This window comes from Pseudolabrys sp. (genome assembly GCF_035943735.1).
Classification (GTDB): domain Bacteria; phylum Pseudomonadota; class Alphaproteobacteria; order Rhizobiales; family Xanthobacteraceae; genus Pseudolabrys.
Genome location: NZ_DASZBV010000018.1, coordinates 73,222 through 129,362 on the forward strand (window position 1 = coordinate 73,222; position 56,141 = coordinate 129,362).

Annotated in this window: 55 protein-coding genes and 3 tRNA genes (2 of these 58 only partly in view); 19 read left to right on the plus strand and 39 right to left on the minus strand. The window is 66.0% G+C overall.

The genetic code is table 11. The features are described 5' to 3' along the window. From trxB to VGV41_RS12570, 3 genes are all read left to right on the plus strand, one after another. On the plus strand, nt 1–117 hold the 3' end of the coding sequence (trxB, locus tag VGV41_RS12560) for a thioredoxin-disulfide reductase (RefSeq protein WP_326864178.1). 849 nt of this gene lie to the left of the window's left edge; 117 of the gene's 966 nt are visible here — the last part of the coding sequence; the start codon falls outside the window, past its left edge; it ends in the stop codon at nt 115–117. 23 nt (nt 118–140) lie between these two features. Next, nucleotides 141–1,034, plus strand: a complete 894-nt coding sequence (locus tag VGV41_RS12565) for a LysR family transcriptional regulator (protein WP_326864234.1) — start codon at nt 141–143, stop codon at nt 1,032–1,034. Nucleotides 1,035–1,650: 616 nt separating this feature from the next. Further along, nucleotides 1,651–3,723 (plus strand): L,D-transpeptidase family protein, encoded by a 2,073-nt coding sequence (locus VGV41_RS12570; RefSeq protein ID WP_326864179.1) that lies wholly within the window; start codon nt 1,651–1,653, stop codon nt 3,721–3,723. 84 nt (nt 3,724–3,807) lie between these two features. On the opposite strand, the gene VGV41_RS12575 is transcribed toward VGV41_RS12570, so the two are convergent. From VGV41_RS12575 to VGV41_RS12590, 4 genes are all read right to left on the minus strand, one after another. After that, nucleotides 3,808–4,239, minus strand: coding sequence for a hypothetical protein (locus VGV41_RS12575; RefSeq protein WP_326864180.1), 432 nt, complete (start codon nt 4,237–4,239; stop codon nt 3,808–3,810). 17 nt (nt 4,240–4,256) lie between these two features. After that, nucleotides 4,257–4,333, minus strand: a tRNA-His gene (locus VGV41_RS12580). A 146-nt stretch (nt 4,334–4,479) separates the two neighbouring features. Next, nucleotides 4,480–5,001, minus strand: coding sequence for a phasin (locus VGV41_RS12585; RefSeq protein ID WP_326864181.1), 522 nt, complete (start codon nt 4,999–5,001; stop codon nt 4,480–4,482). A gap of 243 nt (nt 5,002–5,244) precedes the next feature. Beyond that, nucleotides 5,245–5,592, minus strand: coding sequence for a phasin family protein (locus tag VGV41_RS12590; protein WP_326864182.1), 348 nt, complete (start codon nt 5,590–5,592; stop codon nt 5,245–5,247). Nucleotides 5,593–5,812: 220 nt separating this feature from the next. Here VGV41_RS12590 and VGV41_RS12595 point away from each other — a divergent pair, with 220 nt between their 5' ends. Next, nucleotides 5,813–8,713 carry a histidine kinase dimerization/phospho-acceptor domain-containing protein gene (locus VGV41_RS12595; RefSeq protein WP_326864183.1) on the plus strand — a complete coding sequence of 967 codons (2,901 nt, stop codon included), beginning with the start codon at nt 5,813–5,815 and terminating at the stop codon, nt 8,711–8,713. A gap of 121 nt (nt 8,714–8,834) precedes the next feature. After that, on the plus strand, nt 8,835–10,769 hold the full coding sequence (locus VGV41_RS12600; protein ID WP_326864184.1) for an AsmA family protein: 1,935 nt from the start codon (nt 8,835–8,837) through the stop codon (nt 10,767–10,769). Nucleotides 10,770–10,775: 6 nt separating this feature from the next. Here VGV41_RS12600 and VGV41_RS12605 read toward each other — a convergent pair whose 3' ends face one another. From VGV41_RS12605 to glpK, 4 genes are all read right to left on the minus strand, one after another. Continuing rightward, a complete protein-coding gene (locus tag VGV41_RS12605; RefSeq protein WP_326864185.1) occupies nt 10,776–11,588 on the minus strand; it encodes an ABC transporter permease in 813 nt (270 codons plus the stop codon). After that, nucleotides 11,588–12,508, minus strand: a complete 921-nt coding sequence (locus tag VGV41_RS12610) for an ABC transporter permease (protein WP_326864186.1) — start codon at nt 12,506–12,508, stop codon at nt 11,588–11,590. The genes VGV41_RS12605 and VGV41_RS12610 overlap by 1 nt, the downstream gene beginning before the upstream one ends. Next, a complete protein-coding gene (locus VGV41_RS12615; protein WP_326864187.1) occupies nt 12,505–13,584 on the minus strand; it encodes an ABC transporter ATP-binding protein in 1,080 nt (359 codons plus the stop codon). Before VGV41_RS12615 ends, VGV41_RS12610 begins: the two co-directional genes overlap by 4 nt. An 87-nt stretch (nt 13,585–13,671) precedes the next feature. Next, nucleotides 13,672–15,159: a glycerol kinase GlpK gene (gene glpK, locus VGV41_RS12620; protein ID WP_326864188.1), complete on the minus strand. Its 1,488-nt coding sequence runs from the start codon at nt 15,157–15,159 to the stop codon at nt 13,672–13,674. A 126-nt stretch (nt 15,160–15,285) separates the two neighbouring features. Here glpK and VGV41_RS12625 point away from each other — a divergent pair, with 126 nt between their 5' ends. Continuing rightward, on the plus strand, nt 15,286–16,266 hold the full coding sequence (locus tag VGV41_RS12625) for a tripartite tricarboxylate transporter substrate binding protein (protein ID WP_326864189.1): 981 nt from the start codon (nt 15,286–15,288) through the stop codon (nt 16,264–16,266). Between the two features lie 18 nt (nt 16,267–16,284). On the opposite strand, the gene VGV41_RS12630 is transcribed toward VGV41_RS12625, so the two are convergent. Both VGV41_RS12630 and VGV41_RS12635 read right to left on the minus strand, forming a co-directional pair. After that, nucleotides 16,285–16,800, minus strand: a complete 516-nt coding sequence (locus VGV41_RS12630) for a response regulator (protein ID WP_326864190.1) — start codon at nt 16,798–16,800, stop codon at nt 16,285–16,287. Between the two features lie 120 nt (nt 16,801–16,920). Beyond that, entirely contained in the window at nt 16,921–18,426 is a 1,506-nt protein-coding gene (locus tag VGV41_RS12635) for a glycerol-3-phosphate dehydrogenase (RefSeq protein WP_326864191.1), read from the minus strand. A 187-nt stretch (nt 18,427–18,613) separates the two neighbouring features. Here VGV41_RS12635 and VGV41_RS12640 point away from each other — a divergent pair, with 187 nt between their 5' ends. Then, a complete protein-coding gene (locus tag VGV41_RS12640; protein ID WP_326864192.1) occupies nt 18,614–19,480 on the plus strand; it encodes a type 1 glutamine amidotransferase in 867 nt (288 codons plus the stop codon). Between the two features lie 30 nt (nt 19,481–19,510). Continuing rightward, nucleotides 19,511–20,206: an SDR family NAD(P)-dependent oxidoreductase gene (locus VGV41_RS12645; RefSeq protein ID WP_326864193.1), complete on the plus strand. Its 696-nt coding sequence runs from the start codon at nt 19,511–19,513 to the stop codon at nt 20,204–20,206. 554 nt (nt 20,207–20,760) lie between these two features. Here the strand turns inward: VGV41_RS12645 and VGV41_RS12650 are convergent. The 4 genes from VGV41_RS12650 to dctP all read right to left on the minus strand — a co-directional run bounded on the left by VGV41_RS12650 (nt 20,761) and on the right by dctP (nt 25,154). Then, nucleotides 20,761–22,116 (minus strand): malonyl-CoA decarboxylase, encoded by a 1,356-nt coding sequence (locus tag VGV41_RS12650; protein WP_326864194.1) that lies wholly within the window; start codon nt 22,114–22,116, stop codon nt 20,761–20,763. Nucleotides 22,117–22,153: 37 nt separating this feature from the next. After that, nucleotides 22,154–23,470 carry a TRAP transporter large permease gene (locus tag VGV41_RS12655; protein WP_326864195.1) on the minus strand — a complete coding sequence of 439 codons (1,317 nt, stop codon included), beginning with the start codon at nt 23,468–23,470 and terminating at the stop codon, nt 22,154–22,156. Next, nucleotides 23,467–24,033 (minus strand): TRAP transporter small permease, encoded by a 567-nt coding sequence (locus VGV41_RS12660; RefSeq protein ID WP_326864196.1) that lies wholly within the window; start codon nt 24,031–24,033, stop codon nt 23,467–23,469. Before VGV41_RS12660 ends, VGV41_RS12655 begins: the two co-directional genes overlap by 4 nt. A 128-nt stretch (nt 24,034–24,161) precedes the next feature. Continuing rightward, entirely contained in the window at nt 24,162–25,154 is a 993-nt protein-coding gene (gene dctP, locus VGV41_RS12665) for a TRAP transporter substrate-binding protein DctP (protein WP_326864197.1), read from the minus strand. Nucleotides 25,155–25,413: 259 nt separating this feature from the next. Here dctP and VGV41_RS12670 point away from each other — a divergent pair, with 259 nt between their 5' ends. Together VGV41_RS12670 and VGV41_RS12675 are read left to right on the plus strand one after the other, a co-directional pair. Continuing rightward, nucleotides 25,414–26,586 carry a CaiB/BaiF CoA-transferase family protein gene (locus VGV41_RS12670; RefSeq protein WP_326864198.1) on the plus strand — a complete coding sequence of 391 codons (1,173 nt, stop codon included), beginning with the start codon at nt 25,414–25,416 and terminating at the stop codon, nt 26,584–26,586. After that, a complete protein-coding gene (locus tag VGV41_RS12675; protein ID WP_326864199.1) occupies nt 26,583–27,119 on the plus strand; it encodes a hypothetical protein in 537 nt (178 codons plus the stop codon). The genes VGV41_RS12670 and VGV41_RS12675 overlap by 4 nt, the downstream gene beginning before the upstream one ends. 107 nt (nt 27,120–27,226) lie before the next feature. Here the strand turns inward: VGV41_RS12675 and VGV41_RS12680 are convergent, their stop codons facing one another. The 4 genes from VGV41_RS12680 to VGV41_RS12695 all read right to left on the minus strand — a co-directional run bounded on the left by VGV41_RS12680 (nt 27,227) and on the right by VGV41_RS12695 (nt 31,253). Beyond that, nucleotides 27,227–28,918: a thiamine pyrophosphate-binding protein gene (locus VGV41_RS12680; RefSeq protein WP_326864200.1), complete on the minus strand. Its 1,692-nt coding sequence runs from the start codon at nt 28,916–28,918 to the stop codon at nt 27,227–27,229. A gap of 151 nt (nt 28,919–29,069) precedes the next feature. Further along, nucleotides 29,070–29,468, minus strand: coding sequence for a peptide-methionine (R)-S-oxide reductase MsrB (gene msrB / locus VGV41_RS12685; RefSeq protein ID WP_326864201.1), 399 nt, complete (start codon nt 29,466–29,468; stop codon nt 29,070–29,072). A gap of 97 nt (nt 29,469–29,565) precedes the next feature. Continuing rightward, on the minus strand, nt 29,566–30,540 hold the full coding sequence (locus VGV41_RS12690) for a cyclase family protein (protein WP_326864202.1): 975 nt from the start codon (nt 30,538–30,540) through the stop codon (nt 29,566–29,568). Between the two features lie 26 nt (nt 30,541–30,566). Next, on the minus strand, nt 30,567–31,253 hold the full coding sequence (locus VGV41_RS12695; protein WP_326864203.1) for a TetR/AcrR family transcriptional regulator: 687 nt from the start codon (nt 31,251–31,253) through the stop codon (nt 30,567–30,569). An 80-nt stretch (nt 31,254–31,333) separates the two neighbouring features. Between VGV41_RS12695 and VGV41_RS12700 the strand changes: the two genes are divergently transcribed. The 3 genes from VGV41_RS12700 (at nt 31,334) to VGV41_RS12710 (ending at nt 34,591) form a co-directional block, all read left to right on the plus strand. Continuing rightward, nucleotides 31,334–32,215, plus strand: a complete 882-nt coding sequence (locus VGV41_RS12700; RefSeq protein ID WP_326864204.1) for a 3-keto-5-aminohexanoate cleavage protein — start codon at nt 31,334–31,336, stop codon at nt 32,213–32,215. Nucleotides 32,216–32,286: 71 nt separating this feature from the next. Next, nucleotides 32,287–33,261: a tripartite tricarboxylate transporter substrate binding protein gene (locus tag VGV41_RS12705; RefSeq protein WP_326864205.1), complete on the plus strand. Its 975-nt coding sequence runs from the start codon at nt 32,287–32,289 to the stop codon at nt 33,259–33,261. 160 nt (nt 33,262–33,421) lie between these two features. Then, nucleotides 33,422–34,591, plus strand: coding sequence for an enolase C-terminal domain-like protein (locus VGV41_RS12710; protein WP_326864206.1), 1,170 nt, complete (start codon nt 33,422–33,424; stop codon nt 34,589–34,591). 10 nt (nt 34,592–34,601) lie between these two features. Here VGV41_RS12710 and VGV41_RS12715 read toward each other — a convergent pair whose 3' ends face one another. From VGV41_RS12715 to VGV41_RS12725, 3 genes are all read right to left on the minus strand, one after another. Then, nucleotides 34,602–35,576, minus strand: a complete 975-nt coding sequence (locus VGV41_RS12715; RefSeq protein WP_326864207.1) for a tripartite tricarboxylate transporter substrate binding protein — start codon at nt 35,574–35,576, stop codon at nt 34,602–34,604. A gap of 144 nt (nt 35,577–35,720) precedes the next feature. Then, the gene (locus tag VGV41_RS12720; protein ID WP_326864208.1) at nt 35,721–37,256 is read right to left on the minus strand and encodes a tripartite tricarboxylate transporter permease; all 1,536 of its coding nucleotides are present in this window, start codon (nt 37,254–37,256) and stop codon (nt 35,721–35,723) included. After that, a complete protein-coding gene (locus VGV41_RS12725) occupies nt 37,253–37,711 on the minus strand; it encodes a tripartite tricarboxylate transporter TctB family protein (RefSeq protein ID WP_326864209.1) in 459 nt (152 codons plus the stop codon). Before VGV41_RS12725 ends, VGV41_RS12720 begins: the two co-directional genes overlap by 4 nt. Before the next feature lie 500 nt (nt 37,712–38,211). On the opposite strand from VGV41_RS12725, the gene VGV41_RS12730 reads away from it, so the two are divergent. Beyond that, entirely contained in the window at nt 38,212–38,652 is a 441-nt protein-coding gene (locus VGV41_RS12730) for a hypothetical protein (RefSeq protein WP_326864210.1), read from the plus strand. 8 nt (nt 38,653–38,660) lie between these two features. On the opposite strand, the gene VGV41_RS12735 is transcribed toward VGV41_RS12730, so the two are convergent. Next, nucleotides 38,661–38,852: a hypothetical protein gene (locus VGV41_RS12735; RefSeq protein ID WP_326864211.1), complete on the minus strand. Its 192-nt coding sequence runs from the start codon at nt 38,850–38,852 to the stop codon at nt 38,661–38,663. Nucleotides 38,853–39,132: 280 nt separating this feature from the next. On the opposite strand from VGV41_RS12735, the gene VGV41_RS12740 reads away from it, so the two are divergent. Beyond that, nucleotides 39,133–40,086, plus strand: coding sequence for a dihydrodipicolinate synthase family protein (locus tag VGV41_RS12740; protein ID WP_326864212.1), 954 nt, complete (start codon nt 39,133–39,135; stop codon nt 40,084–40,086). Between the two features lie 39 nt (nt 40,087–40,125). Here the strand turns inward: VGV41_RS12740 and VGV41_RS12745 are convergent, their stop codons facing one another. Next, nucleotides 40,126–40,815: an outer membrane protein gene (locus tag VGV41_RS12745; protein ID WP_326864213.1), complete on the minus strand. Its 690-nt coding sequence runs from the start codon at nt 40,813–40,815 to the stop codon at nt 40,126–40,128. A 207-nt stretch (nt 40,816–41,022) separates the two neighbouring features. Continuing rightward, nucleotides 41,023–43,488, minus strand: coding sequence for a PAS domain-containing protein (locus VGV41_RS12750; protein WP_326864235.1), 2,466 nt, complete (start codon nt 43,486–43,488; stop codon nt 41,023–41,025). Between the two features lie 440 nt (nt 43,489–43,928). On the opposite strand from VGV41_RS12750, the gene VGV41_RS12755 reads away from it, so the two are divergent. Further along, the gene (locus tag VGV41_RS12755) at nt 43,929–44,147 is read left to right on the plus strand and encodes a hypothetical protein (RefSeq protein WP_326864214.1); all 219 of its coding nucleotides are present in this window, start codon (nt 43,929–43,931) and stop codon (nt 44,145–44,147) included. A 3-nt stretch (nt 44,148–44,150) separates the two neighbouring features. Here the strand turns inward: VGV41_RS12755 and VGV41_RS12760 are convergent, their stop codons facing one another. Then, nucleotides 44,151–44,795 (minus strand): Crp/Fnr family transcriptional regulator, encoded by a 645-nt coding sequence (locus tag VGV41_RS12760; RefSeq protein WP_326864215.1) that lies wholly within the window; start codon nt 44,793–44,795, stop codon nt 44,151–44,153. A gap of 394 nt (nt 44,796–45,189) precedes the next feature. Here VGV41_RS12760 and VGV41_RS12765 point away from each other — a divergent pair, with 394 nt between their 5' ends. Continuing rightward, a complete protein-coding gene (locus tag VGV41_RS12765; RefSeq protein ID WP_326864216.1) occupies nt 45,190–45,483 on the plus strand; it encodes a hypothetical protein in 294 nt (97 codons plus the stop codon). A gap of 315 nt (nt 45,484–45,798) precedes the next feature. Here VGV41_RS12765 and VGV41_RS12770 read toward each other — a convergent pair. From VGV41_RS12770 to VGV41_RS12835, 14 genes are all read right to left on the minus strand, one after another. After that, a tRNA-Phe gene (locus VGV41_RS12770) sits at nt 45,799–45,874 on the minus strand. 143 nt (nt 45,875–46,017) lie between these two features. Further along, nucleotides 46,018–46,602 (minus strand): thiamine pyrophosphate-dependent enzyme, encoded by a 585-nt coding sequence (locus tag VGV41_RS12775; protein WP_326864217.1) that lies wholly within the window; start codon nt 46,600–46,602, stop codon nt 46,018–46,020. Then, nucleotides 46,599–47,123, minus strand: a complete 525-nt coding sequence (locus tag VGV41_RS12780; protein ID WP_414705099.1) for a phosphonopyruvate decarboxylase — start codon at nt 47,121–47,123, stop codon at nt 46,599–46,601. The genes VGV41_RS12775 and VGV41_RS12780 overlap by 4 nt, the downstream gene beginning before the upstream one ends. A 2-nt stretch (nt 47,124–47,125) precedes the next feature. After that, entirely contained in the window at nt 47,126–47,323 is a 198-nt protein-coding gene (locus VGV41_RS12785) for a DNA gyrase inhibitor YacG (protein WP_326864219.1), read from the minus strand. 3 nt (nt 47,324–47,326) lie between these two features. Further along, entirely contained in the window at nt 47,327–48,841 is a 1,515-nt protein-coding gene (locus tag VGV41_RS12790; protein ID WP_326864220.1) for an AMP-binding protein, read from the minus strand. A 57-nt stretch (nt 48,842–48,898) separates the two neighbouring features. Then, nucleotides 48,899–49,522: a Maf-like protein gene (locus VGV41_RS12795; RefSeq protein WP_326864221.1), complete on the minus strand. Its 624-nt coding sequence runs from the start codon at nt 49,520–49,522 to the stop codon at nt 48,899–48,901. A gap of 248 nt (nt 49,523–49,770) precedes the next feature. Further along, nucleotides 49,771–50,238 carry an arsenate reductase ArsC gene (locus tag VGV41_RS12800; RefSeq protein ID WP_326864222.1) on the minus strand — a complete coding sequence of 156 codons (468 nt, stop codon included), beginning with the start codon at nt 50,236–50,238 and terminating at the stop codon, nt 49,771–49,773. Between the two features lie 6 nt (nt 50,239–50,244). Then, nucleotides 50,245–50,742 carry a UPF0262 family protein gene (locus VGV41_RS12805; RefSeq protein ID WP_326864223.1) on the minus strand — a complete coding sequence of 166 codons (498 nt, stop codon included), beginning with the start codon at nt 50,740–50,742 and terminating at the stop codon, nt 50,245–50,247. Then, on the minus strand, nt 50,742–52,034 hold the full coding sequence (hisD, locus tag VGV41_RS12810) for a histidinol dehydrogenase (protein WP_326864224.1): 1,293 nt from the start codon (nt 52,032–52,034) through the stop codon (nt 50,742–50,744). Before hisD ends, VGV41_RS12805 begins: the two co-directional genes overlap by 1 nt. A 158-nt stretch (nt 52,035–52,192) precedes the next feature. After that, nucleotides 52,193–52,426 carry a hypothetical protein gene (locus VGV41_RS12815; protein ID WP_326864225.1) on the minus strand — a complete coding sequence of 78 codons (234 nt, stop codon included), beginning with the start codon at nt 52,424–52,426 and terminating at the stop codon, nt 52,193–52,195. 122 nt (nt 52,427–52,548) lie between these two features. Next, nucleotides 52,549–53,019 (minus strand): DUF2948 family protein, encoded by a 471-nt coding sequence (locus VGV41_RS12820; RefSeq protein WP_326864226.1) that lies wholly within the window; start codon nt 53,017–53,019, stop codon nt 52,549–52,551. A 59-nt stretch (nt 53,020–53,078) separates the two neighbouring features. Then, on the minus strand, nt 53,079–53,786 hold the full coding sequence (modA, locus tag VGV41_RS12825; protein WP_326864227.1) for a molybdate ABC transporter substrate-binding protein: 708 nt from the start codon (nt 53,784–53,786) through the stop codon (nt 53,079–53,081). A gap of 83 nt (nt 53,787–53,869) precedes the next feature. Further along, entirely contained in the window at nt 53,870–55,159 is a 1,290-nt protein-coding gene (gene murA, locus VGV41_RS12830) for a UDP-N-acetylglucosamine 1-carboxyvinyltransferase (protein ID WP_326864228.1), read from the minus strand. Between the two features lie 145 nt (nt 55,160–55,304). After that, entirely contained in the window at nt 55,305–55,481 is a 177-nt protein-coding gene (locus VGV41_RS12835) for a hypothetical protein (RefSeq protein WP_326864229.1), read from the minus strand. Between the two features lie 125 nt (nt 55,482–55,606). Here VGV41_RS12835 and VGV41_RS12840 point away from each other — a divergent pair. Both VGV41_RS12840 and VGV41_RS12845 read left to right on the plus strand, forming a co-directional pair. Further along, nucleotides 55,607–55,681, plus strand: a tRNA-Thr gene (locus tag VGV41_RS12840). A gap of 309 nt (nt 55,682–55,990) precedes the next feature. Next, on the plus strand, nt 55,991–56,141 hold the start of the coding sequence (locus tag VGV41_RS12845; protein WP_326864230.1) for a DUF5131 family protein. Its footprint extends 188 nt past the window's final position; the window shows 151 of its 339 coding nt (coding positions 1–151); its start codon is at nt 55,991–55,993; the stop codon falls past the right edge of the window.

The following is a 56,141-nucleotide window of genomic DNA, read 5'->3' on the forward strand; positions in this document are numbered from 1 at the left end:
GTGACCGACGACATCTACCGCCAGGCGGTGACAGCCGCCGGTCAGGGCTGCATGGCGGCGCTCGAAGCGGAGAAGCATCTCGCCGCCCATCACCATGAACGTGCGGCGGCGGAGTGACCATGGCGACAAATCAGACATCGATGGATTGGGACAAGCTGAAGGTCTTCCACGCGGCGGCAGAAGCCGGCAGCTTCACACATGCCGGCGAGCGTTTGGGCCTGTCGCAATCGGCCGTCTCGCGCCAGGTCTCCGCCCTCGAATCAGAGCTCTCTGTTTCGCTTTTTCATCGCCACGCACGCGGCCTGATCCTCACCGAACAGGGCGAACTGCTGTATCGCACGGCGCACGAAGTGTTCATGAAGCTCGAGGCGGCGCGCACCAAGCTCACCGACAGCCGCGAGCGGCCGAACGGCGAATTGAAGGTGTCGACTACGCCCGGCATTGGCGTGCACTGGCTGACACCGCGACTCGGCGAATTCCTCGATCTCTACCCCGAGATCCACATCACGCTGCTCACCACCGACGAGGAGCTCGACCTCGCGATGCGCGAGGCGGACGTGGCGATCCGGCTGCGTCAGCCGACGCAACCCGACCTCATCCAGCGCAAACTGTTTTCCGTCCACTTCCACGCCTACGCCTCGCCTGATTATCTCAAGCGCTCCGGCACGCCGCGGACGCACGAGGAACTCGACGCCCACCGTATCATCCTGCTCGGCGGCGGCATCGTGCCGGCGCATATGCAGAATCGCCGCTGGCTGCTCGAGGTGAGCCGCGAGGGCAAGGGGCCGCGGACGCCCAACCTCACCGTCAACAACGTGCTCGGCGTTTTGCGTGCGTGTCAGAAGGGCCTGGGCATCGCGATGCTGCCCGACTATCTGGTCGAGGAGAACGGCGGTCTGGTGCAGTTGTTCGGTGAAGCCAACACGCTCGCGCTCGATGCCTTCTTCGTCTATCCGGAAGAATTGAAATCGGTGGCGCGCATCCAGGTGTTCCGCGATTTCCTCGTCGCAAACGCGCAGCGTTGGCATTTCTGAACGCGAAAAAGGCGGCGTCCGCGTCGCGGACATCTGCATTGCCTTGCGCGGATTTCGGCGTGAATTGAAGCTGCATGGCTGACATGCGGCCATGCGCTTGCCCCCGCACGACCTGTTCAGCATATTGCCGATCTCGCTGCTGCGCCGGACGAATGTCCTCCCAGAGTCGCCGGTGCAGGAGCTGTTCCCCTCTGGAATATGTTGCCGTCCCCCACGACGGTATACTGACCAACCGGGCCCCGAATTTGGGGCCCGGTTTTTTTTGGCGTGTTGGGTGCCCGACAGGTGCAGGCGGCGCGCGCTACGGCTGCCGGTTGCGGGTTTGTGGCAGCCGCCGTCGAGAAGCCGGCGATCACGCAAATGTCATAAGTTGAAACGTAAAATCACGGGGCCTGACCGGAGCCGAAACACCGCGCGTCGACTAGGTTGCAGCGTCAGAAACGGCCGCATTGCCCCTGCGAATCAGTCGGTTAGCCGTGCAAAATAGTCACAGTCGGCAATTCTTCGGTTCATTTCTCCGAGCTAACGCATCGTTTCGAACCTTGTCGGGTATATTTGCGACTAACACGCCAACAAAGGGTGGCCATGACGGCCCCTCAGTCTTGGGAGACACGCGGTGAAGTGCGCCCGGTTTAATCGGCTTCTGGCTTCCACGGCGCTCGGGTTCGTGCTGGCGATCGCCAGCCATCCCGGCATGGCGCAGCAAGCCGCCGACCAGCAGAAAGTCGACGCCGGCGTCCCCATTCCGGACACCTCGCTTCCGCCGCCGCTGACGGCGAAGGACGTTCAGTCCGAAGGGAAACAGAACGCTGCGGTGACTGCGCCGCCGGCGCCCGCGACGAAGGCCGAGCCGCAGCCGGCGCAGAATGCCGCCGCACCTGCTCCGGCGCAGAATGCCGCCGCGCCCGCGCAGAGCGCGACAGCGCCTGCCGCCGAACCGGCGAAGCCGGCGGCGGTTGCCGCACAGGCGGTTGCCGATCGCCTGCGCGAGCTGATCACCAGCCGCCAGTTCGATCGCATCGTCGGCCGCAAGGCTGACCGCGAGGGCATCGAGAGCTATTACAAGCATCACGACTACGCGCCGATCTGGGTCGCGAACGGCGCGGCCGATACGCGCGCCAAGTCCGCCGCCGACTATCTCGCCCATGCCGATCAGGTCGGCCTGGAGCCGTCGGATTACCCGACGCCGGCCTTCAAGTCGGACATGAGCGCCGATCAGCTCGCCGAAGCAGAAATCAAGCTGACCGAGACGGCGCTGACCTTCGCACGCCAGGCGCAGACCGGCCGCGTCTCGTTCACGCGCGTCGGCAACGACATCTCCTTCCATCCGGCCGCGCCGGAGCCGGCGGAAGTGCTTGCAAAGCTCGCCGGCACGGACGACGCCGGCAAGGTGCTCGACGCATTCAATCCGCCGCAGCCGGAATTCAAGGCGCTGCGCGCGAAGCTCGCCGAACTGCGGAGCAGCAAGGGCGACGAGCCGAAGCCTGACGCAAAGCCGGTCGCGCCACAGGTGCGCATCCCCGAGGGCAAGATCCTGCGCCCCGGCATGAAGGACGAGCGCGTCATCGCGTTGCGCAAGCGGCTCGACATTGCCGGCGACAAGAACGATCCGCGCTATGACGACAAGGTCATGGACGCAGTGAAGGCGTTCCAACTCAGCGCCGACATCGGCGCCGACGGCATGCTCGGCCCGAATACGGTGCGCGTGCTCAACGGTCAGAAGGTCGCGGTGAGCAAGCATCGCTCGCTGCAGAACAAGATCGACACGATCGTCGTGAACATGGAGCGTTGGCGCTGGTTCCCGCGCGATCTTGGCGACGTCCACGTGATCGTCAACGTCCCGGACTTCACGCTTACGCTTTACAACCACGGCAGTGTCTACTGGCACAGCAAGATCGTCGCCGGCAAACCGGGCAAGGCGACGCCGATGATCTCGGCCGAGATGAAGTACATCACGGTCAATCCGACCTGGAACGTACCGCCGTCGATCATCGAGAAAGAATATCTACCGGCGCTGCAGGAGGATCCGCAGGCGCTCGACCGCATCGGCCTGAAGGTCGAGGAGAAGCCGGACGGCACGTTGCACATCTTCCAGCCGCCGGGAGCGGCGAACGCGCTCGGCCGCATCCGCTTCAACTTCCCGAACAAGTTCCTCGTCTACCAGCACGACACGCCGGACAAGTACCTGTTCGCGCGCGACAAGCGCGCCTACAGCCACGGCTGCATGCGCGTGCAGAACCCGGAAACCTATGCAACGAAGTTGTTGTCGCTCGTCGACCCGGACGAGCACTACAACGAAGCGCGCATCGAGAAGATGTACGGCTCGAGCGAGATCAATATCAATTTCAAGAAGCCGGTGTGGGTGCACCTAACGTATCAGACCGCTTTCGTCGACGCGGACGGCAATCTGCAATTCCGCGACGACGTCTACGGCCGCGACGCCAAGATGCTGGAGATCCTGAAGGGGCCCGAGCGACGCGTCGCCGATATTCCGGTCGAGCGTCCGCCGGACACCTCGTCGAAGCCGGTGCGCGTGCCGGCCGGCATGGTCATCAGCGGCAACGGCCCGCGTTACGGCGGCGGCGGCCCGAACTTCTTCGACTTCCTGTTTGGCGGCGGCGGACCGTCGCAGGCGCCGGTCTATCGGCCGCGCGGCTATGTCGGCAACAACGGCCGTTATTACCGCTGAGCAAGCCAACGCTTCGAGGGGCGCCGGCGATCGCATCGCCGGCGCTTTTCATTTTTGACGTCTGGCGGCGAAAGCCGGAAGCGGTCAGCGCGCCTGCACCGCGCCGAGCAGCAGGCTGACGCGGCCGTCACCCCACAGCGGCAGCAACAGGCGTATGCCGCCATCGCCCGCGTAGCAGGTCGGCGCGCGCGCCTCGACCGTGGCGCTCGCCTGCGCGCGCAGGAACCCCAGCGGCGCCTTAAGATCGACCTCGTCGATGAACGTGCCGCTGAGCGCCGTCTCCTGCGCCAGCAGCAGGCCGCCGGCGAGATGAGTGAAGCGGAAGCGCTCCGGCTTGTCGAAGACGTCGAGCAGCAGCACTTGCCCGGCCTCCTTGCTCAGCGCCGCCGGATCGAGATCGTCGCTGAACGGCATCTCGTTGCCGCCACGACGAAGCCCGCGCCAATAGGCGTGAACGGCGGCGATATCGCGCGGCAGCGTGTCAGGAAGCGGGAAGGGATGGCTGGGCTTGTCCATGGCGGTCCCGATGCGGATGGTACAGGTGGGTGGACTCGAACCACCGACCTCTGGTTCCACAGACCAGCGCTCTAACCAACTGAGCTACACCTGCAGGATCGGCCCGCCTCACGGTCGGACCGGCGGAAACTAGGTGTCCCTCACCCGTTTGGCAAGTTTCGATTTTTCCTGCTGCGGCGGCCAAAAACGAAGACCCGGGCGCGATGCCCGGGTCCTGGGTCCGTTCGCGGCGGCAGCCGGTCAGGCGGCCTTGCCGAAGGACGAGAAGCTTTCCTTGATGGGCTCGGCGCTCTCGGTCGCGACCTTCTGCGCTTCCTCGCCGAGGGACTTGGCCTGCGCCGTCATGGTCTCAAACTGCGCACGCATGTAAGCCGTACTCTTCTCGACCACTTCGGCGTAGGACTTCGCCGTCATCAGGTCGGTCATGAGATCGAAGGCGGCGTTGGAGTTGGCGCGGGTGGCTTCGATCACCTTGAGGCCGTAAGCGCAGCAGCCCTTCGAAGCGGTCGAGTAGGTGTCTTCGAGAACGTCGGTGGCCTGCTCGGCCGCGCTCTTGACCTTCTCGTAGTTCTCCTTCGCCTGCGCAATGCCCTTCTCCGCGAACTCGCGGAAGGCAGCCGGGACCTCCATCGACGGGATTTCGAATTTGGGAATCTCGAACTTCGGCAGTTCGAATTTCGGGGTTTCGAAGGCGGGCGCGGCAGCAGATGCGACCGGCTTCTTGGCTTTCGGCGGGGTCGCCATTGTGGTGGTTTCAGCCATGACACTCATCCTTGGGTCAGGAGGGCGGTATCCGGCGAGGAAAACGAGCCGCCACCCTCGGCTAAACGGCTCGCGCCTGACATTCCGGAGTCGGACACAGTCCGGCCCCGCTAGCTCAAATGTCTTATAACACAAATTTTTTGCATTGCAATAAAAATATTGCGCTGCACAAATTTTCCAAAAACTCTCCGCTGGCGCAGGCGCCAGGGCGGAATTCTCTTTCAACGACAGCCTGTTGGCCGGTCAGTGGCTCGCGCCGGAGCCGCCGATTTTGGCCGCGTGCCGGCTCAGCTCGCGCGCCTGCTCGGTCAACGTCGCCACCTGATTGGTCACGAAGTCCGAATGCATGGCCGCCACTTCCGCCGCGTCCTTAGCCCGCATCAGCTTTTGCGCGAATTCGAACGAGGTGGCGATGTTCCGTTCGGTGAACTGCATGGCGAGCGTCCCGATTTCGCGCGCGCCGCTCTGCGCGTTCATCGCCTGGGTCTGCGCCACAGTGGCGGCCTGCTGGGCTGCATTCACGAAACTATCGAACGCAGTTCTCGCCTGTTCCATGCTGCGTTCGGCGAAGGCGCGCATTTCGCCCGGCATGTCGAAAGCGCCGTTATCCCTGCTCATCTGGAACCTCCTTGCCGCTATCCCGCTCTCTGTTAACGCTTACACGCGTCGATTGTGCCGAATCCACGCCGCGCTCGCGCGAAAATTAACGTTGAAGTTGGTTCGCGGTGCGCGCGGCGCCCGCCCGCATAGACCTGCCGCGGAAGCAGCCGTATTAAAGCTTTGTTAGCCGTATTCCGTATGACAGCGCGAGATGAGTGAGCCCAGGTTCCAGTTCGGCTGGCTGAACGATCGACGGCTCGCAGCGCACGCGCTGGGTCCGACGCCCGTTTGGCTATGGAGTGCACACGCCCCGCGGATCCTGTGGGCGAACCCCGTTGCCGCGGCGATTTTCGATGCGCCGTCGCCGCAAGCCGTGGCCACGCTCGCGTTCGAACCGCAACATGCGGCGGCTCTGCAGATTTCACGCCTCGCCGCGAGCTTGCCGCAGGGCGGCCCGCCGCGGCTCGAACGGCTGCGCGGCTTCGGCGCCGCGCTCGGCGGCACCCTGATCTGCCTGTGCTCGCGCATCGCGTTGGCCGACAACAGCAGCGCGATCCTGGTCGTCGCCACCGAACGCGCCGGCAAGGAGCTCGCTTTGCCCGAGCGCGCGCGGCGGCTGCTCGCCGACATCGCGCCGGCCGCGGCGATCTTCACAGCCGACGGCGAATTGATCGAAGCGCAAACCGCGGCGAGGGACCGGCTCGACGGCCGCCGCGATCTCGTAACGCTCGACGCGGCGACAATCGCGCGCGAGGCAAGCCTGCATGGCGCGGCCGAGGGCGACACACCGGTCGGGCACGTCGAGATGCTCAAGCTCGATGCCGGCGCGACCTTCGCCCTGCTCGCCGCCTTCACCGGACCGCAATCGCGGCCGGCCGAGGCGCCCCTGCGCGAGACGATCACGCTGGCGCCGCCGATCGTGCCCAATCCCGCCGCGATGGAAGCGCGGCCGCGGCGCGGCTCCTTCCGCTTCGTCTGGCAGATGGATGCCAGCCTGTGCTTCACGCTCGGCACCGCCGAATTCGCGCGTCTGCTCGGGGCGCAGACGGCCTCCGCGCTCGACCGGCCGTGGCACGAGATCGCAGCCGCGCTCAAGCTCGACACCGACGGCCGGCTGGCGCGGGCGCTGGCTGCGCGCGACACCTGGAGCGGCATCGTCATCGAGTGGCCGGTTGACGGCACCAGCGAGCGTCTGCCGATCGAAATGTCCGCACTGCCGGTGTTCGATCGCGACCGCCAGTTCGGCGGCTTCCGCGGTTTCGGCATCTGCCGCGATATGGACAAGCTCGACCGCCTGCAGCGCCAGCGCGCCGCCGCGCCGAAAGCGCCGGAGCAGCCGCAGCAGCCCGAGACGAATGGCAAGGTTCTGCCTTTCCCCGTGCCGCAGGCCCCCGTCGCTCCGACAGATGCGCCGAAGCTGCAGCCGGCGCCTGCGCCCGAAGAGCCGCCGGCGCTGAGCCCCGGCGAGCACAGCGCGTTTCAGGAGTTGGCGCGTGAACTGAGCGAGCGGCTGAAGAAGCCGCCGGCAAGGAGCGGCGACGGCGAAGGCGTCGAGGAGCCGTTTGTCGCGCCCGCACCGCCCGAGCCGGCGCGGGTCGCGCGCAACGACAACGCCGCCCGGGAAGCGAGCGAAGGCCGTCCGATCCTCGAGCGGCTGCCGGTCGGCATCCTCGTCTACCGGCTCAACAACCTGCTCTACGCCAATCGCGCCTTCCTCGACTGGACCGGCTACGACACGCTCGACGCGCTCGCCAATGCCGGCGGCCTCGACAGCCTGTTCATCGAGAGCAAGGACAAGAGCGCCGCCGAGACGAAGAACGGCGTGCGCACGCTCACCATCTCTACCGTCAACGGCGACCAGAAGCCCGTCGAGGGCCGGCTGTTCGGCGTCTCATGGCACGACGAGAACGCGCTCGTGCTGATGATCAACACGCAAGCCCCGCCCGTCGAGGACACCGCCAGGGCGGCGTCAGACGCCGCCGCGCTCCACCGGCTCGCGAGCGAGAACAGCGAGCTCAGCGCCATCCTCGACACCGCGACCGACGGTGTGCTCGTGCTCGATCGCGGCGGCCGCGTGCTCTCGGCCAACCGCAGCGCCGCCGCGCTGTTCGGCTACGAGCCAAGTGAGCTGGCCGAACGTTCGCTCACCGAGTTGCTCGCGCCGGAGAGCCGCCAGCCGGTGCTCAATGCGCTCGAACGGCTCGCGCAGCAGAGCGGCACGCAATTGCCCGACGCCGGACGCGAGGCGCTCGGCCGCGTCAGCCGCGGCGGGCTCGCGCCGCTGTTCATCACCGTCGGCCGCATTGAGGGCAGCGAGAAATACTGCGCGGTGCTGCGTGACATCACCGCCTGGAAGCGTACGGAAGAAGACCTCATCAACGCGCGCCAGGAGGCGGAGAAGGCCTCGACCGCGAAGTCGGAATTCCTCGCCAAGATCAGCCACGAGATCCGCACGCCGCTCAACGCCATCATCGGCTTTTCCGAAGTGATGATTGACGAACGCTTCGGCGCCATCGGCAACGACCGCTATCGACAGTACCTCAAGGACATCCATACCTCGGGCGAGCACCTGATCTCGCTGCTCAACGACCTGCTCGACCTTTCCAAGATCGAGGCCGGCAAGCTCGACCTCACCTTCGTCACCATCAATCTCAACGACATCGTGCAGCAATGCGTCGCCATGATGCAGCAGGAGGCGAACCGCGAGCGCGTCATCATCCGCACCTCGCTCAATCCGCAGCTGCCGCCGATCGTCGCGGACGCGCGCTCAGTGCGGCAGATCGTGCTCAACATCCTGTCGAACTCGATCAAGTACACGGGCGCCGGCGGCCAGGTCATCGTATCGACCGCCGTAAACGAGGACCACGAGGTCAGCTTCCGCGTGCGCGATACCGGGGCCGGCATGAGCGAGAAGGAATTGCAGACGGCGCTGGAGCCGTTCCGGCAGCTATCGACCTCGGCCCGCTGGGGCGCGACCGGCACGGGCCTCGGCCTGCCGATCACCAAGGCGCTGGCCGAGGCCAATCATGCGCGCTTCCGGATCACCAGCGAGGTCGATGCCGGCACGCTGGTCGAAGTCGCCTTTCCGGCGACCCGGGTTCTCGCAAAATAGCGCTGCATGACCGCGCAGAGCCGGCCTTGAAAGGGTCACAGAGGCCCAGCAAGGTTGGTTCCAGCAGGACCGATGCTATAGTCCGCCGGTCTGCGCCGCCGACACAACCGGAAACTCCCCATTGACGCCCGCCGCCGGCTTGAAACGCCTGGGATTTGCGCTGCTCGCCGTAGTGGTGGCGGGCGGCGGCCTGCTGGCCGCACGCGGCGTCCTGGTGTCCTCGGATTCGGTGCGCGAGCAGGCGCTCGACGAAATCCAAGCCGTCACCGGGCTGCGCCCCGTCCTGCGCGGGCCGGTCGAGGTGTCGCTCTTCCCGAACGGCACCGTCAGCTTCGATGACGTGGCCCTCGGCGATGCGAAGACGCCGGCGCTCACGGCCGAGCGCCTTGTCGCACGGCTGCGCTTCCTGCCGCTGCTCATCGGGCATGTCGAGATCGCCGACGTCTCGCTGGAGCGGCCGCAGATCGCCATCGATCTGGAGCCGAACGGCGGCTCGAATTGGGCCGGCCTGATCACGTCGCTGGCGAAGAGCCAGAAGCCCGGCGCGCCGCGGCCGACCGCGTTCTCGGAAATGCGGATCAACGACGGCACCGTGACTTTGCGCGACCCGCAGAGCGGCGCCAGCGAGCGGCTCGACGGAGTCAATTTCTCGCTCGCCTGGCCGTCCATCTCGAAGACCTTCGGCGCCACCGGCCGCTTCGTCTGGCACGACGAGCCGATCGACGCGAGCATGACGCTCGCCGACTTCTCGGCCGCGCTGGCCGGCAACCGCACCGGGCTGAAGCTGCGGCTCAGCGGCAAGCCCGGCAAGCTCGCCTTCGAGGGCGCGATCGGCGTCAAGCCGACGCTGAAACTCGACGGCACGATTGCCGCCGACTCGAAATCGCTGCGCGACGTCATGGCCTGGGCCGGACAGACGCCGTTGCCCGGCGGCGGCTTCGGACACTTCTCGATCAAGGCGCAGACCAACGTCGTTGGCGACACGATCGGCCTGTCCGGTGTCAACGTCGATCTGGACGGCAACACGGCCGAGGGCGTGCTGACCTATGTCGTCGACGGACGCAGTTCGCTGCAAGGGACGCTGGCGTCCGACAAGCTCGACCTGACGCCCTACGTCTCGACGGCGCGGTTGCTGACGGCCAACGAGCATCAATGGAATAACACGCGCATCGCGCTCGACGGGCTCACCGGCAGCGACTTCGACCTGCGCATCTCCGCCGGCAAGGTGATCGTGTCGAATGCGACGTTCGGGCGCACCGCCATCGGCGTCACGCTGCGCAACGGCCAATTGGTCGTCAATGTCGGCGAAGCTCAGGCCTATGGCGGCGTGATCAAGGGCTCGATGCGGCTCGCCGACGCCAAAGGCGGCATCGACGTCAAATCGCAACTCAACTTCAACGACGTCGACCTCGAATCCTGTCTCGACCAGTTGTTCGGCCTGCGCCGGCTTGAAGGCAAAGGCGACATCGCTTTGTCGCTCGAGGGCAAGGGCGACACCGTGCTCGGCGTGACCCGCACGCTCAACGGCACCGCCTCGCTCAAGGGTCAGAACGGCGCGCTGGCCGGTCTCAACATCGAACAGCTTTTGCGCCGTCTGGAACGCCGCCCGCTGTCGGGCGGAGGCGAATTTCGTACCGGCCGCACGCCGTTCGACAAGATCGCGATCGATCTGAAGATCGTCAACGGCCTCGCCGGCGTGCAGACCATGGCCATTTCCGGCACGGCCGTGAATCTGGCGCTTGCCGGCTCCGCCTCGATCCCGCAGCGCGAACTCGATCTCAAGGGCACCGCGGCACTGGTCGCGGCCTCGCGGCCCGGCGCGTCGCCGTTCTCGCTGCCGTTCATCGTGCAGGGATCGTGGGACGACCCGATCATGCTGCCCGATCCCGAGGCGCTGTTGCGCCGCTCCGACGCCGCCGCACCGCTGCTCGACGCCATCCGCGACCAGCGGGCGCGCGAGAAAATCCGCTCGACGATCGAGCGGCTGACCGGCGCGCCGCGCGCCGACGCCACGCCCGCGGCCGATCAGCCCGCGCCGGCGAACAAAGGCGAGTAGCCTAACTTACATCTGTATGCCGAGGCCCTCGCGCGCGCGTCGGCTGGCGCCGCGCTTGGCGATCACCGACGAAGCAATGGTGCCGAGCGCCACCACCGTGATCATGATGGTGCAGATGGCGTTGATCTCCGGCTTCACGCCGAGGCGTACCTCGGAATAGATGCGGATCGGCAGCGTCGTCGCACCGGGCCCGGTGGTGAAGCTGGCGATGACGAGGTCGTCGAGCGACAGCGAGAAGGCCAGCATCCAGCCGGCAATGACGGCAGGCCCGATCAGCGGCAGCGTGATCGTCATGAAGGTTCTGAGCGGCGGACAGCCTAGATCGAGCGCCGCCTCCTCCAGGCTACGGTCGAAGCCGATCAGGCGCGACTGCACGATCACCGTGACGAAGCACATGGTCAAAGTCGTGTGCGCGGCGGCGACCGTCCAGAAACCGCGGTCGATGTTCATGGCGACGAACAGCAATAGCAATGACAGGCCGGTGATGACCTCCGGCATGACCAGCGGCGCGTAGGCCATCCCCGAGAACAGCAGCCGTCCGCGAAAGCGCCCCGCGCGCGTCAGCGCCACGGCCGCGAGCGTGCCGAGCACGGTCGCGGCGGTCGACGACAGCGCCGCGATGCGCAGGCTGGTCCAGGCCGCGGCGATCATGGCGTCGTCGTGCAGCAATTCGCGATACCAGGCGAGCGACCAGCCGCCCCACACCGTCACCAGCCGCGAGGCATTGAACGAATAGATCACCAGGATGCCGATCGGCAGATAGAGGAAGGCAAGGCCGGCGAGCACGGCGATGACGTTGAAGGCCGAGGTGCGCCGCATCACGGCGTCTCCCCGATGGCGCGCTTCTGCAGCCGCTCGTAGAACAGGATCGGCACCAGGAGCAGCGCGAGCAGCGCCACGGCTATCGCCGAGGCGACCGGCCAGTCGCGGTTGGAGAAGAACTCAGTCCACAGGGTCTGCCCGATCATCAAGGTGCGCGAGCCGCCGAGCAGATCGGGAATGACGAACTCGCCGGTGATCGGGATGAAGCAGAGCAGCGCGCCGGCGGCGACGCCGGGCAGCGACAAGGGAAAGGTCACGCGCCAGAAGGCACGCAGGCGCGTGCAGCCGAGATCGGCCGCCGCCTCGAGCAACGCCGGATCGAGCTTCTCCAGCACCGCGTAGAGCGGCAGCACCATGAACGGCAGATACGAATAGACGAGGCCGATATAGACGGCGGTGTCGGTCGACAGCCAGACGCGCGGTGCATCGATCAACTGCAGCCGCATGAGCACGTCGTTGAGCAGCCCGTCGCGCTGCAGAATGTTCATCCAGGCGTAGACGCGGATGAGGAACGACGTCCAGAACGGCAGCACCACCAGCATCACGAGGAGCGGCTGCAAGGCGCGCGGGCTGCGCACGATGCCGTAGGCGATCGGGTAGCCGATCGCGAGCAGCAGCGCCGTAGAGAGGCCGGCGACCTCGAGGCTCTTGAGATAGGAGCGCAGATAGAGGTCGTCGGAGCCGAGCAAGGCGTAGGCGTCGGTCGTTAGATGCGCGGCGAAATCCTTCAGGCCGGCCCAGCCGGCGGCGAGATCGAGCACCGGCCGGTATGGCGGCAGCGCCATCACCGTCTGCGAGAAGCTGATCTTCAGGACGATGACGAAGGGTACGAGAAACAACGCGAGCAGCCATAGATAGGGAATGAGCACGACGAGGCGGCTGTCGCCGGGACGCCGCAATGGTGCTGGCCTTTTCATTGCGTCAGCACCACGCCGGCATCGGCCGGCCACGACAGCCAGACGACGTCCCCGGCGGCGACGTTGCGCTCGCCGCGAGCCGCAGTATTGGGCACCGCGACCTTCATCAGCGAGCGGTCGGCAAGGCGCACCTTGTGCACCGAGCGGTCGCCGCGATAGCCGGTCTCGAACACGGTGCCGGCGACGGCATTGGCGGCGTCCGCCGGACGCTCCATGCCGAGTCGGATCTTCTCCGGCCGCAGCGCCAGCCACGCCGTCTCGCCGAGCGCCGCCGTTTTGTCCGCCACCTCGATGCGGCCGATCATGCTCTGGAAGACGCCGGGGGCGGAGAAGCGGCCTTCGAGCAGCGACACCTCGCCGATGAAATCGGCGACCCAACGCGAGTTCGGCCGCTCGTAGAGTTCCTCGGGCGTCGCCACCTGCGCCAGGCGGCCCCGATCCATCACCGCGATACGATCGGCGACGATCATCGCCTCTTCCTGGTCGTGCGTGACGATGACGAAGCTGGTACCGAGACGGCGCTGCAATTCCATCAGTTCGAACTGCGTTTCGGCGCGCAGTTTCTTGTCGAGCGCCGCCAGCGGCTCGTCGAGCAGCAGCACGCGCGGCTGCTTGATCAGCGCACGGGCGAGCGCGACGCGCTGCTTCTGCCCGCCGGAGAGCTGATCGACGCGGCGGCGGCCGTAACCTTGCAGCCGCACCAGCGCCAGCATCGCGTCGACGCGCTCGGCGATCTCGGCGCGCGTCACCTTCTCCTGGCGCAGACCGAAACCGACGTTCTGCTCGACGTTGAGATGCGGAAACAACGCGTAGTTCTGGAACATCATGTTGACCGGCCGCCGGTGCGGCGGCATCGCGCCGATGTCCTCGCCGTCGAGCAGGATGCGGCCTTCGCTCGGCGCCTCGAATCCGGCGAGCATACGCAGCAGCGTGGTCTTGCCGCAGCCGGAAGGGCCGAGAAGCGCAAAGAACTCGCCGTGCCGGATATCGAGCGACAGGCAGTCGACCGCGGTCAGCGTACCGAAACGTTTCGACACGGCGTCGAAACGAACCAGCGGCTCCCCCGTTTCCCCCATTGAATCCCCCGCACGCGCAAGCGCTCGCCGCACGCTAGCGGGCGTGGGCGCGCGTCTCAACACGAGAAATGGCGCGGTGAACAGCCGTCACGCCGACAATGTGCGGCGCACCGCGTCCTTCCAGCCGGCATATTTGCGCTCGCGCACCTCGGCCAGCATCGCCGGCTGCCACCGTCGATCGCAGGTCCATTGCGCGGCGAACACCTCCGGCTCCGGGCACAGGCCGGCGGCGCGGCCGGCGAGATAGGCCGCACCCAAAGCCGTCGTCTCCATCACCCTGGGCCGCTCCACCGGCACGGCGAGGATGTCGGCGAGGAATTGCATCGTGATGTCGCTGCCGGTCATGCCGCCGTCGACGCGCAGCACCGTCGCATCGCGGAACGCCGCCAGGCAGTCGGCGCGCATGGCGTCGAGGAGATCTCGCGTCTGGTAGCCCACCGATTCCAAAGTCGCCCGCGCGATCTCGGCGTCGCCGGACTTACGCGTCAGGCCGAAGATGGCGCCGCGCGCCTGCGCGTCCCAGTACGGCGCGCCGAGGCCGACGAAGGCCGGCACCAGATAGACCTGCTCGGCCGGATCGGCGCGCGCGGCGAGGGCCCCCGCCTCGGCCGCATGGGCGATGATCTTGAGGCCGTCGCGCAGCCACTGCACCGCGGCGCCGGCGACGAACAGCGCGCCCTCGAGCGCGTAAGTGCGCTTGCCGTCGATCTGGTAGGCGATGGTGGTGAGCAGGCGGCTCTTCGAGGCGACGCGTTCGCCGCCGGTGTTAAGCACGGCGAAGCAACCGGTACCGTAGGTCGACTTGATCATGCCCGGCTTGAAGCAGCCGTGGCCGACGGTCGCCGCCTGCTGGTCGCCGGCGATGCCGCGGATGGCAATGTCGCCGCCGAACAGCCCGGTGGTGCCGAACCTGCCGCAGCAGTCGCGCACCTCCGGCAGCAGCGCCATCGGCACGCCGAACAGCCTGCACAGCTCTGCGTCCCAGGCGCCCTTGCCGATGTCGAAGAGCAGCGTGCGTGCAGCGTTGGTCGCGTCGGTCGCATGCACGCGCCCCTCGGTGAGGCGCCAGAGCAGGAAGCTGTCGATGGTGCCGAAGGCGAGACGGCCCGCTTCGGCCGCGTCGCGCGCGCCTTCTACGGTGTCGATCAGCCACGCGATCTTGCTGGCGGAGAAATACGGATCGAGCACCAGCCCGGTCTTCGCCGTCACCGCCGCTTCGCAGCCTTGCGCGCGCAGCCGTTCGCACAGAGGGGCCGTTCGCCGGTCCTGCCAGACGATGGCGTTGTGGATCGGCTTGCCGGTCGCCCGATCCCACAGCACGGTGGTCTCGCGCTGGTTGGTGATGCCGATGGCCGCCACATCCCTCGCCGTGAGCCCGGCCTCGGCCATACAGCCGCGCACCGTTTCCAGCACCGCCGCCCAGATCGCTTCCGGATCGTGCTCGACTTCGCCGGGCGCCGGATAGATCTGCGGCAACTCGCGCTGGCAGGTGGCGAGCGGCGTGAGCGCGGCGTCGAAGGCGATGGCCCGCGTGGACGTCGTGCCCTGGTCGATGGCGATGAGCGCGGGCGGCACGTCAACCTCCGGTTTGGCCTCGAACTGGCTCGATAGACAGCCCCAAGGCCCGACTGTAATCTCCGGCCGACAAAAAACGATAGGCCATCGAAGGCCGGTCACAGAACGAATTCAGGGGAGGACTTGATGATCAATCGACGGCATCTGCACGCTATCGTCATCGGGCTGGCCGCAGCGCTCACGGCCGGCGCCGCATCGGCGCAGGATTTTCCCAATCGCGCGGTGACGATCATCGTGCCGCAACCGCCGGGCGGCGGCACCGACATCATCAGCCGCCTCGTCGGGCAGCAACTGTCGGTGCAGCTCAAGCAACCGGTCGTGATCGAAAACCGCGCCGGCGCCGGCACCGTTGTCGGTAGCGAAACGGCGGCGCGGGCAAAACCCGACGGCTATACGCTGCTCGCCGGGCTCACCGCCAACATGGCGGTCAATCCGAGCCTGTTCAAACATCTCAACTACGATCCGATCCGCGATTTCACGCCGGTCGGCATGATGGCGGAATTCCCCTTCGTGCTCGTGGTGAGCAAGGACTTCCCCGCCAAATCCGTGAAGGATCTCATTGCGCTGGCCAAGGCAAAGCCCGGGCAGATCAACTTCGCCTCGGCCGGCAATGGCAGCGGCCAGCATCTGTCCGGCGAGCTGTTCAAGCTGATGGCCGGCGTCGACATGACGCACGTGCCCTATCGCGGCGCCGCGCCCGCCTATACCGACGTGATCTCCGGTCGCACGCCGGTGTTCTTCGACAACCTGTCGAGCGGCCTCGGGCATATCCGCGGCGGCAGCGTGCGCGCGCTGGCCGTCACCGGCACGAAGCGCTCGCCGCTCCTGCCCGACGTTCCGACCGTCGCCGAAGCCGGCGTGCCGGGCTATCAGAACTACGTCTGGTTCGGGCTATGGGCGCCGAAGAACACGCCGCAGCCGATCATCGAGAAGCTGCACGCGGAGGTCGCCAAGGCGATCGCCACCAAGTCCGTGCAGGACCGCATCAAGCAGGACGCCGGCGTGCCGATGGATACGCCGCTCAAGGACATCGAGCCGATGGTGAAGGCGGAGATCGCGAAATGGGCGGACGTGATCAAGCGCGCCAAGATTCCGCAGGTGCAGTGAGCGGCGTCCGGCGCCGCCCTAGTTCAGCAGCACCAGGCTGGTGACGGCCTCGTCCGAGTCGGCCCAGATTGCCGACGCCAGCTTGCGCGGCGTCGGGCCGTAATATGAGCCGCTGCTGACCATAGGACGCGGATTGCACAGCACCGCCGAAAGCCGGTCGCGCAGCGCCTTCGTCGAGACCGGCTTGAGCAGGAATTCGTTGACGCCGAGGCAGACGGCCTCGACCACGCGCGCCTTCTCGCCGTGTCCCGTGAGCATGATCACCGGCACGTCGGGCAGCGGAAACGTCTCGGGCGAACGCACCATGCGCATGAAGCTGGCGCCGTTGAGGCCAGGCATCTCCCAGTCGAGGATGACGACGTCCGGCGCCTGATTGCGGATCATCTCCAGTCCGCTTGGACCGTCATGCGCCTCGCTGATGTGGCGCACGCCCATGCCCAGCAACATCGTGCGCACGACCTTGCGCATGTATTGCTCGTCGTCGACCAGCAGAATTCGCGCGCTGGCAAAATGCGATGCGATATCCTTTTCCATCGTCGTCCCCGGTGCGGTACGCAGTAACGGAGTAGACCAGAAAAGATTGGATTTGGAATAAAATGCTTCGCAGAAAAATGCGTCGTTCGTTTAAGGCTTCGATAACCATAAGCCGCGCACTCAGCGCGCCGCCCGCGCTTCCGCCGCGCCCAGCGAGGCGATGAACCGGTTGATGGCGATGCGCTCGTCCGGGCTCGCCTTGAGGCCGAGCTTGGTGCGACGCCAGAGCACGTCTTCAGCCGTCTCCGCCCATTCCTGCTCGACCAGATAGCGGACCTCGGCGCCGGTCAGGTCCTCGGTCAGCTGCGGCCCGAGATCGTCGATCGATTGCGCCTCGCCAAGAATCATTTCGACGCGCGTGCCGTAGGCGCGCACGAGCCGGCGCGCCTGTGGCTCCGACAGGAACGGCCAGCGGGCAATGGTGCCGGCGACCTGATCGTAGAAGTCCTGCGCCGGAAAATCGCCACCGGGCAGATGCGAGTCCGCGGTCCAGGCCGGCCGCGTCGAAAAGAACGTGCCGATCTTCGTCATCGCCGCCTCGGCGAGCCGCCGATAGGTGGTGATCTTGCCGCCATAGACGGTCAAAAGCGGCGCGACGCGGAACGGCTCCTCGAGCACCAGCTCGTAGTCGCGCGTCACGTCTTCCGGCCGGTCGCTGCCGTCGTCGACCAGCGCGCGCACGCCGGAGAACGACCACACCAGTTCGTCGGGCGTGACCTTATCGCGGAAATACTGATTCATCACGTCGCAGAGATAGAGGATCTCGCGCGCGTCCGGCGCCGGTGCGTTGAGGTCGCCGACGAATTTCTCGTCGGTGGTGCCGATCATCGTGAAGTCGCCGGCGAAGGGCAGCGCGAAGACGACGCGCTTGTCCGGCGCCTGCAGGATGTAGCCGGTGTCGTGCTCGAAGCGGCGGCGCACGACGATGTGGCTGCCCTTGATCAGCCGCACCGGCTTCGGCAGCGGCGTGCGCAGGATGGTTTCCGCCACTTCGCCGATCCACGGGCCGGCGGCGTTGACCAGCACGCGCGCGGTGGCGACCTGCCGGTGGCCTCGATTATTGAGCACCAGTTCCCAGTCCTCGCGCCGCTCGGTGCGCACCACTTTCGTGTGCGTGCGGATGTCGGCGCCGCGCTCGCGCGCATCGAGCGCGGTGAGCACGACGAGGCGCGCGTCGTCGACGGCGCAATCGGAATATTCGAAGCCGAAACGGAAGCTGCGCTGCAGCGGCTGGCCGACGACGTTGTGCGTGAGATCGATGGTGCGCGCCGGCGGCAACAGCCTGCGGGCGCCGAGCCAGTCGTAGAGCATCAGGCCGAGGCGCAGCGTCAGCGGCGCGCGCAGGCCCGGCAACGGCGGCAGCATGAAGCGCATCGGACGGATGACGTGCGGCGCCATGCGCAGCAGCACTTCGCGCTCGTTGAGCGCCTCGCGCACCAGCCGGAAGGCGCGGTGCTCGAGATAGCGCAAGCCGCCGTGGATGAGCTTGGTGGAGGCGGACGAGGTGCCGGAGCCGAGGTCGTTCATCTCGACCAGCAGCACCTTGAGGCCGCGGCCGGCGGCGTCGCGGGCGATGCCGGCGCCGTTGATGCCGCCGCCGATGATGGCGATGTCGAAGTCGGCCATGGGGAGAACTGAGCGCCGCTTCCTTCAGGCCGCGGACTTCGGCGGCGGTTGAGGGCGCGACCATAGAGGACGCCCGTTAACGTCGATTAAAACCCCGGAAATCAGGCCGAATTGCAGAATCGCCATAGCAACGCCATATCCGTCCCGTGATTTGCGGGCCCCCGCCCCCGCTTCTGGAACAGTCTGCATGCCCTCCCCGCGTCTTCTGGTGATCGAAGGCAACTCGCCCAGGACCATGGCCGAGCACGTCGCCGTCGGCGGCACGGTGGCGAGCCAAGGCTATGCCAAGCTGCTGCGCGAGCTGATGCCGGGGGCGACGGTCGAGGCCTGCTTTCCGGCCGACCCGGCGGCCGCCCTGCCCTCGGGCGCGGCGCTGGAGGGCTATGACGGCGTCACCATCACCGGCTCCGGCCTGCACGTCTATGACCGTGGGCCGGAGGTGACGCGGCAGGTCGAACTGGTGCGGGCCGTGCTCGGCAGCGGCACGCCGCTGTTCGGCTCGTGCTGGGGCCTGCAGGTTATCACCGTGGCGGCGGGCGGCAGCGTGCGGCGCAATCCGAACGGCCGCGAGATCGGCTTCGGCCGCGGCATCCGCCTGACCGAGCATGGCCGCAAGCATCCGATGTATGCCGGCAAGGCCGATGTCTTCAACGCGCCGACGGTGCATCTCGACGAGGTCGAGACTTTGGCTCCGGGCGCCACGGTACTCGCCGCGAATGCGATGTCGGCGGTGCAGAGCATCGAACTGAAGACCGGCGGCTCGGCCGCCTGGGCGGTGCAGTATCACCCCGAATATCCGCTGCGCGAGCTTGCAGCGATCGTGCGCCGCATCGGCATGGGGCTGATCGCGGAAGGCTTCTTCGCCGACGAGCGCGACATGACGAGCTTTGCCGAGGATCTCGACGTGCTCGACCGCGATCCCGCCTGCAAGCGGTTGTCGTGGCGGCACGGCGTGTCGTCGAACGTGCTCGACAAGACGCTGCGCACCGGCGAGCTTGCCAACTGGCTCGAGTTCCAGGTGCTGCCGACGCGCGCCAAGCGCGGGCGAGGCTGAGCCTTCGTCTTCTGCCAGGAGAGGTTGCCCATGGACTTCGCCAACAAGACCGTCGTCGTCACCGGCGGCACCGGCGCGCTCGGCACAGCAGTGGTCGGGGCGCTGCTGCAATATGGCGCGCGCTGCGTCGTTCCTTATGTGCACGAGGCGGAGATGGCCCGTTTCGCGCATCGCGATCATAAGAGCCTGACGCTGGTCGCGGTACGCGATCTTTCCGACGAGGCCGATGTCGGCAAGCTCTACGCGCAAGCGGGTTCGCTGTGGGCCTCGATCCACATCGCCGGTGGCTTCGCCATGGGCAAGGTCGCCGACACCGACAAGGCGGCGCTGATGGCGCAGATCGACCAGAACCTCGTCTCGTGCTTCCTGTGCTGCCGCGCGGCGGTGAAGGCCTTTGGCGCGAATGGCGGCCGCATCGTCAACGTTGCGGCGCGTCCCGCGCTGGAATGGCGCGCGGGCGCCGGCATGAGCGCCTATGCCATCGCCAAGGCCGGCGTCGCCGTGCTGACCACGACGCTCGCCGAGGAGGCGGCGAAGGACGGCGTGCTGGTCAATGCCGTGGCGCCCTCGATCATGGACACGGCGGCCAACCGCGCCGCCATGCCGAAGACCGACCACGCTGCTTGGCCGAAGGTCGAGGAGGTGGCGGCGACCATCGTGTTCCTCGCCTCGCCCGACAACCGCGTGACGCGCGGCGCCGTCGTGCCGGTGTACGGCAAGGCGTGAGTGGCGAGCCGTAGGGTCGGCTAAAGCCGACTTGCGATGCGCGCCTTTGCCCACCCTACGCATATTCAATTGTCAATTAGCCATGACTGATCGCCCGTGTTGTTTGAACGGCCCCGGGTGAGCCGGCCTTCCCTACCCTCGGTTCTATAGCCGAGGGTGTGGCGCGCCGATCAGGCGCGACACTTCCAGCCTTGTACCGCATGTCTCTCTCGAAACATGCGGGCGCCTCTCGGCGCGCCACGGCGGTGTCAGTACGGCGCACGGGCCACGCTTTCGAGAACGTGGACCAGCCACGCCTGTCAGCCAGCTCCTGGCGGCAGGTCCTAGTGCCTGCGAGTGGAGCCCCGTCGCCGCCCGGGGATTCGACATGCGTATTGCCGAACCCGCGGGCACCGCATCCGCTCCCGTCAATCGAGACGCCTCGCGACGACGCCCCCGGCTGAAGCGGACGGTGGGATCATACGCCAGCGGATAGGACCGGTCAATAGTCCTAATTAAAAGAATCTATGCTGCGCCGCGTTCTATCCCTCGCCTGCAAGAGGAGGGATAAACAGCTAGCCCGCCACCGGCACCAGCTCGACGGTGCGCAGATGGCGCTGGACGGACGACGAGGCGACCACGGTGCGGTTCTCCGCAAAGGCCTCGTGGTTCTTCTCGATGTCGTCGAGATCATAGAGATAGTTCACCATCAGGCCGTGCGCCTGCTTGATCGCCCGCTCCGAGGTGTCGCCCAGAAAGTCGAGCCGCTCGAGGCGCGCGCCGTTGCCGAGGTGGAAGCGCGCCACCGAGTCGGCCGGCAGGCCGCGGCGGTTCTTGGCGCGCAGGAAATACCAGGCGGCGGCGCGCAAGAGTGGCTCGCGCAGCGGCTCGGACGTCGTCTCGTTGCGCCACCAGTCGGCCGTGTCGAGACCGGCCAAGGCGGCCTTGTCGTCGGGCGAGAGCACGATCGAGTTGTCGTCGGCGCGCTCGCGCGCGAGCCACGACGCGAAATTCGGCACCGGCGACAGCGTCACGAAGGTGGTGAGCTTCGGCAGGTCGCGGCAAAGATCCTCGACCACCTGCTTGATCAGGAAGCTGCCGAACGAGACACCGGCCAACCCGCGCTGGCAGTTGGAGATCGAGTAGAACACCGCCGTGCGCGCACGCTCGAGCTCGGTACGTTCGCGCTCCGGCGCGAGGATCGGCGCGATGGCGCCGGGGATGTCGCGGTTGAATGCAATCTCGACGAAGATCAGCGGATCGTCGACCAAAGCCGGATGGAAGAAGGCGTAGCAGCGGCGATCCGGCGGATCGATGCGGCGGCGCAGGTCGTCCCAGTCGTGGATCGCGTGCACCGCCTCGTAGCGGATGATCTTCTCCAGCACGATCGCCGGCGTCGACCAGTCGATGCGGCGCAGGACGAGGAAGCCGCGGTTGAACCAGGACGAGAACAGATGCACGAAGTCCTCGTCGACCGCGGCGAGGTCGTCGCGGTGGCCGAGCGCGTCCATCAGTTGCTCGCGCATGCGCACCAAAGCCGTGGTGCCGCCGGGGGCGAGGTTGAGCCGGCGGAACAGCTCCTGCCGGCGCGGCTCGGAGGCGGCGTGCACCTCGCGCGCGGCCGCATCGCTCGGCGCCTCGCGCCAGGCGGCGACCGCCTTCTCCATGCGCTCACGGTCGGTACCGAAGCGCTGCGCCAGCGCCTCGAAGAAAGCAACGCGGGGACCGGTGCGCAATTCGGCGTAGCGGCCGAGGATCTCCCGCGCCAAGGCGACGCCGGACGCTTCGCCGCGGCCGGAGAGAAGGTCCTCGCACAGCTCGATCAGGCTTTCCGAGCGGAGCGGATCCTGCCCGCGTTTCTCGCGCGACAGCAGCGCGCGACCCCGGTCGGAGATCGTCTGCAGCAGTTCGCCGAAGAACGACGTGTTCATCAAGGTCTCCGCGGCCGCGTCCGGGGCCGCGGCGGTATCATTTGCCGACGCCCATCAGATGGTTGGGCAGCCATGTGGCGATCTCCGGAAAGAAGCACAAGATCACGATCGCCAACATCATACATAGGACGTAAGGGATCGTCCCCCACATCACCTTCACCAGCGGCACGTCCGGCGCGATGGCGTTGACGATGTAGATGTTCAGCCCGACCGGCGGGTGGATGAGGCCGATCTCCATGTTGATCGTGAGGATGACGCCGAACCACACCGGATCGAAGCCGGCCGCCGTGATGATCGGCAGCAGGATCGGCGAGGTCATCAGGATGATCGCCGCCGGCGGGATGAAGAAGCCGGATACCAGCAGGAACATGTTGATGAGGAACATCAACACCCACTTGTTGGCGTGCATGTCGGCGATGCCCTGCGCCAAGGTCTGCGTCAGGTAGAGCGACGTCAGCATGTAGCCGAACAGCACGGCGGCGGCGATGATGGTCAGGATCATCACCGACTCGCGCATCGTGTCGCGCAGGATCGCCCAGATCTGCGCCGGGCTCCACAGCCGATAGATGAGGATGGCGAGGATCAGGCAGAGCGCGGCGCCGACGCCGGCCGCTTCCGACGGCGTCGCGACGCCGCCGTAGAGCGAATACATCACGCCGAAGATGATGACGAGAAACGGCGCGATCTTCGGGATGGACGTAAATTTTTCCTTCCACGAATAGCGGAAGTCGATCGCGTGCGAGTGGAAGCCGCGCTTCCAGATGATGAAGATCGTCCACGCCATGAACAGGCCGGTGAGCATCAGGCCCGGCAACACGCCGGCGATGAACAGGCGGCCGATCGAGGTCTCGGTGGCGATGCCGTAGAGGATGAAGGTGACCGACGGCGGGATGAGGATGCCGAGCGTGCCGCCGGCGCAGATCGAGCCGCAGGCGACGTCGTCGGGGTAGCCGCGACGGCGCATCTCCGGAATGCCCATCTTGCCGATGGCGGCGCAGCAGGCCGGCGATGAGCCGGTCAGCGCCGCGAAGATGGCGCAGGCACCGATGTTGGAGATGACGAGGCCGCCGGGCAGGCGATAGAGCCAGCGGTCGAGCGCCTCGTATAAATCCTTGCCGGCGGGCGACGAGCCGATGGCCGCGCCCATCATCACGAACATCGGGATGGCGACGAGCGTGAAGTCGTCGAGGCCGGACCAGAAGGTCTCGGCGACGACATGGAAGCTGTCGAAGCCCTGGAAGATCAGAAGAAAGATGATCGAGACGGCGCCGAGGCCGAAGGCCACGGGAATGCCGGACACCAGCATCGCCAAAGTCGCGACGAGAACGAGGCCGCCTTCCTGGGTCGGGCTCATGGTGCGTCTCCCAGCGCGGCCTGCGCCTGCTCACGCGCGAAACGCTCGGCGTCGGCCGCCGGCGCGAGGCCGAACGGATGCGCGCGGCCGGTCACCAGCGCGAGGAATTCGGCAATGTACTGCAGCACCAGGAGGCCGAGGCCGACCGGCATCGAGAGATAGGGAATCCACAGGCGCGCGCGCCAGACGGTGTTCGATTTCCAGCCTTCCGAATAGGCCTGAAACCAGTACTGCGTGCACACCACCCACAGCACGACGCAGAAGGCGATCGCCAGCACGGCGGTCGAGACGGCGAGCCAGTAGCGCGTGCGCGGACCGGCATGCAGCGGCAGGATCTCGACGTTGACGTGGCCGCGCGTCATCAGCACGTACGAACTGCCGACGAAGGTGGCGCCGACGATGGCGTAGGTGACCACGTCGATCTGCCAGATGGTCGTCAAATTGAAAATATAGCGCTCGATGACCATGTCGCAGATGACGAGCACGGCGCCGCCGATCAGGAAGGCGGCGGCGACTCCTGCGACGCGCGACAGGAACGCCGTCGTCCGAATGTAAGTGTCCATGAATCCCTCGAAGCCGAGCCGGCGCGGCCGGTCTCCCCGTCGCGGCGCCGCCCCCCGGCCTTGCGCGACGTTTGAATATGCGCCGGCCGGCGGGCACAAAACCCGCCGGCCGAACGTCGTCCCGTGACTTATTTAACCGACAGCGCCTCGTCGATCAGCTTCTGGCCGTTCGGCACGTCCTTTTCGTACAGCTTGTAGGACGTCTTCTTGGCGAGCGCGATCCACGCGTCATAATCGGCATCCGAGAGCGTCACCACCTTCACCTTGTGGTCCTCGAATTCCTTGATCGTCTTCTGGTTCTCCGCGTCGGCCCGCTTCTCGTACATGGCCTGCGCGTCCTTGCCGGCCTTGATGATGGCGTCCTGCTGCTGCTTGTTGAGACGGGCGAAGGTCTTCTTCGACATCAGCACCGGCTCGTACATGAACCACAGCGCGTTGTTGCCCGGCGCGGTGAGGCAGTCGGTGACCTCGTAGAGGCGGGTCGAGCCGAACGTGCCGAGGCTGGTATCGGTGCCGGCGACGATGCCGGTCTGGAAGGCGTTGTAGACTTCGTTCGACGGCGGCGACACGATCGAGGCGCCGGCCGCTTCCCACATCGCCGCGAAGGTCGGACCGGCGGCGCGGAATTTCATGCCCTTCAGGTCATCCGGCTTGAGGATGCACTTGCCCTTCGCCGCCATGCCGCCGGCGAACCAGGCGTCGGACAGGACCATGACGCCGCGCTTCTCGATCTCGGCGCGGATCTGCTGCATGAACGGCGAAGCGTTGATGCGCTTGGCGCGGTCCTGGTTGCGGATGAGGCCGGGCATCAGGGTCGCCGAGAAGACGGGCGCCTTGCCGCTGGCATAGTCGAGCGGGAACAGCGTGATGTCGAGCTGGCCGTTGACCATGGCGTTCCACTGGTCGTTCGGCTTGAACAGCGAGGCGCCGGGATAGACCTGGATGGTCAGGCCGACATTGGCGGCGGCCGCTTCCTTGGCGATCATCTGCACCATGTCGTCGCGGATGTCGCCCTTGCCGCCGGGGAATTGATGCGAGGCGCGCAAGGTCATTTGCGCCTGCGCCGTGGTCGACAGCAGCAGCGCCGCGGCCGCGGTCGCCAGCAATGTTCTGATTCTCATGTTTCCTCCTCCGTGGTTCTTCTTGTCAGCGGATCGCCGCCGTTCGTAAACCGGCTGGTGCGATGGCCGAGAACGTAAATTAGAAGCCGCCCCGACCCAGACTAGCGGGCGCGGTGCCGTTGCACCATAGGAAAACCTCGAATTGTGCCGCAACCCTATGGCGGGATGAACGATTCCGGCTCTGGCCAGCCCGGAGCGATGGCCCTATAACCGCGCCCGCAAGGCCATTATTCGGGTCGTCTCAGGGAGCTTTTCCATCATGCCGAAGCCGTTGGCGGGTCTCCGCGTTCTCGAACTCGCCCGCATCCTCGCCGGCCCCTGGGCCGGGCAGATGCTCGCCGACCTCGGCGCCGACGTGATCAAGGTCGAGCGCAAGGGCGCCGGCGACGACACCCGCGGCTGGGGCCCGCCCTTCGTCGAAGGCGTCGACGGCAAGCCGATCGGCTCGGCCTATTTCCACTCCGCCAATCGCGGCAAGCGCTCGATCGAGCTCGACTTCGAGAGCGATGAAGGCCGCCGCCTGGTGCGCAAGCTCGCTGCCAAGTCCGACGTGCTGATCGAGAACTTCAAGGTCGGCGGGCTCGCCAAGTTCGGCCTCGACTACAAGAGCCTCAAGGACGAATGCCCGCGGCTGATCTACTGCTCGGTCACCGGCTTCGGCCAGGACGGGCCTTACGCCAAGCGCGCCGGCTACGACCTGATGGCGCAGGGCATGGGCGGCGTCATGGACCTCACCGGCACGCCGGACGGCGAGCCGACGCGCATCGGCATCCCGATGTCGGACATCTTCACCGGCTGCTATTCGGTGGTCGGCATCCTCGCGGCGCTGCAAGAGCGCCACCGCACCGGCAAGGGCGCCTATGTCGACACGGCTTTGGTCGATTCCACCGTCGGCGTGCTGTCGAACCAGGCGCTCAACTATCTCGTCTCCGGCAAGGTGCCGAAGCGCGTCGGCAACGCGCACGCCAATATCGTGCCGTACCAGGTGTTCCCGACCGCCGACGGCTACGCCATCGTCGCCACCGGCAACGACACGCAGTACGTCAAGTTCTGCAACGTGCTCGGCGCGCCGGAACTGGCGCAGAATCCGGCGTACAAGGACAATGTCGGCCGCCTCACCCACCGCGACGAGCTGATCGGCAAATTGTCGGCGCTGACCGCCAAGATCAAGCGCGACGACCTGCTGGCCAAGCTCGAGGCGCAGGGCGTTCCGGCTGGCCCGATCAACAATGTCGAGCAGGTGTTCGAGGACCCGCAGGTCATCGCCCGCGGCATGAAGCTCGATCTGCCGAGCAAGGCGGCGAAAAAGGGCTCGATCCCGGGCGTGCGCACGCCGATCGTCATCGACGGCTGGCGCGCGGCGAGCGAGAACCCGGCGCCGCTGCTCGGCCAGCACACCGACGAGATCCTGAAGGAGATCGGCGAGGCGTGATCAGGCCGCGAACCATCGCGTTCGTGCTTATGGCCGTGGCGGCCTCACCGGCCGTCGCCGCCGACGATCTCTACACGCGCTTCTTCGCCGGCGTCGACGGCGGCAAGCCCTGCTATGTGCGGGTTTACGATGACGCGCATCTGAGGGCGCATCCGAAGCAGACGGTGCGGCGCATTTTCGTTGACTTCGAGGTCGACAGGCGTTCGGACCAGTCGCGCAAGAACGGCGCCGACGATTTCGAGGCCGGCATCAGCTTTATGCTCAAGCGTTCGTCGGAATGGTACGGCCAGGCGCTGTCATGCAAGACCGCGCGCGACCATTTCGAATGCTATCTCGAGGCCGACGGCGGCACCTTCACGCTGACGCCGCGCGGCAACATGCTACGGCTCGCGGTGACCGGCGGTGCCGGCTCCGACATCCACACGGAAGGCGAGAAGGACTTCGGCACGTTCGGCGCGCCGGGCAGCGACGACCGCGTCTTTCTCCTGCCGCGCGGCGACCGCAAGATCTGCGACGCCGCGTTCCCGAAGTAGGGCTCGCGCGAGACACCCGGCGGATCAGCTCATCTCCGTTCATTCCCGCGCAAGCGGGAATCCGGCGCCGGGTCCCCGCTTTCGCGGGGACGAACGGAGTAGAACCCCTACGCCACCGCGGTCGGGGCCAGTGCCTCGATGTCGGTGGCGACGTCGATGACGGCCGGCCGGCCTGACGCAATCGCTTTGGCCAGCGCTGGACCGATCTCCGACGGCTTCTCGACGCGGATGCCGAGCGCGCCGATGTCCTCGGCGATCTTCGCAAAGTTCATCGGTTTGTAGGTCCACAGTTCGCGCGAGCGGTTGTTGCCCTCGCCGCCGTAGACGCGATCGAAACCGCGCTTCGACTGGTTGCCGCCACCGTTGTTGTTGACGAGCGTCACCGACGGAATGTTCCAGCGCACCTGCGTCTCAAGCTCGCCGATGTGATACCAGAAGCCGGCGTCGCCGGTGAACACGACCACGGGCCGCTCCGGGCACGCCGCTTTCGCGCCGATGCCGGCGCAGAACGCCCAGCCGAGATGGCCGGCGCTGCGGATGTAGCTTTGCGTGTCCTTGCGCAGGTCGTACATGCCGCCCATCCACATGCCGGCGTGGCCGGTGTCGACGATGACGATGGCATCGTCGGGCACGTGCTGCGACAACTCGTGGCAGATGCGCGCCGGATTGATCGGCACCGCGTCCGACTCGAGCATCGGCTTGTACTTGGCGTACCATTCGCTCTTGAGCGCGCCGATTTCCTTCACCCACGCCGCACGCTTGCCGGCGCTGCCCTTGTCGGCCTGCGCCAGCATCGCCGCCAGCACCGCCTTGGCATCGCCGAGCACGCTCGCTTGCAATGGGTAATTGCGGCCGAGCGATTCCGGCTCGATGTCGATCTGGATCGCCGGCGTGCCGATCTTCGGCACCGCCCAGAAATGCGTTGTCATGCCGCCGGTCTCGCTGCCGATGAAGCAGACGAGATCGGCGCGGTTGACGGCCTTGTTGGCGCTCTCGCGCGAATAAGAACCGACGACGCCGACCGACAGCGGATGCACGCCGGGGATGGTGTCCTTGCCGTTGAGCGAGGTGGCGACCGGGATCTGCAGCGCCTCGGCCAAGGCGACAAGCTCGCGTCCGGCGCCGGACGCGCGCACGCCGCCGCCGGCGACGAAGATCGGCCGCTCCGCCTTCTGCAACAGCGCCAGCGCCGCCTTGACGTGCTCGGCCTCCGGTTGCGGCCGGAACGGCGGCACATGCGAGAACTGCGTCTCGACCAAGGCCTCCATCTCGCCTTCCTCGGCGTCAACCTGGCCCTCGTTGCCGCGGAATTGCAGATGCACCGGACCCGGCGCACCCGTCGTCGCAACACGGAAGGCCTGGCGGAGCATGTCCGGCGCGCGGGTGACGTCGTCGATGGTGGCGTTGAACTTGGTCACCGGCTCGAAGGCCGGGATGTCGTCAATCTCCTGATAGACCTTGCGGAACTTGGTCTTCGGATCGCGGCCGCCGGTGATGGCGATGACCGGCGAATGCGCCAGATACGCGTCACGCAGGCCGGCGGCGAGGTTGAGCGCGCCGATCACCTGCGCCATGCAGACGCCGGGCTTGCCCGAAGCGCGCGCATAACCGTCGGCCATGTAGGCGGCGGATTTCTCGCCGTGGCAGTGGATGCGCGCGATCGACGTGCGCCGTTCCATCTCGGCGAAGGTGCGACGCAGCACCGCCGGCACCATGAAGACATGGCTGACGCCGTAGCCGGCGAGCATGTCGGCGATCACTTCCGCGCCGAGACGTTTGGTGTTGTGGCCGATGGTCATTGACGTTTGCCTCTCCCCTTTTCCCGGGCGCGGCGCAGCGCGCCAGCGGTGCGCTGCCAGACCCGGGATCGTTGTGTGCTGTTGGATGTGTGGCGGTCCCGGATCTGCGGCGCGGCACTGACGTGCCGCACCGCGTCCGGGACAAGATGCCTCACTTCGGCTCGAACTTGAGCGCGACGCCGTTGATGCAGTAGCGCAGGCCGGTCGGCGGCGGGCCGTCCTCGAAGACGTGGCCGAGATGGCTGCCGCAGCGGCTGCAATGCACCTCGTCGCGCATCATGCCGTGACTGGTGTCGGTGTCGCTCTCGACCGCGCCGGGCAGCGGATCGTTGAAGCTCGGCCAGCCGGTGCCGCTCTCGAACTTCAGCGTCGATTCGAACAGCGGCTGGTCGCAGGCGGCGCAGCGGAAGGCTCCGGCGCGCTTCTCGTGCAGCAGCGCGCAGGAGCCCGGCATCTCGGTGCCGTGCTGACGCATGATGGTGAACTGCTCGGGCGTGAGCAGGCTTTTCCATTCGGCGTCGGTGTGGGTGACGGGATATTGCTTGGCCATTGATGCACCTTTCCACTTTTCCCGGTTCAGGAGGAACCGGGGTCCCGGATCAGCGGGGCACCACTTCGTGCTGCACCGCGTCCGGGACACGACCTCCTCATTTAATCGCCAGCGGGTTCACCGGCGAGCCCACCGCGCCGGTAATCGGGATGGCCGGCGCGACGAACAGGAACTCGTAGACCTTGTCCGCCGCGCAGTCGTCCGCCAATTCCTTGAGCTCGAAGATCTCGCCCATGGTCATGCCCATGATCGGGATGGTGATCCAGTGCCACGGCTGGTTGATATTCTCGCCCTCGGCGACCGGGTTCGGCCGCACCTCGCAACCCCAGGTGTCCGAGGCGAGCGCGGCGAGCTCGGTCTCCTTGACGAAGTCGAGCGTCTCGAAGCCGAAGCCGGGCGCGTCGCCGCCGGGATAGCCGTCCCACGAGCCCGCCTTCTGGCAGCGCTCCATCATGCCGGTGCGCACGATGACGTAATCGCCGCGCTTGAGCTCGACCTTCTGCTTCTTCGCCGTGCCGTAGAGGTCTTCGTTGGTGATGCCGTAGCCGTCCTCGAGCGAGTCGACGCCCTTGTAGCGGGCGACGTCGAGCAGCACGCCGCGGCCGACCATCTTGTTCTTGGTCTTCTCGATGCCGCACTTCTGCGCGCCGGCTGAGGTGACCTCGCGGCAGTCGTAGCCGTTCCACATGTGGTCTTCATAGAAGACGTGGCCGAGGCCGTCCCACTGCGTGCCGCACTGGAGCGGCATGACCACCATGTCGTCCGCGGCGCGGATGCCGCGCTTGTCGAGCACTCCGGAATAGGCGTCAGTGCCGGTGCGCAGCATGGTGTGGATGGGATTGGTGCGGCCCATCGACGGATACTTGCTCTTGGCGCCCTGCGGCCCGAGATGATCGAAGTTGAGCGCGAGCGAGATCACCTTGCCTTTCTTGACGAGGCGCGTCGCCGCGACGATGTCTTCGGCGCTGGTGTAGTTGAGTGTGCCGATCTCGTCGTCCGGACCCCATTTGCCCCAGTTCTTGTATTTCTCGGCCGCCTCTTTCATGTCCTGGCGCGTGAGCTTGCGGGCCATTCTCGTTTCCTTCCGATGTTTCGCGTTCAAGCCACTGGCGCGGAGCGGAAGCCCGCGGCCAGAAACGGAATCATGTGATGCAACGCCTTCTTGACGTTGCCTGGATCGATGCGGCCCTTGGTCAGCGCCTGAATGCGGCCGGAATCGGCCATCGTGTAGAACATGGCGCCGAGCATGAAATGGAAGCGCCATTCGACCTCGGCGCGCGGCAATTCCGGCAGCGCCGCGGCGATGGCATCGATGAAGGCGCGGCTCGAGGCGTCGAAGGCTTTCGACAGGATCTTGCGCGACAAAGCCTCGGGCTCGGTGGCGAGCCGCGCGCGCAGCTTGATGAAGGCCGGATTGCCGGGATGCGCCTCGGTGCCGAGCCCGAGCGCCGGCCGCAGGAAGGCGTCGAGAATGTCTTCGAGCGTCGGCTTGGCAGCGCGCTCGTGGCATTCCTGCAGCAAGCGCAATCGTTCCTGCGCGATCGGCGCGGCGCGTTGCGCGAACAGCGCTTCGAGGAGGCCGTCCTTGGAGCCGAAATGATAAGCGATGGAGGCGAGGTTGACCTTCGCGTCCGCCGAGATGGCGCGCAGGCCGACACCGGACATGCCATGCGTCGCAAACAGGCGCTCGGCGACTTCGAGGATGCGATCGCGCACCGGCTGCGCCTTCACACGCGGCGCTGCGAGCACTTTCGGTCGCGGTCTGGTTACGCTGACGGCACCCACGCTTGACTCGTCTCCGGCGGTCGGCGCAATGTAAACAGTCGTTTGTTTACTGAGTCAATCGTCCGCGTTGAAAGCGTTCTATGGCCCCGCCGAAAAAGACCATCCTCACCGTCGCCGTCACCGGCAACCTCACCACCGTGCAGCAGAACCCGGCGCTGCCCTGCACGCCGGAGCAGATTGCCAATGCCGCGCTCGAGTCGGCCAAGGCCGGCGCCGCCGTCGCGCACATCCACGTGCGCCATCCCGACGGCCGGCCGAGCACCGAACTCGCGCATTATCGCGAGGTGGTCGAGCGCATCCGCGACAAGAATTCCGAGCTGATCCTCAACCTGACCACCGGCCCCGGCGGCCGCTTCGTGCCGAGCAAGGACGATCCGAAGATCGCCGGCCCCGGCACCAATGCGATGCATCCCTTGAAGCGCGTCGAGCACATCGTCGCGCTCAAGCCCGACATCGCCACGCTCGACCTCAACACGATGTGGTCCGGCTCGGCCGCGGTGATCAACCCGCCCGACAATGTCACCATCATGGCGAACGAAATCCAGAACGCCGGCTCCAAGCCGGAGCTGGAGGTGTTCGATTCCGGCGACATCCAGTTGGCGCACGCGCTGCTCGACCAGGGCGTGCTCAGGCGCCCGCCGCTGTTCCAGATCGTCATGGGCGTGCGCTACGGCTTCATCTCGACGCCGCAGACCTTGATGTACGCACAGTCGCTGCTGCCGCAGGACGCCATGTGGGCGGCCTTCGCCATCGGCCGCTGGGAATTCCCGATGCTCACGACCGCATGGTTTCTCGGCGGCCACGTACGCGTCGGCATGGAGGACAACGTCTACCTCAGCAAAGGCAAGCTGACGCCGAGCAACGCCGCTTTGTGCGAGAAGGCGGTGCGCATTCTCGACGATCTCGGCGCCGAGCTCGCCAGCGCCAGGGAGGCTCGACAAATCCTCGGCCTGCGCGCCTGATAGTGGCCGACGACAAGGGGACAAGCCGGCTCACATGCAAGGGCCGGCATAACATGTGGAGGAACGAACCGATGAAGATGCTTCGTATTCTGGCGGCCGCGACGGCGCTCTGCGCCATGATCGGTCTGACGCCGGCGTCTGCCGCCGGCTATCCCGATCATCCGGTGAAGGTGGTGGTACCGTTCGCCGCTGGCGGCCCGACCGACGTGATGGCGCGGCTGATCGCGCAGAAGATGTCGGAGGACCTCAAGCAGCAGTTCTATGTCGAGAACCGCCCCGGCGCCGGCGGCAATATCGGCATGGCGGAAGTAGCACGCGCAACGCCCGACGGCTACACGATCCTGGTCGCGAGCTCGAGCTTCGTGGTCAATCCGAGCCTCTACGTGCACGCGCCCTACGACCCATTCAAGGATTTCGCGCCGATCACATTGGCCGCCGCGTCGCCGAACATCCTGGTGGTGAATGCCAGCTTCCCGGCGAAGTCGGTGAAGGAGCTGATCGACGTCCTCAGGAAGAATCCGGGCAAGTACACCATCGCCAATCCCGGTATCGGCACGACGCCGCAGCTCGCCGCCGAACTGTTCAAGCTCGAATTGAAACTCGACGCCACCAGCGTGCCGTTCGGCGGCGCGGCGCCGGCCATCCAGTCGGCGATCGCCGGCCACACCCCGATCGCGTTTTCCGCCCTGCCGCCGACCTCGCCGCAGGTGAAGGCCGGCGCGCTGCGCGGCCTCGCCGTGACGTCGGCCAAGCGCTCGGCGGCGCTGCCCGACGTGCCGACTCTGGAAGAAGCTGGCATCAAGTCGCAGCAGTCCGAGACGATGCAGGGCGTGCTGGCGCCGGCCAAGACGCCGAAGGAGGTCGTTGCGCTTCTGCAAAAGGAGATCGTCAAGGTGATGGCGATGCCGGACGTGAAGGCGAAGTGCGCGCAGCTCGGCTTCGATCCGGTCGCCGACACGACGGAAGAGTTCAACGCCTACATCAAGAAAGAAGTCGACAAGTGGGGCAAGGTGATCAAGGACGCCAAGATCCCGCAGATCAAGTAAAAGCTTCCCTCTCCCCGTTCTTACGGGGAGAGGGTGGCGAGCATCAGCGAGCCGGGTGAGGGGCGCGAAACGTCACTTGTCCCTCACCCGCCCTCGCTCGCTACGCTCCGCTCGGGCACCCTCTCCCCGCTTCGCGGGGCGAGGGATAAAAAGTGACCCCATGCGCATCGTCGACATCCGCGAGACCGCGATTCCGCTGAAATCCAAGCTCGCCAATTCGAGCTTCGACTTCAGCGAAATGACCACCTCGGTGGTCGCCGTCATCACCGACGTGATCCGCAACGGCAGACCGGTGTGCGGCTTCGCCTTCAACTCAACCGGCCGCTATGCCTGCGGCGCGCAGATGCGCGCCCGCTTCATCCCGCGCATTCTCGCAGCAGCGCCCGACACGCTGCTCGACGCGCGCGGCGATAATCTCGATCCCGAAAAAATCCTCGCAGTGATGCTCAAGCGCGAGAAGGCCGGCGCGCATTCCGAGCGCTCGATCGCCATCGGCACGATCGAGGTAGCGCTATGGGATGCGGTCGCCAAGATCGCCGACAAGCCGCTGCACGCCGTGCTGGCGGAACGCTTCAACGGCGGCAGGATCGCCGACGGCGTGTTCTGCTATGTCGGCGGCGGCTGGTACTGGCCGGGCCAGACGATCAAGGACCTGCAGGACGAGATGCGGCGGCATCTCGATGCCGGCTACCGAATGGTCAAGATGAAGGTCGGCGGCCTGCCGCTCGAGGAAGACCTGCGCCGGCTGGAGGCCGTGCTCGACGTCGTCGGCTCGGGCGACCGGCTTGCCGTCGACGCCAACGCCAAATTCGAGCGTGACGAGGCGCTGCGCTACGCCAAGGCGCTGGCGCCGTTCGGGCTGCGCTGGTTCGAGGAACCTTGCGACCCGCTCGACTACGCGCTGTTCGCCGAACTGGCGAGTGTCTACGCGCCGCCGCTCGCCACCGGCGAGAACCTCTACGCGACGCAGGACGTCGAGAACCTGGTGCGCTTCGGCGGCTGGCGCGCCGGGACCGACATCATCCAGATCGACCCGCCGCAGGCCTACGGCATCGTGCAATACGCCCGCACGCTCGCCATGCTGGAGCGGCACGGCTGGCCGCGCAGCGCCCTGTTCCCGCACGGCGGCAACCAGATGTCGCTCGCCATCGCCGCCGGCTTCGGGCTTGGCGGCGCGGAGTCGTACCCGGGCGTGTTCGGCGATTTCGGCGGCTTCGCCGATGACGCCCGCCTCACGAACGGCCGCCTCACCCTCTCCGACCGGCCCGGCATCGGCTTCGAGGGTCAGACGGCGCTCTACCGCATCATGCGCGAACTGGCCGGGCTCTAGACGGCGCGCGCTACTTGATCTGCACGCCGCTCGCCTGGATCGGCCCTCTCCATTTGACGATCTCGCTCTTGACGAAGCCGGCGAGATAGTCCGGCGTCGCCTGGTCGTCGGGCACGATCTGCGCGCCGAAGCCGGCCAGGCGCTCGCGCACCGCCGGCGTGTGCATCGCCGCCAGCACGGCCTCGTTGAGCTTCTTGACGATCGCCGGCGGCGCGCCCTTGGGCAGGAACACCGCGTTCCAGGTATAGGCCTGCGCGTCGAACCCCTGCTCCAGCGCGGTCGGCACGTTGGGCAGTGCCGGCGAACGCGTCTTGGCCAGGATCGCCAGTCCCTTCACCTGCCCGGCGTCGATATGCGGCTTCACCGTGCTCATGATCTCGCATTCGAAGTCGAGCCGGCCGGCCATCACGTCCTGCATCGCCGGACCGCCGCCCTTGTAGGGAACGTGCGTGATGTGCGTGCCCATCGCCATGTTCATCACGACGCAGCCGAGATGCGAGGCGGAGCCGGCGCCGCCGGAGCCGAACGACATCTTCGCTTCGTTGGCCTTGGCGTAGGCGACGAACTCCTTGAGGTTGTTCACCGGCAGGCTGTTGCGCGCGATAAGCACGATCGGCACCTCGGCGATCAGCGCCACCGGCGTGAAGTCGGTCGACGCGTTGTAGGCCGGGCGCGCGTAGAGCGACTGGTTCTGCGCGTGCGTACCGACGGTGCCGATGCCGAAGGTGTAGCCGTCCGGCTTGGCCTCGGCGACACGCTTGGAGCCGGTCATGCCGCCGGCGCCGCCGACGTTCTCGACGATGACGTTCTGCTTGAGGATTTCGCCCATGCGCTGGGCGATGACGCGGCCGAGCACGTCGGTCGGCCCGCCCGCGGCGAACGGAATGATCATGGTCATCGGACGCGAGGGGAAATCCTGCGCGCTCGCCGTGCCGGTGAGCGCCAGCAGCAACGCCAGCGCCAAGCCGTATCGTTTTCTTGTCATCGGTTTGTCCTCCCCATTTGGCAGCGGACTATGCCCGCTTCGGCGAGGACGCAACAAGCCCGCCGGCGATGCCGCATGGCGACCCAAAAAGAAAACGCCAGGCACGAGGCCTGGCGTTTGTTGGTGTCGGTGCCGGAAGGCGCGCTATTCGGCGCCTTCGAAGGCCGCGGGTATGACCGTGTCCCCCGGCTTCTTCGGCCGCAGGCGCACATAGACCTGCAGGCCGATCAGCAGCACGCACATGGCGATGAACACCGCCGAGATCGGCCGCTCGATGAACACCATGATGTCGCCGCGCGAGATCAGCATGGCGCGCCGGAAGTTCTCCTCGAAGCGTGGTCCCAGCACGAAGCCGAGCAGGATCGGCGCCGGATGGAAGCCCAGGCGGAGCAGGACGTAGCCGACGAAGCCGATGACCGCCATCTCGCCAACCTGGAACATGTCGTTGTTGGCGGCATAGACGCCGATGCACGCAAAGAACATCGCGCTCGGATAGAGGTACTTGTACGGGATCGTCAGCAGCTTCACCCAAACGCCGATCAGCGGCACGTTGAGCACGACCAGCATGATGTTGCCGATCCAGAAGCTGGCGACGAGACCCCAGAAGATATCCGGATGCTCCTTGATGAGCTGCGGACCGGGCACGATGCCCTGGATCATCAGCGCGCCGAGCAGCAGCGCCATGACGGCGTCGCCGGGAATGCCGAGGCTCATCGTCGGGATGAAGTCGCCCTGGATCGACGAGTGCGTCGCCGCCTCGGGGCAGACCACACCCTCGATCATGCCGGTGCCGAACTTCTCCGGCGTCTTCGAGAGCTTCTTTTCGGTCGCGTAAGCGACGAACGAGGCGATGGTCGGACCGGTGCCCGGGATCAGGGAGCACAGGCTGCCAACCAGCGTTCCACGGAACATCGGCCCGATCGTGCGCCGCCACTCTTCACGCGAGGGCCGCATGTCCTTGAGCGTGACCTTGGCGTACTTGGCGTTGACGGTCGAGACCTGGTTCACGCTGTTCATGAACTCGCCGATTCCGAACAGGCCCAGCGCCAGCGCGATCAGTTCGATGCCATCGTCGAGATGGGTCATGGCGAACGTGAAGCGCTCCGACCCCGTTTCGATGTCGGTGCCGACAATACCGAGCATCAGGCCGAGCACGGTCATCGCCACGCCCTTCACCGGCGAACCGCGCGCCAATGTCGAACCGGCCAACAGGCCGAGCAACATCAGCGAACAGATTTCGGCCGGCCCGAACTCCATCGCCACTCGCACCAGTACGGGGGCGAGGAAAATCATTTCCGTGATGCCCCACGAGGCGCCGACGAACGACGCGAACACGGTCGCGCCAAGCGCGGCGCCGCCGCGGCCGGCCTTTGTCATCGGGAAGCCGTCCAGACATGTTACGGCGTGCGGTGGATGACATGGCAGGTTGAGCAGGATCGAGCAGATCGCGCCGCCGTACTGCGCGCCATACATCACGCCCGCGAGCATCAGGATGGCGCCGACCGGCTTGATGCCAAAGGTCAGCGGCAACAGGATCGAGATGGTGGCGAGCGGGCCCATGCCCGGCAGCACGCCGACCATGTTGCCGACGAGCACGCCGATGAAGCACCACATGACGTTGTGCGGCTCGAGCGCGACGCCGAAACCGTACCAGAGATCCGTTAGGGCGGTTGATATCACAGGCCCCTCCACGTGAAGACCGGCATCGGGATTTGCAGGATGTAGGAGAACAGCGCGACACCGAACACGGTGACGACCGACGACAGGACGAGCGAATTCTTCAGCTTCGCATCACGGTCGCCCATCGAGGCAACGAAGACGCAGGCGAAAGTGCCCGGCGCCATGCCGAAGTAGTTGCCGAACAGCATGAAGGCGAGAGGCGAACAGAGAATGCAGGCCCACGCCAGCCATTCGCGGTTCTCGGGAAGGATATCCTCGTCCTCGCCGTCGGCCGTCGTCAGCGAGCCGGCGGCGATGGCAACGCCCAGGGCGATCAGCAGGACGCCGAGCGCCGTGGGCAGAAAGCCCGGGCCCATGTGCATCAGGGTTCCGAGCCGATAACTCGGTCCCTTCAAGGACATAAGGAGCCCGAACAGGATCATCAGCCCGCCAGCGTAAAAGTCGCGTTTACGCACGAGCCGGTGGACCAGCCCCGCAGGGCCGTGCTGGTGGTGGGTGCTCAGGGCACTTCCTCCGGTGTTCTTATGGAAAGCATAACCGTTCCCTACGAGCATTAAATGCCCTCCGAGGGACAATCAATCCCTGATTCGGACGCGGCATTTTGGCACTTGCCTTTTTTCGAGAAACCAAAGGCGTACCAATAGGTCAGGTACCCTGCCTCAGACTAACGCACAGGTCGTATTCTACGACCCGGGCGTCGTTATCCGGTCGAATATGCACGCCGCCGCCATCTGGCCGCGCGATCTTGAACGCCGTGCCGGCCCACTTCTCTACCGTATAGGCGGCGGTTGCCCGCTACGGCGCCCAATTCAGCCCCACGGAAAAATAGCATCAGGCAGCGCGCAGCCGACGCTACACATCATCGCGCGAGGCTGCGACGTCCGTCGCGCGGCATCGCTGCTAGCGGTCGCGCGACGTTGCGCTATTGTGCGGCCGATCCGTTCGGAATCGCCCCATGGACACCGAGGCGCTGCGTCGCCTGCACTACATCACGGCCATCGCCTGCGGCGTGTTCGCGGCGCTGGCGCTGCACATCGTGCTGACGGTGCTCGGCTTCGGCCTCGACCGCATCCTGCGCGACGCGGCCGGCGTGCACGTGCAGTTCGACACCGCGCTGGCCTGGTGGGGAATCGCCGCGGCGGGCTTCGTCGGCGGCTGGGGAACGAGCGCCTATCTCATCGCCGCGGCGCGCGAGCGCAGCTTCGTCTACAAGCTGGCGCAACGTTTTCTCATTGCGCTGGTGTTCGCGGTGGCGACCGCCGGCGGCGTGATGAGCAAGACCGGCGCAGGCAGCGGCACGCCGGACGTCATCGCCGGCCTGGCCGTGCTGCTCGTCGGACTGATCACCGCCTATTGCGGGGCAAGACTGGCCTATCTCAACGCCGAGCAGGTGTAGCGCGCGCGTCAATGGCTCGTGTGCATCTCGCCGAGCTCGACATAGACCGCGCTGCCGCTGTCGCAGCGATGCCCCTGCCCCGCCTCCAGAAGCGCCTGCGCTTCCTCGGCGCTCGTCGCGTCGACGCACCATTCCTCGGTGCGCGTGACGATCATCGTGGCGTGAAAGGTCTGGAACTTCTTCTTCGCGCGTTGGGCCATGGCGTCCTCGCTTACGGGCGCGGAGTGAATCGGCGAATCACGAGAAATGTTCCCATGCGGCGCCGGGCGCGTCTTCCCCCGATCGGCGGCAACGCATGCGCGACGCGGCCGGGCGCTCGCACAGGCAGCTAACACATTGTTCGTACAGTCGATTTCTTCGCACTGCGCGCGCCACCGCGGCATTCGCCGCCTTGCACGGAGTGCGTTAAGCTGGCGCTCGACACGTCAGGACGGCGACCGCCGCGACACGAGCGGCCGCGACGAGCAGGGAGACGGAGCGATGACGACATTCAAGAACTATAGTCCCGCGGGCGTCATTCCTGCTTGCATCCTGCCCTTCCACGACGATCTCAGCCTCGACCTGAAATCCTTCGCCAAGCACCTTAACGATGTCGCCGCGGTCGACGGGCTGTCGGCGATCACCATCAATGCGCATTCGACCGAGGTCGGCTCGTGCACGGCCGACGAGCAGCGCGCGGTGATGGATGCGGCGGCCGATGCGATCGGCGACAGGCTGCCGCTGGTACACGGCATCTATGCCGAGGGCAGTCTCGAGGCGGCGCGGCTTGCGCGGCAGGCGACCGCCGGCGGCGCGTCGGCGCTGCTGGTGTTTCCGCCGGGACCGTTCACGCTCGGGCAGAACGCGGAGATGGCGATCGCGCATTTCAAGCACATCGCCGACGCCACCGACCTGCCGCTGATCGCCTTCCAGTACCCGCTCGCCGGCGGGCAAGGCTATCCGCGCGACACGCTGATGCGCCTGCTCGATGCGGTGCCATCGATCCGGGCCATCAAGGACTGGTCCAACAATGTGCCGCAGCACGAGCGCCACATCGTCGAATTGCAGAACCGGCCGCGGCCGGTGAACGTGCTGACGACGCACAGCTCGTGGCTGTTCTCGTCGCTGGTGCTCGGCTGCAACGGCCTGCTGTCCGGCGCCGGCAGCGTCATCGCCGATCTGCAGTCGGAGCTGTTCAAGGCGGTGCAGGCGAACGATCTCGCGCTCGCCCGCGCGGTGAACGAGCGCATCCGGCCGATGGCGCAGGCGTTCTACGCCGATCCATTCGTCGACATGCACAACCGCATGAAGGAAGCGCTGGTGCTGCTCGGCCGCATCCCGCGCGCGGTGGTGCGGCCGCCGCTCGTCAAGCTGCAGCGCACGGAAGTGGCGCGCATCGCCGCCGCGCTGGAATCGGCCGGGCTCATCAAGGCCGGAGCATCCCGCGCGGCGTGAGCGGCGCCGCGGAATCTCGCGACTGCTCGGCTGGCGCAACTACCAATGATAATTGATGCCGGCGCGCACGATGTCGTCCTTGGCCGGCGTCGATATCGGTGTGTTGCTGGCGGCGCCCATGAACGCCGCGGTGCCGAGATCGAGATGCAGGAATTCGAGCTTGGCGCTCCAGCGCGGCGAAATTGAATATTCGACGCCTGCGCCAGCCGTCCAGCCGAGCCGCGTGGTCGAGGCCGCGCCGCCCGGCTGGCTCAATTTGACATCACCATAGGCCGCGCCGCCGGTGACGTAAGGCAGCCAGGAGCCGAACGCGTAGCCGACGCGGCCGCGCGTCGTGCCGAGCCAGCTTTGGCTCGTCTTGCATTGGCCACCGCCGTCAGTGGCGCAGACGCCGCCATCGCTCTTGCTGCCGGATAAATTCGTCCAGTCCAGATCCGACTCCAGCCCCAATACGAACGGGCCGGTTTGCCAGTTGTAGCCAACCTGCCCGCCCGCGACGCCGCCGGACAGACCGAAGCGCCGCAGGTCGGGATCGATGGCCGGATCGCTCCAGTTCGAGCGGCCCCATCCGTAACCGCCGTTGATACCGACATACCAGCCGGACCAGGTGAACGGGACCGGGGCCACGCGCGCCGGCGCGGCTGTCGCATTGAGATCCGCGGCCTGCACGCCCGCGGAACTCGCGAGGACCGTGACCAGGCCGATCAAGCAGGCATATTGCCGACGCATACAATCCATCCCAAACGACGTGGGGGCGCTTCATCGCCGCTCTTCGCGGCCGAAGATTGGCGTAATCCGGGCGGCGGCCAATCGGTTCCGCGGATCCGGTCATAATCGCCGTGCGCGCTGCACATTGCGGGCGCGGGTCGATCGCGCTCGGCAAAGAGCTTGGAGCCGGCGAGCGCGGACGTCCGCTAGGGCCAGAATCGGACACCGTTAGCCATCGATCATCTCGCGGACCTTGTTTCCTAAGGCCGCCATCACAAACGGCTTGGTGATCACCTGCATGCCGGGTTCGAGCAGGCCATTTCCGACAGCGGCATTTTCCGCAAAACCGGTCACGAACAGGACCTTCAGGTCCGGACGCGCCGTGCGCGCGGTATCGGCCAATTGCCGACCATTCATTCCTCCCGGCAGTCCGACGTCTGTCACAAGGAGGTCGATGCGAGCGTCCGACTGCAAGATTTTCAGGCCGGTCGGTCCGTCGGCGGCCTGGATTACGACATAGCCAGCTTCCTCCAACACCTCGACTATCAGCATCCTTACCGTCACATCGTCATCGATAACGACGACTGTCTCGCCGTGACCGAGATCCGCGACAGAAGATAGACCGGGCAAGTCGGCATCGTCCTTGCCGCCAACGAACCGTGGAAGGTAGAGGCACATGGTCGTGCCTTTTCCGACTTCGGAATAGATCCGAACTTGGCCGCCGGACTGGCGGACAAAGCCGTGGATCATGGAGAGGCCAAGGCCGGTTCCCTGGCCGAGCGGCTTGGTCGTGAAGAAGGGATCGAAGGCGTGCGCGATGACGTCCGGCGTCATCCCGGTGCCGGTATCGGTGACGCACAGCGAGACATACTGGCCGGGTGGCACCTCGCGCTCGCGCGCCGCCCGCTCATCAAGCCATTTGTTGGCGGTCTCAATCGTGATGCGGCCACCCTTTGGCATCGCGTCGCGGGCATTAATGCAAAGATTGAGCAGCGCGCTTTCAAGTTGCGATTGGTCGATCTTGGTAATCCAAATTCCGCCGGCACCAACGACTTCCACGGTGTTACCTGGTCCGACCGTACGGCGGATCAGGTCTTCCATGCCGCCGATCAATCGGTTTATGTCCGTCGATTTCGGATCGAGCGTTTGGCGGCGTGAAAAGGCCAGCAGCCGCTGAGTCAATGCAGCCGCGCGCCGAGCGGAGCCTTGCGCAGCAGCAATGTAACGCTCGACGCCACCGAGACGCCCTTGTGCGATCCGCTTTTCCAGAAGCTCGAGGCTTCCGCTGATGCCGTGCAAGAGGTTGTTGAAATCGTGCGCGATCCCGCCGGTGAGTTGGCCAATGGCTTCCATCTTCTGCGATTGCCGCAATGCCTCCTGTGCGGAGGCGAGATCGGCCTCGGCGGCCTTTTCTTCGGTGATATCGCGGCCGCTGCAATAAACCATGCCGTCTTCTGGAACGCCTACCCAGGAAATCCACCGGTAGCTGCCATCCTTGCAACGGTAGCGATTTGGAAAACGGATTGCAGGTTGGCCTTTCTGAGTCAGCTCAAATCCTGCGCGGGTGCGCTCGACGTCCTCGGGGTGCAGCATTTCGAAGATCGACATGCTTGCGACTTCGTCTTCCGACCATCCAAGTACGGTCCTCCACGCTGGATTGGAGGTTTCGAAATAGCCTTCAGAATTCAGCGCGCCCAACAGATCGGGGCTGACCTGCCAGGTCAGGCCTCGGGCCTGCGTGCGCTGGATAACCTGGCGCTCCAGGTCCGCATTGAGTTCGAGAAGGCGCGCTTGGCTTTTGCGTAATGCAGCGTTTGCGCGGTGGGCTTCGGTGACCTCGAATCCGGCGACAAATATACCAGAGACCTCGCCGCTTTCATCGCGGATCGGCTCATAGACAAAGTCGATGTATTGAACCTGATCACTGCCCTGCAGCCGTAATTCCATCGCGCGAGTAACGACCCGTTTCCCGCTCGTATAAACCTGATCGAGAAGTTCGAAGTAGCCTTGTCCCTCAAGCTCCGGAAGCACCTCGCGGACAGTGCGGCCAATAAGCCCTGTGCGACGGCCCGAAATTTTGTGGTAGGCGTCGTTTACATATTCGTAGACGTGCCGAGGTCCGGACAGCACACAGATGAAGCCGGGCATCTGGCCGAACAACTGCCGCTGTCGTCCTTGCTCGGCCGCAATGCGGCGGTCGCTCCGGACACGGTCAGTCGTCTCGACGACGATTGCGATAACCCCGCCCGGATCACCGCTTTCATCTCGGACGGGAGAATAATCGAGATTCATCCATACTTGCTCTGGGACACCGTTCCGAACGAGCATCAGTTCTTGATCGCGATACGAAAGCGTCCCGCCGGCGAGGCCGACCTTCATGACATGATCGTTGAAGTCGGCGACCTCAGGCCATCCTTCTCGCACCTTGCTGCCGAGCAATCTGGGATGTCGCGCGCCGGCAAACCGGGAATAAGCATCGTTGTAGATCATGATGCCGTCTTGGCCCCATAGCATCACCATCGGGACCGGAGATTCGAGAAGCAAACCGGCGGCGGTCCTGAGACTCTGCGGCCAGGTTTCGAGAGGCCCTATCGCGGTGGATGCCCAGTCATGCGCGCGGATCAATGCTCCGGTTTCGCCGCCCCCCTCGAGAAAGCGTGCTGACCCCGCGGATTGCGCTGATGTCGGCGGCAGGGGCCGTACTCCTCAGGAGGCCGAGATCAAGTTGATATGGCCTTAAAAGACGTCGTTAGGCATCTCGGTCAAGACCGCTCGTCAGAGGCAATATCCAGGGGACTGCCGGAGTTCCACGCGCGTTGAGCCGGGCACAGCGAGTCAACGATAGTCGCTTCCCCTCCGCATATTATCTTCTCCAGCGAGTGCCTTGATAAGAGCTATGCCTCCACCACTACAAAATAAGTCGCGACCAATGTCCGCTTCGGGCCGCAAACCGCTATCGCCGGGTGTCGCGAATTCGTCCGCTTTTCTATGCACAGCGGACGTGCCGCGCACAAACCTCATGGCAGCGTGCGGCACGCCCCAGAGGGTGTCGCATTTTTTGTGAAAGTGGTCACTTTGGATCAGCCCACATATTGCTTCAGGCACATCGTGTCCATGCGCAACGGAGACCGACCATGGACATGTTCATGCATGAGAGGAATCTTGAGCTGTACCGCCTGCAACTGAATCGAACAACAAACGACGATACCCGTCGTCAGCTATTGAGGCTCATGGCAGAAGAAAAACAACGGCACCCGCTCCGGGCGGGACAGACGGCCCCCGACTTCCCATTCGGCGGGCGCAACGGCTCGGGTGGCTTCAACAGCAGAAGTATGTCGGATAAAAATGAATGAGGCTCAATCTGGCTGGTTCACCGTGCGCGGCTGGTCGGCCAGAAGGACTCCCAAAAGAGAACTATGTACTTCAACGTGACCGTTGTAATTGATGAAACCGAGCTTACGAAACTTATTCATGAAGTGGCTGACCCGCGACCGGGTCGTACCGATCATCTCGGCCAGCGTCTCCTGGCTGATCTTAGCGAGGATTGGCTCGGGCCGACCTTCCTTTCCAAAATTGGCAAGCAGCAGCAAGAGGCGGGCAAGCCGCTTTTCCGTGGAGTTGAAGAGCTGATCTACCAGATCCTCCTCGACGCGGGCATTCCGCGCCAGGATATGGGACATGAACATTTGAGAAAAAGCGGGCTCATCACGAAGGACACGCTGCAGTTCGGCCTTTGCCACCCGCATCGTCTCGCAGTCGATCAATGCCGATGCAGTCGCCAAACGCTTGGGCTGCCCGATCAGACATCCCTCTCCGGCGAACTCGTCCGGGCCTAGAAGCGCGATCACAGCCTCTTTCCCATCTTTCGACACGACGGCGACTTTGATCTTCCCTTTCATGATGTAGAAGACAGAGTCGGCATCGTCGCCCTGCGCGAAAATGATCTCATTCTTCGAGTGCGCGGAAATGTCTCGACCGCGTGCCGCGGTCGCCAGAAACACCGCGGGATTGAATGACAGAGACGTTGCCGTTCTAGGACCCCGTCGCTTGACTGGTCCTCGTCTTGGACTGCGAACCATCATGGCATCTCCCTAGGGCCCGAGATCGTACCACGAAGCTCGCGGTCAAGGGCCCTGTTCTTCGATCAAGTCAAACAACGACATACGGCCATACGTCCCGGTCGCGAGCAAAGCCATCACGATCGCGTGACAGGTTTCTGCCGCACATTTCTATCGCGCAGCGCGCAATTCGGCGGCAGCGAAAAGGTGAAAAGCGGTCTCAATGCTACAGCTAGCATTGTTTCGCCGCCCTACATTGGCCCATCACCGGCACACCTTCGGGCCTCGGTGACTGAGTGACCGAGCTGCGCTCCCGCCCAAGATTCGGGAGGCTTCCTTGAAATCCACTTTTGCCGAAAGCATTTGCTTCGACGACAAGGCAACGCACGCCATGGGTGCGGCGTTCGACGAGGCGTGCAGTTTGCTGACGCGCTTCGCGGGCACCGATGCGGTGCGGGACCTCATAGCAAGGCGGATCATTGAGGCCGCCAAAGCAGGCGAGCGCTACCAGGCTCGTTTGCGTTCGCGGGCACTTTCCGGATTTTTCATCGAAGACATATTGGTGCCAGCCATTAGCATAGCACCGGAAGTCCCCATTTCGGCCTATGCGTTGGTCCCGCGCGCTGCGTGACCAAGAAAGCCCGGCTGCCTCCCCCACAGCCGGGCTTCCGATCTGGGATGCTTCTGCAGCGGCGATGAAGTCGGTGCTTTTTGGCATTGACGCGCCGCTGTACCGGGTGCCTCGCATTTTTAATTTATTTCGAAGAACTCTCCCTGCAGCTTTGCCGGAATTGTGTTCCATTGCATCCCGACGGCCGCTCCAAGGCATCGCAGGATACCCTCACAGGCACGCGCGAGACTTCCTCACGATGAGAGGCAAATCGCCACTAAGCCGCTGTCACGGCTTGCGATTTGAGGAGGGATGAGGGGCGGTGAAGAGAGTAAATGGTGCCCAGGGGCGGAATCGAACCACCGACACTGCGATTTTCAATCGCATGCTCTACCAACTGAGCTACCTGGGCGCCCGGGAGGCCGTCCACGAAGGGCGGCCGGCAGAGAGCGGGCGTTATAATGGGACGCCCCGCGCCTGTCCAGAAGCGCGAGCCGCCGCCTAACCCCTTACGGCGAGCCGCAGAAACCCTCCGCCGGCGAGGCTGAGACCCCCTTACGGAGTCAGCCCCAGGGCCGCCCGGAAGCGGCGCTTGAGCACCGTCCCGTCCTTCTCCGGCAGCACGCGCGGCGGCTCGTCCGGCCGGATCGTCACCCGCGCGAACAGGAGGCCATCAAGCTTCTTGAGTCGTGCCGCGAGATCGTCGAGGCCGGCCTCGTCGCTCACGTCGAGGCAGGTCGGGAAACGGCAGCTGCGCGCGACCGAGACCATGTCGATACCGCCGTTCGCGGTGTGGCTCGGCTGGCCGCCGGTTTCGCCGTACATGCCGTTGTCGAATACGATCACCGCGAGGTTTTGCGGCTGCTGGATGCCGATGGTGGCGAGCGCGCCCATGCCCATCAGCATCTCACCGTCGCCGGTGATGACGGCGATGCGCTTCCCGGGCTGCGCCAGCGCCAGCCCGAGACCGATCATCGCGGCGCCGCCCATGGCGCCCCAGAGATAGAAGTTGCGGTCGTTGTCGCCGGCGGCGGCGAGATCGTAGGTGGTCGAGCCGAGGCCGGGCACGACGAGGAGGTCGTCGTCGCGGCCTGCGACGAGCGTCGCCATCGCGGCGCGGCGTCCGAGAGGCGTGTTCATTTCACCCACACCTTCTTGCCGATCAGCTGCTGCGAGAGAATGACGGCGACCGCGCGCTCCTCGCCGAAGGCCTGCTGCACCGCGCGCTCGGCAAGCTGCGGCACCTCCTCCGGCTTCAGCGCGCGATAGACCTCGGCGTCGCACAGTTTCATCACCGGCTCGACGATCGAGCCCATCGGCACCTGCCACGGATTGAACTCTTCCCACTCGCCGCGCATGGTGATGACCATCAGCATTGGGAAGCGGCAGGCGCGCATCAGCGACAGCATGTTGATGCAGTTGCCGACGCCGCTCGACTGCATCAGCAGCGCCGCGCGCTCGCCGCCGAGCCAGGCGCCGGCCGCCAGCGCGATGCCTTCCTCTTCCGTGGTCAGCGCGACATCGTGGATGTCCGCGTCGGCGCGGCAGCGTTCGATCAGTCGCGCATGCCCGGCATCCGGCACGTAGCCGACCTGACGGATATCGGCGCGCTTGAAGGCGTCGAACAGCCGGTCCGGCCAGTCCGGCGGGGGTGAATTCACGGTCATGTTTCCTCGTCCGGTTGGCGCGGCCTGTCGCCGTCCTCATCTTCTTCTTCCGTTGCCGGCACGGCATAGACGCCGGTCAGCCAGCGGTTGAGATCGATGTCGGCGCAGCGCTTGGAGCAGAACGGACTGAAGGCCGGATCGACCGGACGACGGCAGATCGGACAGGCCGCTCTTTTCGGTTCATTGTCGTTCATCGCTCACTCGCCGCGCCGCGCCCTGTCGAGCGCCCGCAGTTCCGTCTTGAGGATCTTGCCGTAATTGTTCTTCGGCAGCGCCGGCACGAAAACATAATCCTTGGGTCTTTTGAAGCGCGCGATGCGTGCGAGGCACAGGGCATCGAGCGCGGCAGGGTCCGCTTCGCCGACGACGTAGGCGACCACCGCCTCGCCCCATTCGCGATCGGGGCGGCCGATGACGGATACCTCGCGCACGGCGGCGTGCGTCAGCAGCACCTCCTCGACCTCGCGCGGATAGATGTTGGAGCCGCCGGAGATGATCAGGTCCTTGGAGCGATCCTTCAGGTGCAGATAGCCCTCGGCGTCGAAGGCGCCGACGTCGCCGGTGTGCAGCCAGCCGCCGCGCAGGGCTGCCGCCGTCGCCTCCGCGTTACGCCAGTAGCCGGGCATGACCACGTCGCCGCGGCAGAGGATCTCGCCCATCTCGCCGGCGGCGACCGGCCGGTCGTCCGCATCGGCGACCATCACTTCGAGGCAGGCGTAGGGCCGTCCGGCGGAGCCGAGGCGCTCGCGCCAGCGCGGATGCTCGCGGTCGGCGATGTCCTCCTTCGACAACGTGCTGATGGTCATCGGCGACTCGCCCTGGCCGTAGATCTGCGCCAGCCGCGGACCGAAGCGGTCGAGGGCGGAGAGCGCATCCTCGACATACATCGGCGCGCCGCCCCAGATCAGCGTGCGGACGTTCTCGGCATGCGCCTCCGCCGGACACGCGACGAGGCGCTTGATCATGGTTGGCGCCGCGAACATCGACACGCGCTTGTGCGCGCCGAACAATTGAAAGACCTCCTCGGGCTCGAAGCTTCCGGATTCCGGGATCACCTGCACGCCGAGCCGCGCGACATGCGCCATGATGTAGAGGCCGGAGCCGTGGCTCATCGGCGCCGCGTGCAGGATGGCGTCGCCCGGCGACACGGGATCGACCTCGCTCGCATAGGCGAAGCTCGCCTGCGCCAATACGCGGTGCGTGAGCATGGCGCCTTTCGGCCGCCCCGTGGTGCCGGAGGTGTAGAACAGCCAGGCGAGATCGCCGCCGCCGCATGCGACCACGTCGATGGCATCGGCGGCGAACAGGGCCTCGTAGTCGCTGCTGCCGATGACGATCATGCGTTCGAGCGAGGACGGCGCGTGCGGCGCGATCTCGGCCTCGAGCCCGTCGGAGGCGAAGCAGACACGCGCGCCGGAATGCTCGAGGATGTAGCCGAGCTCGGCGCCGTGCAGCTTGGCGTTGGCCGGCACCGCGGCAAGCCCCGCGTGCCAGATGCCGTACAGCAGCTCGAGATAGGCTGGTGAATTCCTGGCGGCGATGGCGATGCGATCGCCCGTCTTGAGACCAAAGCGCTCGCGCAAGACGCCAGCAAGCTTCGCCGCGCGCGCCGCCAGCTGGCCATAGGTCGCGACGACGCGCGTGCCCTGCACGGCCGCGGGCAGGTCGGCATGGCTCAGGCCGGCGCGCTGAAGCCAGAGGGCGAGGTTCATGAGCCGATTATTGGTCATTCCCGCGCGCGGGCAAGGCGCAGCGCAGCGGAATGACGGTCACACCGCGTTCAGCCAGCCGAAGCGGATCGGGTAGCCCTCGCCGCCGAGCAACTGCATGGTCTCGTACAGCGGCAGGCCGACCACGTTCGAATAGGAACCGACCAGCTTGACGATGAAGGTACCGGCGATGCCCTGCGCCGCATAGCCGCCGGCCTTGCCGCGCCATTCGCCGGAGGCGAGATAGGCTTCGATGTCCTCGTCGGACAGGCGCTTGAAGCGCACCCGTGTCTCGACCAGCCGCTGGCGGAACGCCTCGCGGGGCGTCACCAGGCAAATGGCGGTGTAGACGCGGTGGTTGCGGCCGGAGAGCAGGCGCAGGCATTGCCCGGCCTCATCCAGCAGCTCGGCCTTGGGCAGGATGCGGCGGCCGACCGCCACCACGGTGTCGGCGGCGAGGATGAAGGCGCCTTGCAACTCGTCGTCGAGCTTGACGCTGGCCAGCGCGGCTTCCGCCTTCTCGCGGGCGAGACGGGTGGCGTAGGCGCGCGGGATCTCGCCCCGGCGCGGCGATTCATCGAGGTCGGCGGGCTTGAGCGCGTCCGGCTCGATCCCGGCCTGATTGACGAGCGCCAGCCGCCGCGGCGAGCCGGATGCGAGCACGAATTTGGGGCGGCCGATCATGCGGGGCGCGTTAACCAATCAGGCTGGGCGGCGTTGAAGCGAACGGCGCGGAAACTAGCGGAGGTGAATGCTTATCACAACATGCGGGCCGACTCCCCTCCCCTCACGCGCGCTTGCGCGTGGTGGGGAGGGGTTGGGGGTGGGGGGATAAGTTGAATGAGACCGAAAGAGCCCCCCACCCCGCTTCGCGATCGCAAGCGATCGCGAAGCGACCCTCCCCACCGCTCCGCGGGGGGAGGGTAAAAGCCCTACTCGTTCCCCGCGCCGGCGCTGCCGAAGCGCTCGCGGATGTGCCGCATCAGTTCGTCACGCACTGCCCGGTACGCCTCGAGCTTCTGCTCGCGGCTGCCCTCGATGGCGGTCGGGTCCGGCGTCGGCCAGTACTCGACGTCGGCGGCGAGCGTCCGCGTCAGTTCCAGCGCCTTGTGGTGCGCCGGCGGCGACAACGTGACGATGAGATCGAAGTTGAGGCCTTCGAGGTCATCGAGCTCCTCGAAGGTGTGCGGCTTGTGGCGCGAAATGTCGATGCCGAGCTCGGCCATCACCGCCACGACGAAGGGATCGAGCTCGCCCTTCTGCACGCCGGCGGAGGCGACGTAGATACGCTTGCCGAACAGCTCGCGGAACAGGCCAGCGGCCATCGGCGAACGCACCGCGTTCTGGCCGCAGGAGAACAACACTGCCTGGGGGCGCGCCTTGCGCGCCGGCGCATCCATCGCGCCCTACCCTTTCCAGTGCAGCACGCAGATCAGGGTGAACAGGCGGCGCGCGGTGTCGATGTCGACCTTCACCTTGTCCTTGAGGCGGTCCATGAGGATGCGCGAGCCTTCGTTGTGAACGCCGCGACGGCCCATGTCGATGGCTTCGATCTTGTCCGGCGTCGCCGTGCGGATCGCCTGATAGTAGCTGTCGCAGATCAGGTAGTAGTCCTTGACGATGCGCCGCAGCGGCGACAGCGAGAACAGATGCGCCATCACCGGCTCGCCCGCCACGCTGCGGATGTCGAACACCAGCCGGTTGCCGTTGATCGACAGGTGCAGCGCGAAGGGGCCTTCGTTCTCGTGCCCGACCGGCGTGAAGATGTTCTGCTCGAGCAGATCGTAGATCGCGATCTTGCGTTCGTGCTCGACATCCGGATTGGAGCGCCCGATCGATTCCTCGTCGAGCTCGACACTGACGAGCCGGTGCCTCACGGCCGCGGATGTCTTGGGCGTGCTCATCACATGTTGAGCCGGATCGCCACCGAGCGGGCATGCGCACCCAGGCCCTCCGCCTCGCCGAGCGCGATGGCGGCGGGACCGAGCGCGCGCAATTGCTCCGGACCGCATTTCAGGAGCGAGGTGCGCTTCATGAAATCGAGCACGCCGAGGCCGGACGAGAACCGCGCCGAGCGCGCCGTCGGCAGCACGTGATTGGAGCCGGCGACGTAATCGCCGATCGCTTCCGGCGTGTGCGCGCCGATGAAGATGGCGCCGGCGTTGCGGATCTTCGCGGCCAGCGCATCGGCATCGGCCGAGGCGATCTCGAGATGCTCCGGCGCAAGACGATCGACCAGGGGAATGGCGTCGGCGAGTCGCGGCACCTTGATGATGGCGCCGAAGTCGCGCCAGGAGGCAGAGGCGACCTCGACACGCGGCAGCGTCTGCAATTGCGCGGCGACGGCCTTCTCGACTTGCGTCGCGAGCGCAGCGTCATCGGTGATGAGGATCGACTGCGCGCTGACGTCGTGCTCCGCTTGCGCCAGCAGGTCCGCGGCGATCCAGTCCGGGTTGCCGGTCCTGTCGGCGAGGATCAGCACCTCGGAGGGGCCGGCGATCATGTCGATGCCGACCTTGCCGAAGACGAGGCGCTTGGCCGCCGCCACCCAGGCGTTGCCCGGGCCGACGATCTTGGCAACCGGCGCGATGGTCTCGGTGCCGTAGGCGAGCGCGGCCACCGCCTGCGCCCCGCCGACGCGGTAGACCTCGTCGACGCCGGCGAGCTTCGCCGCCGCCAGCACCAGCGGCACGAGCTTGCCGTCGGGCGACGGCACCACCATCACCAGGCGGGGGCAGCCGGCGACCTTGGCGGGGATGGCGTTCATCAAGACCGAGGATGGGTAGGCGGCGGTGCCGCCGGGCACGTACAGGCCGGCGGCCTCGACGGCGGTCCAGCGCGAGCCGAGCTCGACGCCAAGGGAGTCTGTGAAGCGATCGTCCTTCGGCAACTGGCGGCGGTGATAGGCTTCGATGCGGTCGCGCGCGAGCTTCAATGCCGACAGGGCCCGCGGATCGCACGCCTGCTCCGCGGCGTCGATCTCGGCGGCGGAGACGCGCAGGCCGGCCTTGGCCAGATCGATGCGGTCGAACTTGCGGCTGTAGTCGATGAGCGCCGCGTCGCCGCGCGCCACGACATCGGCGATGATCGCGCGCACGGTCTGCTCGACGTCGAGCGAGGCCTCGCGCTTCGCATCCAGGAAGACGCGGAAACGGGCGGCGAAATCAGGAGCTTGGCTGTCGAACTGCTGCGGCATCACGGAGGTCCCGCCGGGACCGCCCGGCCTTTCAGGTTGAATGGGTGATGCGGGCGCGCGCGTCAACCCTGCGGGCAAGCCGGGCCAAAACAAAAGGCTCCGCCTGGGAGGCGGAGCCTTCGCATCCTGCCGGCAAGCCGGCCTGCCGCGCGAGCGGCCTACATCTTCTTCTTTTTGTGGTGGCGCTTGGCCTTCGACATCTTTGGCGCCTTGTAGTCGCACGGTGCCACGCAGGCTCCGCCCATCTTGATGTTGCAGGTCGAAATCGTATTCGTGCAGACCGGCGCTTTGAACGCGGTCGCACACAGGCAGCCGACTTCCGCCTTGGCCTGCGAACCGCTGAACAGCGCAGCGGCCAGCAACAGCCCAGCCACGATCGCAATTTTCCGCATGGGCACCCCCTATTTGTGATTAAAACGGGCGCAGTACGCCATTACTGCCGGGGCGAGGCAAGCGCGGCTTGGGCCAAAAGGGGCCGTTCAGGGAACTTTTGAACTGGATTTTAAGGGGCCGGTCAGCGGCTCAGCGTCGCGGCCGGCGGCGTGCTCGGTTCGGCGTCGAGGTGCATGGGGCAGCAGGCGGTCGTCCAAACCGGCCCCAGATCGGCGAGCTCCGCCTCCAGGCACTCGACCTCGACCCGCAATGCCGAATCGCCCGAAAAGGTCAGCGTCACCGCCCCGGACGGGGTATCGGTCGGGGTGAATTCGACCGCCAGCAGGTTGAGTACGGCATCCTTGCCCCGCTGCTGCACGTTCCTGCACTTGCACGACAGCACGCGCTCGAAACGCAGCGCCGCGCGGCGGCGTCGATACTCGGGCCGGTCGGCCTGCGCGCTTTCCCAGTCGAAGCGGTTGAGCGCAAGCACCAGCCGCTTCTCCTGCGGCCGGTATATGACATCCGAGACCTTCAGCACGGCGTCCTGCAGATGCGCAGAGACGATTGCGAGGTCCTCACCATCAAGGGCTACGAACTTGAGCTCATCCATGGCCGTCGCGCTCCCATTGGCTCGTAACTAGGAAAGCCCCCGGGAGCGCGCAAGGTGGTTCACGCCGGAAACGCAGGCTCCAGGCCGGCCTCGCTCCAGCGGCCGCGCGTCGCGGGCGCCACGAGCTTGCGCAGGAAGGCCTCGGCGCCCGGCCGGTTGACGGCCTTCGTGTGCACCGCGGCGGTATAGGTGTTGGCGTTGTGCAGGGCGCCGGGCAGCGTGCCGACGATGGTGAGGCCCTTCACCGGCAGCGCCTCGCTGAGGAAGGTGGTGCCGAGCTCGGCCCTGCCGTCGGCGACGATTTGCGACACGTCGAAGCCGCCTTTGCCGAGCACCGCCTTGGCGTTGACCTCGTTCAACATGCCGAGCTTCTCGAGCAGCGCGACAAACATGATGCCGCCGGAGCCGCCGGCCTTCGGGTCGGTATAGGCGATGCTGCGGGCGTTGCGCAGCGCCTGCGTGAAGGCTTCGACCGTCGAGATGTCCGGCCTGGGCGCGCCCTCGCGCACGATGACACCGGTAACGGTGCGGCCGAGGTCGGTAGCGGTGGCGGCGACGACATGGCCGAGCTTGGCCAGTTCGGCGATCGCCGATTCCGAGACGATGACGAGGTCGGCGGTCTCGCCGCCTTTGACGCGGTCACGCAGCGCGCCGGCGGTGCCGAAATTGTAGTCGATCGTGGTGCCGCTCTCGCGCTCGAATTCGGCGCCCAGCGCCGCGACCATGGACTTCACCGCGCCGGCACTCATGACTTTGATGGTGGGCATAGGTCTCGGCCTCCCCGTTTTGGTCGCGCGACAATACTAAACGGGGGGCCGTCGTCCAGAACGCGGGGACGAACGGAGGTTGACTACTCGCTGATGCGGGCGATGGCGGCGCCGCAGGCGGCGAGCTTGTCCTCGAGCCGCTCGAAGCCGCGATCGAGATGGTAGACGCGGTTGACCGTGGTCTCGCCTTCGGCGGCCAAACCGGCGATCACCAGCGACACCGACGCGCGCAGGTCGGTCGCCATCACCGGCGCGCCCTTGAGCCTGTCGACGCCCTCGATGGTCGCGGTATCGCCGTCGAGCCTGATGCGCGCGCCGAGCCGCGCCAGCTCCTGCACGTGCATGAAGCGGTTTTCGAAGATCGTCTCGGTGATGCGCGAGGTGCCCTTGGCGCGCGTCATCAGCGCCATCAGTTGCGCCTGCAGGTCGGTCGGGAAGCCGGGGAACGGCGCGGTGCTGACGGTGACCGGCGACAGGCCGGCGCCGTTGCGCGCGATGCGAATGCCTTCGTTGGTCGGCGTCACCTGCACGCCGGCCTCGACCAGCACGTCGAGCGCGGCCTGCAGCAATTCCGGACGCGCGTTCTGCAGCAGCACGTCGCCGCCGGTCATCGCCACGGCCATGGCGTAGGTGCCGGTCTCGATGCGGTCGGGCAGCACCGAATGCCGCGCGCCGGACAGACGCGCCACACCCTCGACGACGATGCGCGCGGTGCCGGCGCCGGTAATCTTCGCGCCCATCTTGTTGAGGCAGTCGGCGACGTCGCCGATCTCGGGCTCGCGCGCGGCGTTCTCGATCACGGTGGTGCCGCGGGCGAGCGCGGCGGCCATCAGCGCCGTATGCGTGCCGCCGACCGTGACCTTGGGGAAATTGATCTCGCCGCCGCGCAGGCCCTTCTTCGCGCGCGCGATGACGTAGCCGCCGTCGATCTCGATGTCGGCGCCGAGCGCCTCCAGCGCCATGATCAGCAGGTCGACCGGGCGCGTGCCGATGGCGCAGCCGCCGGGCAGCGACACGCGCGCCTCGCCCATGCGGGCGACGAGCGGCGCGACGACCCAGAAGCTCGCGCGCATCTTGGAGACGAGCTCGTAGGGCGCGGTGGTATCGACGATGGTCTTGGCCGACAACGTGATGGTGCGGCCGGCGTTCGGGTCGTCGCCCGGGCGCTTGCCGTTGATCATCACGTCGACGCCGTGATTGCCGAGGATGCGCTGCAGCTGGATGACATCCGCGAGCCGCGGCACGTTTTCGAGGATCAGCGGCTCCTCGGTCAGCAGGCTCGCGATCATCAGCGGCAGGGTCGCGTTCTTCGCGCCGGAGATCGGGATGGTGCCGGTAAGCCGCGCGCCGCCGACGATGCGTATCCGGTCCATTCTCGCCCCAACCCGTTGCGGTTGCTGAGAACCGCCGAAGGTCTATGGACCCCGGCGGCGCCCCCTGCAAAGCCAATTATCGTTGCACGGTTACCCCCGACTTCCGCCGGTCAAATACGGCGAAAGTCCGGCCCCCGGACCCATCCTATCGCTTCGACCCCGCTTCGGGTTCCCGAACCTGTTCACCGGACGGGTGTTTTTCCACGCCGCGGCCGCGCACCTGCGCCTTGCGCCGGCGCAGGTTTTCCCGAAGCGCCGCGGCCAGACGCGCGTCACGCCCGCCCTTCTGCGGAGGTTTTTTGGCCGTAGTGTCGTCTGCCATGGCGCACTCCTATCGCCCGGAGCGCCCTGCCGGCAAGGCGTGCGCATTGCCTTGCACCGCCCAAGTGCTTGTGGCAGTTATCGCCCGCGTTCGCGCCCCCGGTTCGCAGGCGGCGCGCTTATTCCGCTGCCGTAGCTCAGTGGTAGAGCACCCCCTTGGTAAGGGGGAGGTCGAGTGTTCAATCCACTCCGGCAGCACCAGATTTCCCTTTTTCTTCAGAGCACTTCGCGAATGCTGCCGAAAATCTTTTGGCAGCTTGGCGCAGAACAGAACGCGAAGCGACCCGGCGAATGCGGGGAAAATCCGGGGACGCCGTTCCCCGAGCGTTCTTATCCCGTCCCATAGGGTTACCGTTCGGCAATTGCCGATTTTCGGCCCGACCCTGACGAGATCATCGAGCTTGCCGGTCAAAGCGGGCGATTAGCTGCACCTCCCCGCCCCTCCCCACGCGTACTTGTAAATGACTCCGCAAAGCCAAGCAGCCGCTTGACTCTAGACGGAGCAATAAAATGGAAAACAGTAAAATTGAATGGACAGATCACACGTTTAATCCCTGGCTAGGCTGCCAGAAAATCTCTCCCGGATGCGACCACTGCTATGCCGAATCGTGGTCAAAGCGGTTTCAACACGTCGAATGGGGACCGCACGCAGAGCGCAAGA

Coding starts and splice junctions, on each gene's coding strand:
- VGV41_RS12630 (WP_326864190.1), bottom strand. CDS start 16,800: ATGGAAAAGGATATCGCATCGCATTTTGCCAGCGCGCGAATTCTGCTG.
- VGV41_RS12715 (WP_326864207.1), bottom strand. CDS start 35,576: ATGACAAGAAAACGATACGGCTTGGCGCTGGCGTTGCTGCTGGCGCTC.
- VGV41_RS12575 (WP_326864180.1), bottom strand. CDS start 4,239: ATGGACAAGCCCAGCCATCCCTTCCCGCTTCCTGACACGCTGCCGCGC.
- VGV41_RS12820 (WP_326864226.1), bottom strand. CDS start 53,019: ATGGATGAGCTCAAGTTCGTAGCCCTTGATGGTGAGGACCTCGCAATC.
- VGV41_RS12650 (WP_326864194.1), bottom strand. CDS start 22,116: ATGAACACGTCGTTCTTCGGCGAACTGCTGCAGACGATCTCCGACCGG.
- VGV41_RS12775 (WP_326864217.1), bottom strand. CDS start 46,602: ATGAACACGCCTCTCGGACGCCGCGCCGCGATGGCGACGCTCGTCGCA.
- hisD (WP_326864224.1), bottom strand. CDS start 52,034: ATGCCGCAGCAGTTCGACAGCCAAGCTCCTGATTTCGCCGCCCGTTTC.
- VGV41_RS12745 (WP_326864213.1), bottom strand. CDS start 40,815: ATGCGTCGGCAATATGCCTGCTTGATCGGCCTGGTCACGGTCCTCGCG.
- VGV41_RS12605 (WP_326864185.1), bottom strand. CDS start 11,588: ATGCGGCGCACCTCGGCCTTCAACGTCATCGCCGTGCTCGCCGGCCTT.
- msrB (WP_326864201.1), bottom strand. CDS start 29,468: ATGGCCAAGCAATATCCCGTCACCCACACCGACGCCGAATGGAAAAGC.
- VGV41_RS12680 (WP_326864200.1), bottom strand. CDS start 28,918: ATGACCATCGGCCACAACACCAAACGTCTCGGCGCGGAAGTGATCGCC.
- VGV41_RS12805 (WP_326864223.1), bottom strand. CDS start 50,742: ATGAGCACGCCCAAGACATCCGCGGCCGTGAGGCACCGGCTCGTCAGT.
- VGV41_RS12795 (WP_326864221.1), bottom strand. CDS start 49,522: ATGATCGGCCGCCCCAAATTCGTGCTCGCATCCGGCTCGCCGCGGCGG.
- modA (WP_326864227.1), bottom strand. CDS start 53,786: ATGCCCACCATCAAAGTCATGAGTGCCGGCGCGGTGAAGTCCATGGTC.
- VGV41_RS12610 (WP_326864186.1), bottom strand. CDS start 12,508: ATGAAAAGGCCAGCACCATTGCGGCGTCCCGGCGACAGCCGCCTCGTC.
- VGV41_RS12710 (WP_326864206.1), top strand. CDS start 33,422: ATGCGCATCGTCGACATCCGCGAGACCGCGATTCCGCTGAAATCCAAG.
- VGV41_RS12815 (WP_326864225.1), bottom strand. CDS start 52,426: ATGCGGAAAATTGCGATCGTGGCTGGGCTGTTGCTGGCCGCTGCGCTG.
- VGV41_RS12790 (WP_326864220.1), bottom strand. CDS start 48,841: ATGAACCTCGCCCTCTGGCTTCAGCGCGCCGGCCTGAGCCATGCCGAC.
- VGV41_RS12730 (WP_326864210.1), top strand. CDS start 38,212: ATGGACACCGAGGCGCTGCGTCGCCTGCACTACATCACGGCCATCGCC.
- VGV41_RS12835 (WP_326864229.1), bottom strand. CDS start 55,481: ATGGCAGACGACACTACGGCCAAAAAACCTCCGCAGAAGGGCGGGCGT.
- VGV41_RS12585 (WP_326864181.1), bottom strand. CDS start 5,001: ATGGCTGAAACCACCACAATGGCGACCCCGCCGAAAGCCAAGAAGCCG.
- VGV41_RS12670 (WP_326864198.1), top strand. CDS start 25,414: ATGCCGAAGCCGTTGGCGGGTCTCCGCGTTCTCGAACTCGCCCGCATC.
- VGV41_RS12705 (WP_326864205.1), top strand. CDS start 32,287: ATGAAGATGCTTCGTATTCTGGCGGCCGCGACGGCGCTCTGCGCCATG.
- VGV41_RS12785 (WP_326864219.1), bottom strand. CDS start 47,323: ATGAACGACAATGAACCGAAAAGAGCGGCCTGTCCGATCTGCCGTCGT.
- VGV41_RS12755 (WP_326864214.1), top strand. CDS start 43,929: ATGGACATGTTCATGCATGAGAGGAATCTTGAGCTGTACCGCCTGCAA.
- VGV41_RS12660 (WP_326864196.1), bottom strand. CDS start 24,033: ATGGACACTTACATTCGGACGACGGCGTTCCTGTCGCGCGTCGCAGGA.
- murA (WP_326864228.1), bottom strand. CDS start 55,159: ATGGACCGGATACGCATCGTCGGCGGCGCGCGGCTTACCGGCACCATC.
- VGV41_RS12635 (WP_326864191.1), bottom strand. CDS start 18,426: ATGGCCGACTTCGACATCGCCATCATCGGCGGCGGCATCAACGGCGCC.
- VGV41_RS12800 (WP_326864222.1), bottom strand. CDS start 50,238: ATGGATGCGCCGGCGCGCAAGGCGCGCCCCCAGGCAGTGTTGTTCTCC.
- VGV41_RS12700 (WP_326864204.1), top strand. CDS start 31,334: ATGGCCCCGCCGAAAAAGACCATCCTCACCGTCGCCGTCACCGGCAAC.
- VGV41_RS12690 (WP_326864202.1), bottom strand. CDS start 30,540: ATGGCCCGCAAGCTCACGCGCCAGGACATGAAAGAGGCGGCCGAGAAA.
- VGV41_RS12565 (WP_326864234.1), top strand. CDS start 141: ATGGATTGGGACAAGCTGAAGGTCTTCCACGCGGCGGCAGAAGCCGGC.
- VGV41_RS12625 (WP_326864189.1), top strand. CDS start 15,286: ATGATCAATCGACGGCATCTGCACGCTATCGTCATCGGGCTGGCCGCA.
- VGV41_RS12735 (WP_326864211.1), bottom strand. CDS start 38,852: ATGGCCCAACGCGCGAAGAAGAAGTTCCAGACCTTTCACGCCACGATG.
- VGV41_RS12640 (WP_326864192.1), top strand. CDS start 18,614: ATGCCCTCCCCGCGTCTTCTGGTGATCGAAGGCAACTCGCCCAGGACC.
- VGV41_RS12740 (WP_326864212.1), top strand. CDS start 39,133: ATGACGACATTCAAGAACTATAGTCCCGCGGGCGTCATTCCTGCTTGC.
- VGV41_RS12655 (WP_326864195.1), bottom strand. CDS start 23,470: ATGAGCCCGACCCAGGAAGGCGGCCTCGTTCTCGTCGCGACTTTGGCG.
- VGV41_RS12590 (WP_326864182.1), bottom strand. CDS start 5,592: ATGCCGGGCGAAATGCGCGCCTTCGCCGAACGCAGCATGGAACAGGCG.
- VGV41_RS12595 (WP_326864183.1), top strand. CDS start 5,813: ATGAGTGAGCCCAGGTTCCAGTTCGGCTGGCTGAACGATCGACGGCTC.
- VGV41_RS12615 (WP_326864187.1), bottom strand. CDS start 13,584: ATGGGGGAAACGGGGGAGCCGCTGGTTCGTTTCGACGCCGTGTCGAAA.
- VGV41_RS12645 (WP_326864193.1), top strand. CDS start 19,511: ATGGACTTCGCCAACAAGACCGTCGTCGTCACCGGCGGCACCGGCGCG.
- dctP (WP_326864197.1), bottom strand. CDS start 25,154: ATGAGAATCAGAACATTGCTGGCGACCGCGGCCGCGGCGCTGCTGCTG.